This is a genomic window from Halorubrum orientale (assembly GCF_059623105.1).
Genome location: NZ_JBSPSR010000007.1, coordinates 165,555 through 220,323, shown reverse-complemented (window position 1 = coordinate 220,323; position 54,769 = coordinate 165,555). Strand labels below are relative to the sequence as shown.

Sequence of the window (54,769 nt, the reverse complement as noted above, 5' to 3'; positions counted from 1 at the left end):
GTCGTCTCCCGGTACCCGGGTTTCACGGCGACGATGTCGTAGACCCCGTGCTCGATGCGCTCGGTGAAGAAGTCGCCGTCGTCGTCTGTGGTACCGCTGTCGACCATTCCGTCGTTGTCGCGGAGTCGAACCGTCGCGTCCGAGAGCGGGTTGCCGTCGGCGTCGATAACGGTGACTGTGGCCGTCGTGCTCTGTGCGACGCCGAGTTCGACCGTCGACTCGCTCGCGTCCTCGACCGAGAGCGGTCGGTTCCTGACGTACGTGTCGTCGTCGACGGTGAGTTCAACGTCTGCACCGGCCTCGACGTCGAGGAACACCTTCCCGTTGCTCACCGTCGTGGCGGTAGCCGTCTCGGTCTCGTCGTTGACCTCCCACGTGGCCTCGACGGCGATGCCACCGACCGGGTCGCCGTCGTCGTCAACGACCTCGACGGTGAGTGTCGTTTGGCCGGCCGCGACGCTGCCGGGTGCGAATACGAGCACTATCACGAGTGTGCCGAAGAGCGCCGCGTGGTGAGCGTCCATACGATGAGGTGTGGGGACGGCTGGCATATACTTATCCCAGCAGATGGAGGGACGTATATATATATATATTTGACATGTTGTTGCTAGAACGGATGCTGAGTGGCGCTGAATCAGGGTGGAACCGTGGTATGTGCTGAATCCGGCGTCTAAACAGGTCTCGTGGGTGCAGTACGGTGTGCTGGTGGTATGCGTGGCGGCGTTGTCGCTGTGTAGAGAGGGGTTCGACACATATAGCGTGTGTGTCGTGTTTTGTCTTCTATGAGTTTGTGACACTGTTCTCAGCGGATCGCTCCGGTAAGCGTCAGTTGCTGTGAAACGACGGCAACTTTCTGATACGCAGATGCTACTTGGCCACACCCTCCCCAACTGATTCAGTACGAGAGTAGGGCTGTGAGAAACGTGACCAACACGACCCCGCAACACACGGGCCCACTTGGGCCACACCCTCCCCAACCGATTCGCGAGTCGCCTGTGGCGACTCGCTCATCCCTCGCACGCGCTCGCGAGCCCGCCTTCGGCGGCCCGCGAGGCGCGCGCCACTGCGGAAGGACGGGACATCGATATTGCTGATCCGTCGCTTGCACAGCCACTGGGGGGTGGCCTGTCGTATACTAGTGGTGATAGGCCGTAGCTGTGTGATGTGTGTAGTTCATCGTGAGTGTAGTTCCTCGTGCGTGTGGTTCGTCGTGAGTATCGCAGGTTGACGCGCGCCTTCGGACGTTTTAAGCCCGCGACTCTCGCTTTGAGGAACAATGAGCGACGACGATCAGGAACTCGGAATCACCGAGTCCAAATCGCACAACACCGGGGAGTGGTACGCCGAGGTCGTACAGAAGGCCGGACTCGCCGACTACGGTCCCGAGGGTATGAGCGGATTCATCGTCACCCGCCCGCGAGCGTACGCGGTCTGGGAGCGACTTCAAGGATTTCTCGACGCAAAGTTCAAATCGACGGGCGTACAGAACGCCTACTTTCCGCTGTTTATCCCTGAGTCGTATCTCGAGCGCGAGAAGGACATCGTTGAGGGATTCGACCCCGAAGTGGCGTGGGTGACGGAAGCCGGAACCGCCGCACTCGACGAACGCCTCGCGGTGCGACCGACCTCTGAGTCGATAATCACGCCCTACATCTCACAGTGGGTCCGGAGCCACCGTGACCTCCCGCTGCGAGTGAATCAGTGGTGTTCGGTCGTTCGGTGGGAAGCGACGGAGACGAAGCCGTTCTTCCGGACGAAAGAGTTCCTCTGGCAGGAGGGCCACACCGCACACGCATCCGCCGAAGACGCCTGGAGCGAGACGCTGACGCGGCTCGATCAGTACGAGTCGGTGTACGAAGACTGCCTCGCGATACCCGTGCTCCGCGGCCAGAAACCCGACCACGACACGTTCCCGGGCGCGAAGACGACGACGACGGTAGAAGCGCTCATGCCCGACGGCAAGTCGGTCCAAGGCGCGACCTCACACCACCTCGGCCAGTCGTTCGCGGAGGCGTTCGACATCACCTACGCGGACACAAACGAGGTCAAACAGACCGCGCACACGACGTCGTGGGGACTCTCTTGGCGAGCGCTCGGTGCGCTGATCATGACCCACGCCGACGAGCAGGGGCTCGTCTTGCCGCCGACGGTGGCACCGACGCAGGTCGTCGTCGTCCCCATCTGGCAGGAGGACACGAAATCTGACGTCCTCTCGTACGCCGAGGCCGTCACCGCGGACCTCGAGGCGGCTGGCATCCGTGTCGACCTCGACGACCGTGACGAGCGTAATCCCGGGTTCAAGTTCAACGAACACGAGCTCAACGGGATTCCGCTCCGGATCGAGATCGGTCCAAACGAGGTCACAGACGAGGAACTCACCGTCGTCCACCGACCAGACGGCGAGCGCACAGTCGAAGCCCGTGCCGAGGTCGACACCGCGGTGGAGTCACATCTCGAAGAGGTGTACGCAAAGCTCTACGCGGCCGCCGAATCGACACTCGATGGGGCCGTCCGCGAGGCCGACGACCGCGCCGACATACTCGGCACTCTCGGACAACACGGCGGGTACGTGAAGACGCCGTGGTGTGGCGACGAGGCGTGTGAAGAGCCAATCAAAGAGCCGATGGCCGCCGAGATCGTCATGGTGCCGTTCAAGTCCGACGACCCGCTCGTGACCGACGACCACGACGAGACATGTGCGATGTGTGATGCCCCCGCAGAGCGGACCGCGTACTTCGCGAAGTCGTACTGAGGTTACGTGCGAGCGTCCCAGCACATCGAGCAGTGCGAAACGTGTTCTCCGGTTGCTTGAGCGCGAGGGCGGACGAATGAAACAGGGACAGGTTGCAGCGGAGCTCGACTGGACGGCGGCAAAGACCAGTAAGTCGTCACGGGGCTCCGAGACGACGGCAGACTAGATGGGTTCAGGCTCGGTCGGGAGAGCGTGCTCTCACTCCCCGAGGAAGAAGGCGACGAGCCAGAGCCGTGATCGTCACGAGAGCTGTGCTCGTGAGATTCACCGCGCTCTCACAGGTCTCGAGACCGACTGAGGTTCAACAGCTCACCGCCACACTCACACCGCCCTGCCGACTCGACTCGAGTACCACAATCTAAACATTCGTACACTGTTCGTTCGTCTGTTACACACGTTGGGCGCATACGTCAGACGTATGTTTTCTAAAGACATAACGACAGCCGTTATATTGTTAATATCGATTAGTCAGCGTCAGGGGCGACGGTACACATTCGATCACTGCTCACCGAGAGGAGTCGCTGTGACGTGTTCGTCGTGTCCGTGCCTCGTCTCGTGGTACGACAGACTCGTGATGGATACGACCGGCGGCGGTGATATATCATCGCCATAAGGACAATCGACAATGGCAATATGAGCAGTGGACAAACCACGCTCACGCAACACCCGGACGTTACGGAGCTACACTCTCCCCAGCCGATTCTGTACGTCTATGGTAGTGGTTGTGTGAGCAGAATGATTGCGCGACACACGGACGCTCCTTTCAGCCACACCATCCCCAGCCGATTCGATACGAGTGTGTCGATTGCTATGATACTGCGACGACTCCGCGGCACCCGGACGCCCCTTTCACCCACACCCTCCCCAGCCGATTCGATACGAGTGTGTCGATTGCTATGATACTGCGACGACTCCGCGGCACCCGGACACAACTTTCAGCCACACCCTCCCCAACCGATTCACTCGTCGCCCACGGGCGACTCGCTCATCCCTCGCACGCGCTCGCAGGCACGCCTTCGGCGACCTGCGAGGCGCGCGCCACGATGAGAAACCGGGATGCTGTCAGTAGGAGTGTCGTGAGTCGCCGTATTGGGCGGTAGTGTTCTCAACGCGACTGGTGACGGTAGTACCGCGCAAGGTCGATCAAGAACTTGCATGCGACGGCGAGGACAATGAGCGGACCACTGGCAGCGGCCTCAATGCTGACCGCCCTGCCGTCTGCGAACTCGTACGCAACCAACAATACAAACAATCCAACGCCCGCGAGCAGAAATCCCTGCCAGAAGATACCTTTGACTGCACTATACGCCGAGGTGTCGCGGTAGCCGCCACCGATAAAGTAATCGACCACCGTCTGACCGCCTTCACTTACGAAGACGACGCCAGCACCGGTGAGAACCCATGCCGGGGTGTCGGTTGCGTTCGTCGCCGCGACGACCGGGCCGGCAACGACCGCACCGTAGCCGAGCCACAATACTGCGAGCATCGGAACGATCACCACGAGCGCCGGGATTGTCCCGAGGTAGACCCCGACATCGGTCCGTGGAATCCGGATCCGCCGCGCCCGCCACGAGCGCTCCGACGAGGATGGATCATCGCTCTCGTCCCACCGTGGCAGCCACGCACGGATGACCCGCAGCGTTGTCCACTGGCGACTGCTAAACGCTGAGCGGCCGTTCTCGTTCTCAGGGCGCTTACCGGCAAACACCGCCCGCACTGTCGCCCACATCGACACCACACCGAGTTCGAGCCAGTAGAACGCCAGCAATGCGGCTGCTGACATGTCGAACGCGAGTAATCCGACAGTCGGTATCCCGTTTGCGATGAGAATCGAGAGCACCATAGCGTCTGACAGCGACCACCGTGTATCGGTCACCAGTGGCATGGCTGTCCTCCGGACGTGTCAGGTGTACAGATCATTCGCCGGGTGTGTGGCACACACCGCGCCAAGTGCGGTTGAAAGCTTCGGTCGCGTGCCTGTGCTGTCGGCTAGCGCGGGAGCGAGGGTGCATCGGCCGAGTGACGAACGAAGTGAGGAACGAGCACGATGGGATTCGAACCCACGACCGTCGGATTAGAAGTCCGACGCTCTATCCTGGCTGAGCTACGTGCCCTCACCACTCGTTCCGGGTGGACCGGTAAAAACGCTCGTGGTTTATGCCGAGGCCACCGTGCAACAGCAGGCCTAAGTCTTCGACGCCAGTAGCACTTGGCGATGAAAGTCATCGGCACGGTGGGACTGCCAGGAAGCGGCAAAGGCGAGGCGGCCGCCGTCGCCGAGGCGGCTGGCGTCCCGATCGTCGTGATGGGTGACGTGATCCGCGAGGAGTGCCGAGAGCGCGACCTCGATCCGGCTGAACATCACGGCCGAATCGCCGGCGTGCTACGCGAGGAGGAGGGCGCGGACGCAATTGCCGCCCGGACGCTGCCGCAAATCCGGGAGGCAGCCCGCGAGAGTGATCGTGACGTCGTAGTCGTTGACGGCCTCCGCTCGATGGTCGAGCTTGAGCGGTTCCGCGAGGCATTTGGCGAGTCGTTCACGCTTCTCGCGGTTCGCGCCCCGTTCGAGCTGCGGGCCGAGCGACTCGGCAACCGCGGTCGCGACAGCTCCGATGCCGACCTCGCAGGGCTCCGCGAGCGCGATGCCCGTGAGATCGATCTCGGCCTCGATGAGACGATGGCACGAGCCGACGTCGTGATCGACAACACCGGTTCGCTCGCGTCGTTCCGCGACCAGGTCCGTGCGGTCCTCAGCACCGACGCGCCGAAAGCCGGGGCCGACCGCACAGAGCCGGCCGGTGGGGGGCAGTCGTGATCTACAGTGTCGACGTTCGGATCGAGACGCCGGTCAACGACACGGAGGTGACAGACAGGGTCGCCGATGCGGTACAAAACGTCTTTCCAGACGCCGAACCCGTCCACGAGGACAGCCGGATGGGAGCAACGACACACACACTCGACGCCTTCGCCGACGTGCTCTACGAGCAAGAAATTCTGGATACCGCCCGCCGCGTGTTCACGCAGAACGCGACCGAATCGGGGTTCTCGTTCGATCTAAAAAAGCAGGCGGCGTTCGAAGGCGTCGTCAACTTTGCCGTCGGCGAGCCGGATGCACTCGGCGACATACACGTCGACGTGCAGGTCCGCGAGCCAGACGTCGACGCGTTTATTGACTACGTCGCGCCCGCGACCGACGATGGCCAGCCGATCGATCCCGTTCGAACGTACGGCGAACGACCTGATCCCGCCGCGGGTGAGCGCTGAATACCTTCTCTCAGTAGGAGGTGTGCTTCCCTCCGGCAGGTTGAAACGCGTCGACTCGTAACCGTCGGTATGAGTATCGAAGTTGCCCCGTTAGAAGAGCGCGGACGAGAACTCGGCGAACAGATCGCTCAAACGGCCGAGTACGAGCGATTTGAGGAGGCGCGAGAGGCGGTTCAGCGCGACACGGCCGTCCAGGCGAAGATCGACGAGTTCGAGCAGCTCCGCGCCGATTTCATGCAGGCCCGCCAGACTGGTGATGCGACCCAGTCGGACCTTCACCGCGTCCAGAACGCTCAAGAGGAGCTCCACTCGATGCCCGTCATGCGTGAGTTCCTTGACGCACAAGACACGCTTACTGAGACGCTTGAGGCGGTCAACGAGGCTATCTCTGAGCCGCTTGCCGTCGACTTCGGTGGTGAAGCCGGCGGCTGCTGTCAGGATTAAACCGAGATCTGCTGTGTGGCCTGCTCGCAGCGGCACACAACCCGACAACTTATCTACGGGAACGACACAGACGGCTTGTGATAGCTGTCACCGGTGGTAAAGGGGGAAGCGGCAAGACGACCACGACGGTCGGGCTCACCCGTGCACTCGCGAGACGCGGCGCATCAGTCGTCGCCGCCGACGCTGACTGGGACCTCCCGAACCTCGCAGCTGTGGCAAGCGAGACCGCTGAGTCGCTCGCGGAGTCGAAACGGTATGCAGACCAACCCGCGAGGGACACCAATGGACTGACACAGCCGACAGCACCTCTCGATCCAGGAGAAACGAGCGTGCTTGACGCCGTTGCTGACGGGAAACGGGTTCCCGTTGAGCGTTCGACTCCGACGTATCTCGACGCACCCGGTCCGGGAGCCAACGCCGAACCGACACACATATTCGAGACGCTCGACACGCTTGTTTCCCCGTCGTCGCCGTTGTTCGTCGACTGCCCAGCCGGGGTGTCTCCTGATGCAGCGGCTCCGCTCCGCGCAGCGGACAGCTGTGTGTTGGTGACTCCGCTTCGAAGGGCTGCGCTGTACGACGCGGTAAAGACAGCGGCCTTCGCCCGTCGGTTGGACTGCCCGCCGGTGGGTGCCGTCGTGGTCCGAACCGAATCGCCGCCGAGTGCAGTCGAGTCACTGTTTGAGTGTCCTGTGCTCGGACACGTTCCCGAACGCCCGCCAACACCGCTGTCGAACCAGTCTGTGCAGTCAGCATACGACGTCATCGCCCGCAGATTATGTGTCACGTACGGTGACGAACAATGGCACGTCGCGTGAGAGAACACAGACGCGGAAGCTCACTCCGGCGTCGACAACAAGACACCACCGTGTCCGAGCCGTCGGTTCAACCGGGTCGACGGTCACCGATTGCAGATGACCGACGATCCACAGGACTTCCGGCACTCGATCGTGAATTCGGCGGCGGCGTTCCAGCCGGGAGCGTGGTGGCACTGACAGCCGACCCAGCGAGCCAGTCGGAACTGCTCGTACGTGCACTTGCCGCCGTTCACGAGACGCGGTACCTGACGACCGTCAGACCTGCTGACTCGGTCGCCCGTTGGCTTGAGGAACCGACGACCGATGGAGCAACACCGACCCAGATCCTCGATATGACGGAGCAAGACGACCCCCCTGCGAGCGTCCGTCGGGAGATTCGGTCGATCCCGAGCGGCGGAGCGGTAGTGATCGACTCGGTTGGCCCGTTGGAAGCGGCGGCCCGACCACGATACCGGTCGCTGCTGTGCTCACTCGACACCGCAGTCTCTAAAGCCGATGGACTTGGGCTGATCCACGCGCTCACGACCGACGAGCCGCGGTCCAAGTGTCGCTTGCTCACAGAGCAGGTTGCCGACGTCGTCATTCGACTTGAGACGACAGTCACGGACGCGACCGTGGAGAACCGGCTTGCCGTACCGAAAGCGCGGGGGATCGGCGCGCTTGACGCTCCGATTAAACTCACACTCACTGACCGAATCGTCGTGGATACGAGCCGCGATATCGCGTGAACTCCGCATTGACGGTCTCGAGCCGCTGCTCAGGTCATATCGCGGCCAGTAAGAACGCGACGCCACCGACAATGCCGGTGAGAACCGCCCAGTTCCGTGCCGTGTCGAGGTCGCCGTACGGTCCACCTTTGCGTGAGAACCGATACGCAGCGTACACCCCGAGTGGTGCGATCGATTCGACGGTTCCAACCGTGATGTTCGGAACGCCCTTCGAGACGAGCGCGAGCAGGACAGTCGCCCCTGCACCGGTCACAGCCACGAGGAGATCGTCACGAGCGCGTTCGAATTTCATAGCTGACGCGGGTCGGTGTCGTTGGTGTCTCGACGCGGCGTCTCAGCACCGATTTAGCCAGTCGTGATAGTCTGCGTCGGCGAAGTTACTCTTCGTCAAGCTCTGCGGCGATCTCATCGGCGTCGACGTCGATGTCTTCGAGTGCGTCTTCGATGTCGCCGGCACCACCCATCCCGCCCATCATTCCGCCGAGTCCGCCCATGCCGCCGCCCTCAATGACTTCCTCGACGACGACACGGTCGAGATCGAGACGGCCCATGAGGTCCTGCGCGATCTGTTGTTTCTGGAACATCCACTGCTGATTCATCTGCATCGCTTGGGTTGCAGTGACGTAGAGGACGTCTTTTTCAACCTCTTCGGTCTCGGTTGTCTCGTCGCCTTCGTCGTCTTCGAGCACCGTTTCTTCGGTCTCGGTGACGGTCTCGATTCGGACCGCGGGAGTTTCTTGCAGATAGACGCCAAGCATGCCCGCAGCCTGCTCTTCTCGGTCGTCGATGACTTCGAGCACCTCGTACTCGTACTCGAGGTCTTCACCGGCCAGGGGGTGGTTGAAATCCACACGGGCACGGCCGCCGATGATCGTCTCGAGGCGTCCCTGACGACCGTCGATCTGTATCTGTGCGCCGGGATACTTGTCGTCGTCGTCGATCTTGTCGGCCGTGACCGTCTCGACTTCTTCAGGATCGTACTCGCCGAAGGCATCGGCTGCAGGCACGTCGACGGTCCCGGTATCGCCCGGCTCTTCGCCCTCGAGTGCGGTTTCAACGGACGGGAAGACGTGTCCAGCACCAAGCGTGACGATCCGCGGCTCGAACTCGTACTCGTCGGTGTCGATAGCCGCCTCCGCTGCGGTCTCCTCGTCTGTGGTATCGATGACCTCGCCGTCGTCGGCTGTACGGATCGTGTACGCGAGTCGGACGAAGTCGCCGTCGCCGAGTCCGGTCGACTCCGGTTCTTCGTCGGTCGTCTCGACGCTGGCATCTTCGGCATCAGCAGCCGTCTCTGCCTGCTCCTGGTCGCTCATAGCCGAATATCACCCGTTGTACTCTTAAGGCGCACGGTTCGGTTCGAAGCCCTGCCGGTGGGCTTTTGCGGGCCCCACACGTGCAGACTCGCGTGTACGAAGTCGAGATCAAGATTCCAGCGTCCGTCGATGCCATCCGGGAGCGACTGGCCGACGCCGGCGCCGACCGACGCGGGCGTCGCCGACAGCGCGACGTGTATTACGACGCGCCACATCGAGTGTTCGCAGAGACGGACGAAGCACTCCGGATCCGACACGAGACAGATGACGAAGAGGAGTCGAACAACACGTCAACACGGCTCACGTACAAGGGGCCGCGCCTCGATGAGGCGTCGAAGACGCGTGTGGAACACGAAACCGCTGTTGCCGAGGCTACCGAACTGGCCGACGTTCTCGACTGCCTGGGGTTCGAGCCGGCTGCCACCGTCGAGAAGCGGCGCGAGTACTGGACACTCGAGGGGTTCACCATCACCCTCGACGCCGTCTCTGAGGTGGGGGAGTTCATCGAGATTGAGCGTGCTGTCGAGAAAGAAGACGCTATCGACGAGACTCGTGAGGCTGCCGTCGAGACACTCACGCGGCTCGGACTCAACGTCGACGATCAGGTTACCACGTCGTATCTCGGGTTGCTGTTGGATGACGACTAGTCGGGTCGGTCCGCCGCGTCGTCGGGCCGCTTCAACGAGAGGGCCGTTCGCGTGAACGAACAGACGAGTTCGTCCTCACCCTCGTCGGAGAGTTTGAACGCTTCGACACGCATCGTGACGATGCCGCGCTCTCCGTCACTCGTCTCACGCTTGTCGACGACGGTTGACTGCGCGCGGATCGTGTCGCCGTGAAAGACGGGAGCGGGATGTTCGATCTCACCGTATCCGAGGTTGGCGATGATGGTTCCATCGGTCGTCTCTGGGATCGAGAGTCCAACCGCGAGCGACAGGGTGTAGAGGCCGTTGACGAGCCGCTCACCGAACTGGGTCTCGTTGGCGAACGCCGCATCAAGGTGGAGCGGCTGTTGATTCATCGTCATATCGCAAAATTGCTGGTTGTCGGCTTCGCTCACCGTCCGACGGCGCCCATGCTCGATCGTCTCGCCGACGGTGAACTCGTCGTAGTAACGTCCCGTCACAGCTCACCGAACTCTCGGTCGGCACATATGCGTGTCGACCCGATTCGTGTCCACCCTTCCGGATGCGCCAGGATTAACTCAGGGGACAAAAACAGTTCTGTATGAGTGGGGAGACGAATCCGTACGAAAGCCTTCGAGAACAGATCGACGACGCGGCCGCACACCTCGACGTCGACGACGGGGTACTCGAGCGACTGAAGTCTCCGGAACGGGTGTTAGAGACGAATCTGACGTTCGAACGCGACGACGGCTCACTCGACACCGTTCGAGCGTATCGGTCACAATTCAATGGCGACCGCGGTCCGTACAAAGGCGGGATTCGGTACCACCCGAACGTCACACGCGACGAGGTGAAGGCGCTCTCCGGGTGGATGGTGTACAAGTGTGCAGTCGTCGACATTCCTTACGGCGGCGCCAAAGGTGGTATCGAGATCGACCCTGCCGACTACTCTGCGGCCGAGATCGAACGCGTGACGCGGGCGTTCGCGACCGAACTGCGGCCATTCATCGGACCCGACCGGGACGTTCCAGCACCGGATGTAAACACCGGTCAACGAGAGATGAACTGGATCAAAGACACCTACGAGACCCTCGAGAACACGACCGCCCCAGGTGTGATCACGGGGAAGGCTCCCGGCTCAGGTGGGAGTGCAGGCCGCGTCGAAGCGACCGGTCGGTCGACGATGCTCGCCGCCCGCGAGGCGTTTGCGTGGCTCGACCGCGACGTCGACGGGGCGACGGCCGCAGTCCAAGGGTACGGTAACGCGGGTGCCATCGCGGCACGGCTACTTGCGGATCTCGGGATGTCAGTCGTCGCCGTTTCCGACTCGAGCGGTGGCATCTACGATCCGGATGGGCTCGACACCAGAGCGGTCAAAGACCACAAGGCTGAGACGGGAAGTGTCGTTGGCTACGACGATGCGACCTCGATCACCAACGAAGCGCTGTTGACTACGGACGTCGACCTACTCGTGCCGGCGGCACTCGAGAACGCCATCGACGCGGAGCTCGCTGTCGAGGTCGAAGCCGACGTGATCGTAGAGGCCGCCAACGGTCCACTCACGCCGAGTGCTGACGACGTGCTCACCGATCGAGACGTCGTCGTCGTTCCCGACATTCTCGCTAACGCCGGCGGGGTGACGGTCTCGTACTTCGAGTGGGTACAGAATCGGCAGCGCTTCTCGTGGACCGAAGAACGCGTCGTCGAGACCCTCGAACGGATCATCACAGAGGCGTTCGACACGCTCGTCGAGACGTACGAGTCAGCGTCACTTCCCAATCTCCGGACGGCCGCGTACATCGTGGGACTCTCCCGAGTCATCAGAGCGTACGAAGCGGGCGGAAACTGGCCGTGAGCCCGCGGCAGGTCGTGGCCGGTCAGGCTTCGTCGGCCGATGGCTCGAAAAGTCGCGCCGCGTCGTCGATCTGCCGGCGATAGATGCCACGCCCCTTCAACCGTGGAACCGGGTGCGTGTGGAGCGTCTCGCTCGTCGCATCGTACACCAGTGGAAAGACGTTCGTCCGACGCTCAGCGACCGTGTGCGATGTGGCCGCGTCGACGACGTCTGATGACGGATCGGGGACGACAAGCACCAAGTAGCCGATCGGTGTCGCACCGTTGTCCGGGCTCGTATGCTCTGTGACTACGTGGCGTAACGCATCGGCAGCCTCGGTGACCTCGTCTGGGCCGTGCTCCCGTGCGTCGATAACTGCGGTGAAAAGCGAGATGTCGCCGACGGTCGGGTCCTCGTCGGTCGCGTGCCACACGCGGCCAAGCAACTCAGTCTCTGTGACAACCTCGAATCCGGCGGACAACCGGTTCTCGGCGACCGCCTCACAGTATTGGTCGAACTCCATACATGATGATTCGGTCGAGACTTCATAAAAGGTGACACAGGTGGTGCCGGTCAACTCGGCTGGCACCTGGCTCACTCAAGCGTGGCGTCCGTCACCACGAGGTGGCCTCTGTCCCCCTCCCACACCGGATCGGCGGAGAAGTCGATACGTCGGTCCATGTGTGGACCATCGACCACGTACGTCTCGAACTCGCCGCCTTCGCCGAGCGGGTGGACGCCGTACGCGTCGCGGAGTTCGATCAGCGCATCGAGTGTGTCTCTGTCGTAGTGGCGACCGAGCCACGACTCGTCGAGACCGTGGGCGGCGACCTGCACGATCTGTATCTCGAAGCCGGCTGCGAGCATGGACTCAGCGAGCTTGACCGGGTCTCTGCCCCACAGCGGCGCAAATAGGTCGACATCAAGGCGGTCACACATAGCGCGAATGCGGCTCGTCTGGAACTCGCTCTCGACAGCACCCGCAGTGACACCTGCTACAGACACGCCCGCAGTGGACGCGATTGCTGAGACAGCCTCCTCAAGTGGCGCTACTTCGGCATCACCCTGAGCGCCTGCGTCGTCAACATCGTCCGCACCGAAGTCGTCAGGTTCGACCTCGACGAGGTCGATGCCAATGCTTTCGGCTGCCAGCGGTGCTAGCTCCGTCGCTGGGGTATGGTACATGTACGAATCACCCGCGGGGTGGACCGTCAGGAGCTGTGAGACGTCAAGTCCACGCTCGAGTGCGCGATACAGCGCCCACGACGAGTCTTTACCGCCTGAAAAGAGGCTTACCCAATCGTCGCTCATGAGCTATCTAGCGCGCCGTCGGTTAAATCCTCGAGGAAATGCACCCGGGGGTGCGTACAGTGGGCTCAATCCGAGATGAACTCGTTGTCGCGCCAGTTTACGCCGTTATCGCTGTCGCCTGTGCCCTGCGGGCTCTCGACGACTTCGATACTCGCTGGGCGGGACTCACCCTCGACGATACGGGTAGCCTCGAGTTCGCCGTCGATCTCGGTGATAGCCGTAAGCGTGCCTTTCTCGGCGCGCGTGGCCAGCTCTTTGAGCACGACGAACATCGGATACTGCAGCGCCGTGTTCTGAAGGACGGTCTCTCTGTCGCCTTTGAAACAAGCGAACTCAACGAGTTCTGAGGGGATCTCTTCTTCTTCGTCGTCCATCCACTGCGGACCGCCGGCCCGCGGCGGCTCTTCTTCGTACACCCGCGTCTCGGTAACCGACGCTTTCAGCTGGGCAGTTGGGGTGTACTTGCTGATGCTCTCGTCTTCGGACAGCGCCTTGATGATCAGCGTGTTGTTTCTTCGCGTGATGTCGATGCCGTCGATGGCGGCCGGAAGGTCGGGGTCTTCATCGAAGTACGCCTCTACGTCTTCGAGTGGCAGTTCAAGCGTCGAGTGAAGTCGGAACACGCGGCCTGTCATGATGTGCTGGGTGGGGATCGAACCGGCCGTCGCGGCGCGGCGTGGAATCGACCGTTCTACTCCGTCGTACGCGCCGTAGGTTTATAGGACCTACTCTTCGGCCGATCCGGTGACCAGCGTTTGATCGTGGGGCGGCTCACCGACGGCGTCGAAATAGCTCATTCGACACCGAGTTCGGTGGCCAACTCGCCCCGCTCGTCGAGTTCCGCGAGAATGTCGCTCCCGCCGACGAACGAGCCATCGACGAACGTCTGTGGTATGGTCTCCCATCCGCTGTGGGCTTCGAGGGCCTCGCGGTACGCGTCCAGTGCGGGGAGCACGTCGACGGTCTCGAACTCCTCGACGTGTTGGCCGATCAGTTCGACGGCTCGTTGAGAGTACCCACACTGTGGCATCAGCCGGTTCCCCTTCATGAAGAGGACAACGTCGTTCTCAGCTATCGTCTCGTCGACATCTGCATGTATCGTCTCGGGATCCACGTCGGTACCAGGTTGGAACGTCATGCCCTGCGGTACGCGACGCCGGCCCAAATGAATTCCGGCCGATCACTCCCGGCCGACGCTGACGACATCGACGAGCGAGTAGAGCGGAACGCCCTCGATTGCGTCGTAGCCGAACTTATCCACGAGCACGACACACGCGACCGGCTCCCCGCCGTGTTCTCGAATCGCCTCGATGCTCTCACGCATCGTCGTGCCCGAAGTGACGATGTCGTCGACGACGTAACAGTCGCGGTCGCGGATCGCCGCGAAGTTTCTAGAGAACCCGCCACCGTGTTCGGGAATGTCGCCCTCTTCCCACTGGTGCTTTGCGGGCGCGTACGTCCCGAGGTCGGTGTCCAGCTCACGGGCCACGGCCGTCGCGAGCGGCGCGCCGGCCTTTTCGATTCCGACGGTCAGGTCGACGGCTTCACCCTGTTTCGCCAAGAGGTCGGCCATCGCGCGCGCAGCGAAGGTGAGCCGCGTCGAATCGCGCCCGATCGCGGACCAATCCACGTGAATATCGGCCGACGAGGCAGTGTCGACGGCGCTAGCCTGGCTCCCACTGCCACCGCCACGCTCAACGAGCCAACTCGCAGTCTCTCGTGAGACGTTCAACTCGTCGGCAATCTCACCCTTCGAGAGGCCGTGGTCGGCGAGCTCCGCTGCGCTGTCGATGAGGTCGTCAACGTTCTTCATACGCGGCAAATTCGATCGCCGTTTTAATAGTCGTGTCGTCATCTACGAAGGACGCCTCGAACGACTCAAGCGAGTACACACCAGTGACGAGGTCCGAGAGAAAAGACACAGAGAGCGACCCCAACGAGTCGACGGCGGCCTCGAAGTGCTCGTAACCGGAGTTGACGCTCCCAATGAGCGCCTTGTTGTGGAGCACGAGCTCGCGGTGGAGGCGACCGGCGTCGATCTCCACGTTCATATTGCTGGGGACACCCAACAGCGCGGCCACCCCATTCGGCGCGAGCGCGTCGATGCTCTCGAAGGCGTGTGGCGGGTACCCGGTCGCCTCAAAGACGAAGTCGATTGGCTCGTACACGTCTGGGACCGCCGATACGGGTGTCTTCGTCGAGTTCACGTACGTCGCGCCAATCGACTCGATCACGTCGATCGTCGGATCCGGCCGCTCGCGTCGGCCGAGACAGTAGACCCGATCGAACGTATCGTCGAGCACCGACGCTGTGAGCAGGCCGAGCGAGCCGTTCCCCAACACGAGTACAGATTCCGGCGTCCACTCGAACGCGCTTCGGCTTGTAAACGCCTGTTCGACTGCTTTCTCTGTAATCGACACCGGTTCGACGAGGAACCCCCACTCGGCGAGGGCTGGCGGCACGTCGACGAGGAACGCTTCTGGGCTGGTGAAGTATTCGGCCATGAAGCCGTGTGCGCCCACGATGCCGCGCTCGTGGTACGCTCCGTTCGGTGCCATATCTGGCTCTCCCCGCGCGAAGTACTCGTTTCCGCCGTCCGGTGGCCGACGTACCGTCGGCGCGACGACGTCACCGACAGCGAACCGTGTACCGTTCGGGTCGACAACCACGCCAACCGCCTCGTGACCGAGCACGAGGTGGTCTTCACCAGCCGGTGGCTCGCCGTGTGCACCGGCTATCACCTCGTGGTCGGTGCCGTCGACGCCAACACGAAGCGTACGGACGAGCGCCTCGCCGGCCGCGGGTTCCGGTCGCGGCTTCTCGACGACCACCGGCTCGTCTCCACCCTCGTAGACCGCGATCGCTTTCATGGCGCGTTCGAGGCTCCACGCGGCTAAAAGATTTCTTACGATTCGAGTTAACCCTATAGTGCCCACCGACTGGCTTTTGTGTCCACCCACCTGACACCGCGCCGTGTGCACCCTCACGCTCGCCTGGCAGACATTCGAGGACGCACCGGTGGCGCTTTCGGCCACTCGCGATGAGGCGTACGGTCGCCCCTCTGATCCGCCCGCGCTTCGTGGTGACGACGACCGGTACCTCGCACCGCGCGATCGAACGGCGGGCGGAACCTGGATCGGCCTCGGTGACTCGGGGACGGTCGCCGCGGTCGCCAACCGGTGGCTCGACGCGGACCGAGACGGCGACCGATCCCGAGGTCACCTCGTCGCCGACTGCCTCCGACGGCCGACCGCCGAAGCGGCCGTGCGCATCGTCGAGCACGATGTCGCCGAGCGAGCGTACGATGGCTTTACGCTGCTCATCGCCGACGATGTCGCCGCCTTCCAGCTGGCGTACGACGGTTCACTCGCTGTCACACCGCTCGCTCCTGGAGTACACGTCGTCGGGAATGTCGGGTCGGTGTGTAACGGGCGAGCGGCGTTTTCGATCCCTGAGACGCGCGCCGAGGCCGGCACTCGGCGAGCGGACAGCGTCCGCCGTATCGCGGCGACAGTCGTCCCGAACCCTGGTGAATCGAGCGCCAACTGGCTCGACCGCGCCACAGCCGTCCTCGCCGACCACGACTCCGGTGCGTGTCTCCACGGCGACCGATTCGGCACGCGCTCGCTCACGCGCCTCCGCACAGGACCTGATCCGACGATGGGTTTCGCGGACGGTCCACCGTGTTCGACACCAGTCGAGTCTGTCGAGGTCCCAGACGCGTTCGCCGAGAGCGCCCCAGGCAGCGTGGACGACGCGTCTGCAGAGTCGTCGTGAGCCACCACCGCTGACGCCCAGCGCTCACCGGAACCAACCGGCATCACGGGGTAGAAAGCCAGCTTTAAGCGACTCGCAGGCGGCTGTCTGGATATGAGCGCGTCCGAATTGGAGTCAGATCTCTCCGCTGACGAGCGAGAGGGGCTCGACCTCATCCGCGAGACGGGCGGTATCCACCAGAGCGACTTTTGGAAGGAACTGGACGTCTCCTCGCGGAAAGGGAGCCGCATCGCCGAGGCGCTACAGGAGTCCGGACTGATCCAGCGTGAGAGCGCGGTGTACGACGGCCACAACACGTACTATCTCGAGCCTGCCCCGCGCGACCTCGATTTTACACTGCTCATGGCCGGTGATATGCTGTCGCCGTTCATTGGTGAAGAAGAGGTCGACCCGCAGTCAGATGCCTTCTCGCAGTGGCTGATGAACCTCGCGTACGAGGAGTATTGAGGCGGCACCGACGCCCCACACCCCCTGGCGTTCACCGCGCATCATCAACGATGGCTCTAGCTACCCGCACGGCGCTCTCAATTCCGGCACGGAATGCTGACGCCGAATCGGCCGCCTCCGCGCCGAAAAACGAGTCACGCGCGGCCGTCCCCGGCTCCGGGCGGTCGTGATTCGATATGCCACGCACGCTGAGATAGCGGTCCGCGAGGCCGAACCGCCGAAGCGCCCCCACGGTCCCGGCATCTTCCATCTCGGTCGCCCGGTACGGTCCGCGGTCCCGATCGTCGACGAACTGCGTCACCTGTCTTGCGAGCTGACGGCCGTGCCACAGCTCGTCTGCACACACGTTCGTTCCCACCGTCAGCGTTGGCTCCGCTGTCGGCTCGTCACCGACGAGCGACACCGTCTCACCGAGCGACGCGGCGCGCGCGACGAGTGCTGAATCAAGATCGATTACTCCGGCAGTACCGGTGTACGGGTCGGGTTCGATCGGCGGTTCGGCTCTGTCGTCGTCGAATCGACACTTATCATCCCAGTCAACGATGCTATCCGCGAGCACAACGGACCCAATCGGGAGGTCCGGTGGCGCGCCGGCGATACCAACAGACAACACGAGCGCATCCGAAAGCGAGACGGCCTCGCTGGCACACAGGGCCGCAGTCGTCGACGCGGCAGCGACCTTCCCGACGCCCGTCGGGACGACGGCAAGCCCTGCCCCGTCGTGCCGGAGCGGTGCGTCGACACCCGGCACGTCGACGCGTTGGTTGAGGTCGTACGCCGCTCGCCACGGTCCGAGCTCTCCGTCTATCGGCGCGGCGTCAAGCCCGTCGAACGCCGGGAGTACGAGTGCCTGAAGGTCAACGACCATCGAATCGCTACGCGACCGGCAGCGGTATGAGCGTGTCGGCTCGCAACGATCGTCACCGACGATATACGATCGTCGTCGACCGCTCGGAGCCGCTTGCGGTCACACGAGTGTAGCGAGCAGCGCGAGTGCCGCAGCCAGCGTCAAGAACAAGACGCTTCGGCCGATGCCGGCACGAATCTCGACGTGTACGCCGACAGCCGCGAGTGACCCTCGCGGATCCATCGCGGTACGCATCGTCGTCCCGGCCAGCCGCATCACGATGCGGTCAACGGCGGCCCACAGCTCCGTGACGCCCCGTACCGTCGCGCGCCCGAGCACGAACGCCCCCGGATAGGTCACCGCGTCGACATCGCGTATCCGGTGAGCGAGCCATCCGAGCGGACGTTTCAGCGTGAAGAACCCAATAAACCCGGCGACCAGAAGCGCCCCGCTTTCGGTCAGGTGGCTCTGGCTGTACGGTTTGAAGTACACCGCCTCGCTGCGGATGATATCGGTGAACGGCATCACCTCTATCAGCTGCCCGTAGAAGACCCCGAAGAAGACGCATGCCCCGGCGGCCAGCGCCATCCCGACCGTCTGGAACGGTGTGGCGTCATCCGGTGAGAGCGACGCCGAGCCGTGGAAGAACACGTAGTAGCCGAGCTTGATGAACGACATGAACGTGCCGATGCCTCCAAGGATCAATAACCACCAGAGCAGCCCGCCCCCGGGGAGTTCGACGAGGTGAACCTCGTGGGCGGAATCGAGCACCATTCCCTTCGAGATGAAGCCGTTGAACCCCGGCACGGCTGTAATGGAAGCCGCACCGACGAGGTAGACGAGGAACGTGACCGGCATCACCCGCCAGAGCCCGCCGAGGTCTCTGATATCTTCGACCCCGGTCCGGTAGACGACGACGCCGACGGCCATGAAGAGCAGACTCTTGTACAACACGTTGTTGAAGAGGTGTGCGAATCCGCCGGTGACGGCGAACTCACCGACGGCCGTCGCCAGCCCGAACCCGGCCAACATGTACCCGAGCTGCGCCTGGATGTGATACGAAAGCAATCGACGCGGGTCGTACTGCAACAACGCGAAGAACGCGCCGTAGACGGCCATAATCCCACCGAGGTACGCGAGCCACATCCCGCCCTCGGGGAACGCACGGTACATGACGTACGCGGCCGTCTTCGTCGTGAACACGGAGAGAAACACCGAGGCGGCGATGTGTGGACGGGGATAGGTGTCCGGCAGCCACGTGTGGAGGAAGGGGAACCCACAGTTGACGCCAATCCCGATGGCGGCGAGCACCGTTGCACTCGCGTGAACACCCGTGGTGGACGAAAAGCGGAACACCGCGTCGGCTGGTACGCTGCCGAGCATCGACGCGCCGTGGACGACGACGGCGGCGAGCAGAAACGTACCGCCAATCCCGTGGAACAGCGCGTACCGGTAGCCTGCTCGAACCGCGGCGCCACCGTGTTGCCACACGAGAAGCGTACTGGTGACAGCCATCAGCTCCCAGAAGAACACGAGGGTGAGCCAGTCACCGGCGTACACGGTCCCGAGCGTCGTAGAGACGTACACCAGTGCGAACGCAGTCACCCACGTCGGCGCCGAAGAGCCGTACGCGTACACCACCGCAGCGGTCGCTAAGAACCCGACAACGACCCCCATCAACAGCGAGAACGGGTCGACGTTGAACAACACCACGTCGAAGCCGAGGAACTGCGTCGCAAGGTGTGCGCCGTGGCCGCCGTCACCGAGGAGGACGGCCTGCGCGAAGACGTACGCGGTCGAGAGCGCAGCGACCGTGTGGCCCGCCCGTCGTGGAAGCGCGAGCACGAACAATGCCGCGGCCGCTACCACGAGGTACGGAGGAACCGCCGTGAGTAGCCCCATCATGGCCGCATCACCTCAGCGGGAAGCCGCGTGTCGACGACGAGCTCGATCAGCTCTAAGAAGCCGAGCTCGTACGGTATCACACCAAGCAGGACGGCGAGACTCATCGCTGTGAGGATCGGACCAAGGGTGAACCAGGACGACTCGTGTCCTCGGAAGACGTCGACCCCTTGGATGTGCCGCCAGCCTCCCACCGGCGGCCCACCGTGATGGTCACCGCCATGACCCTCGTCGGTGCCGTGATGCCCGCCGCCGCCGCCGTCCTGATCAACGTCGTGGTCACTCGAACGCTCGTCGCGGTTCGTGGTTTCGACGGCCTCGCCGTGTCCCACCCCGAACGGGACGTCCGCGTCCGACGGCGATTGGTCGACGGCGTACTCACCGGTGTCCACGCGCGCTGCGGGCTCTGAAAAGTCCCGGTCAGCCGGAGAAAAGTCCGGGCGGACGACTCCCGTCTCGTCGGTCGGTGTGTCCACGGACTCCGCGTCAGATTCGTCATCTTCATCGCCGCCATCGGTCGCCACATCGTCACCTGCGTGGCGCCCATCGATCACCACGTCATCACCTGCGTGGCGCCCATCGATCACCACGTCATCACCTGCGTTGTGCTCACCGCCTCCCAGTGTCGAGCGCGACTCACCGCCGATCCGGAAGTTGACGAGTGGCTTAGCGTCGTGGTCGTCTTCGGCCTCGAAGAACGCGGTGTAGATTACCGGCCAGAAGTACGCGATGTTCAACACACCAGAGAGCAACAGCGCGCCGACGAGGTAGTACGCGACCGGGGTCAACTCCGCACCCATCTGGATCCCGCCGAGCAACATGTAGTACTTGCTTACAAACCCAGCGACGAGCGGAATGCCCGCCATGCCAAGCGAGGCGACGGTGAACGCACCCATCGTTAGCGGCATCCGCTTGCCGATCCCCGCCATCTCGGAGATGTAGTCCGTGTGCGTCGAGACGTGGAGGTTGCCCGCACAGAAGAACAAAGTGAGTTTCATGAACGCATGTGCTGGGATGTGTAACAGCGCCCCAACGAGCCCGTACCAGCCGAAGAGCCCGAGCCCCAAGATGATATAGCTCAACTGGCTCACCGTCGAGTACGCGAGCCGCTGTTTCAAGTGATCTTTCCGCAACGCGATAAAGGATGCAGCCGTCAGCGTGATCGCGCCGATCGTCGAGAGCACGAGCCCCGCAGAGAAGCCAAACGGCAGCGAGAGGTCGAAGACGAGCTCCGGCCCGAACACGTCAAGGACGACTCGCGAGACCCCGAACGCGCCCGACTTCACGACCGCGACCGCGTGCAACAACCCAGAGACAGGTGTCGGTGCGACCATCGCCTCGGGAAGCCACTGGTGTAACGGCATGATTCCCGCTTTGACTCCGAACCCGATCGCCAACAGGAAGAACGCGAGCATCGCAAGCCCGGGATCGGCGGCAGCAAGCTCGTCGATTCCGCCAGCGGTGAACGACACCGTGCCGGTGAGCCAGTACACGAGCACGGTACCGGCGAGCACGAGGACACCACCGCCGAACAACGTGTACGCGAGGTACTTCCGGCCGGCCGACCGTGCCTCGTCGGTCTCGTCGTGAGCGACGAGCGGATACGTCGCGATCGACAATAGCTCGTAGAAGACGAAGATCGTCACGAGGTTGCCCGCGAACGCGATCCCCATGGTCGCTGAAAGCGAGACGGCAAACGCCGCGAAGTACCGCGTCTGGTTCGTCTCGTCGTTCCCGCGCATGTAACCGATACTGTACAGGGAGGTGATGATCCACAACCCCGACGCAAGCACCGCAAAGAGCATGCCGAGTGCATCTGCTCTGAGTACGAAGGGCACCCCCGACACCAACTCAATTACTGTCCACTCGAAGACGGTCCCCTCTAGCACCCCCGGGAGCATTGAGGCGACGACAGCGAACTTCACAACCGCCGCGAGGAGCGTCCACGCCTCGCGGATATTTGGTGACCGGTACGACGCGAGGATGAAGCCGCTCGCGACGAGTGAGACGAGCACGGCGAGCAGCGGACGTGGGTCCTGAATGAGTGCGTCAGTCATGCGAATACCTCTGTGAGGAACGGGTCGAGAAGCGATTCGAACCCGGCCCCCGCAAAGCCGAGTCCAACTGCCGCGATCGCCGTGACGACGAGCACGACCAACGGGGCCATGGGGAGTCTCCCGGAACGGCCGCCGTCGGGAACGGCTCCGATATCGTGGACGACGGAAATTGACCGGTCCACGCCGGCGAAGTAAAGTCGTTCGAGGACGCGGGCGACGTACGCGAGCGTGAACAGCGTACTCACCAACACGACCGCCGCGATTGCGACCCCAGCGATACCGCCGGTCGTCCCGCCTGCCTGGACCGCGCCAAGGGCCACGTACCACTTACCGAGGAAACCGATCGACGGCGGGATCCCGACGAGGGCGAGCGCGAGTACCGCGAGCGACCCGGACGCCAGCGGCGCGTCCCTGGCCAGGCTCGCGAGGTCGGCCACGTGCCGCACGCCGTAGCCGGCGGCGAGCAGTCCGATACCCAAAAACAGCCCGAACTTCAACAGCCCGTGGCCGAGCAGGTGGACGATCCCACCAAGCAGCGCCGTCTCGGTGGCGATCCCAACGGTCGCGGCGATCAGCCCGAACTGTGCCACAGAGGAATACGCAAACATCCGCTTGAGGTCAGACTGCATCGCCGCGAGCGCGGACCCGGCGAGGATCGAGACGCCAGAGACGACGAGTATCCCCGTCGTGATCGCGTCGTTCGCGGCGAGGAAGTCGACAGTGAACACCGAGTAGCTCACCCGGAGGAGTGCGTACGCGCTGACCGTAGAGACGAGTGCCGCGACGACCGTCGTGACGGCGTCCGGTGCGCGCTGATAGGCGTCCGGCTGCCAGGTGTGGACCGGAAACAACGCCATCTTCAACGCGAAGCCGACGGCGATCAGGGCGTACCCTGTCTGCACGAGCGGATCGGTGTACCCCACCGCTGAGAGCTGTGTGCTCACGTCGGCCATATTTAGCGTTCCCGTGGCCAGGAATACGTACCCGACGCCTGTGAGGTACAGCGACGCGCCAACGGTCCCTACGACGAGATACTTCAACGACGCATACGCACTCACTCCCGACCGGTCGGCTGCAATGAGCGCGTACGTCGTCAGTCCGACGATCTCTAAGAAGACGAATAAGTTGAACAAGTCTCCGGTGAGCGAGACCCCGACGAGCCCGCCGGTTAAAAGCAGGTACGCGCTGTAGAAGGTGTTTCGACGGGGACCGACGACGCGCGTGAACACTAGCGTCGCCGCCGAGACGAGCGCGACGAGCAGGAACACCGCTGCCGAGAACTCGTCTGCGACGAGCTCGATCCCGATCGGCGGCGCGTACCCGCCGAGCTCGTGGTCGAAGGGACCGGTTCCGTACACCTCGCGTGCGACCGTTCCGGCCATCGCAACGACCGCTGTCGTCGTCAGGGCGGCGACCGGCCAGCCGATGGCGTCGAAGCGGCGTCCGGCGGCGATCGGCAGCGTTGCCGCCACAATCGGAACGGCGACGGCCAACGGCAACAGGATCTCACTCACGGGACTCACCTCTGTTCGCGTCCGAGGTCCGCCTACCGGCTTCCGGGCCGGCCGGGAGGGTCCCTTCCTCGCGGAGCAACTCGCGGAGCGTATCAACCCGGAGCGTTCCGTACTCGTCGTATATCCGGAGACAGAGCGCGAGACCGACAGCCGTGAGGCTCACGCCGACGACGATAGCTGTAAGCACGATCACGTGCGGGAGCGGACTGACGTACGGACCACCTGCAGCGTCGGGATAGACAATCGGAATCGACCCGCCCTCGACGTACCCCGACGTGACGAACAACAGGAAGATAGCCGTCTGAAACAGGTTGAGCCCGATTATCTTCTTTACCAGGTTCGGACTCGCAATGAGTACGTAGAGGCCGGTACATAAGAGCAACGCGAACGCGACGTACGCATGTCGCGTGGTGATGACGTCGAACGCGGTCGTCAAGGCAAGGACGCCAACTGCGGTGGTACCGTCGACAGCCGAGATCGGTATCATGACTCACCTCGCTCGTGGGCTCCCCGGTCGGCGTCTGTGTCGCTGTTTCCCTGCCGGCTGACGACCGACTCGTCGAGCCCATCGCGGTTGAACCCGCTCGCCAGCACGAAGAAGAGCCCGGTAAGCACACCGCTCACGATGGTCGCGATGCCAAGAATCTCAACGGCCTCCATCCCGTACTTCACTGGGTCGAGTAGGGGTACGGGCAGCAGATCGTACTGTAAGAATGCGCCGCCGAGTGCGAGCGGAACGAGTCCGATTGTGGCGAAGACGAGCGTGCCGCCGACGGCGAGTCCGACGACAACCGTGTTCGCCAGCCACCGTCGCGTCGCGTCGATCCCGAACGCGAATGCGATCATGAAGACGACCGCAGCCGCGATCGCACCTCCTTGGAACCCACCGCCTGGCGACCCGCCTCCGTGGAAGGTGACGAACAATCCATAGGTGAGCGCGAACGGCGACACGAACTTCACGGTCGACATGATAACTTGACTCTCCGTGTACGGGGTCCCCTGCTGGGGGGTCGTTCCGAGCCGATCGCTTCTAGACGTCGGGCTCGTCGGTGACGTCCCATCGACGCGATCTTCCGAGTCGATCGTCTCACGTCTTCCATCGGGCTCCGACGCGTCGCTCATGTGAATACCTCCTGGCGGAGGACGATGAGCGCGGCGATTCCCGCTGCGAAGACGACGACTGCTTCCCCGAATGTATCGAACCCGCGGAACGCAGCCAGCACTGCCATCACGGTGTTTTCGACACCCGTGACGGCATACGTCTCCGAGAGGTACCACTGGGTGACGTCGGGATTACTCCACACTGGTGCATCCGGCGAACCAACCGCCGGAATATCGGCTGTGATAAGCGCGAGCCCGACGAAGAGCAGCCCGGCCGCCGCGGCCGCCGGGTAGTTGACAGACTCGAAGGCGGCCTCGTGTTCGATTCGCGTCGTCTTCGCAAGCGTGAGCAACAGGAGGACCGTCGTCACGCCCGCGGAGATCGCCGCCTCGGTCAGTGCGACGTCCGGCGCCCGGTAGAAGACGTACAGCGCCGCCATCCCGAGACTGTACGCCCCGAAGACGATGACTGCGGCGAGCACGTCGCGAGCGAGCGCCGTCGCGAGCGCCGTGACCACGACGAAGACGAGGAGGCTCGCCTCGATGGGTGTCACCTGCGCGACGGTCGGCGTAACGGGGGCGCCCGCGGCGGCGACAGCCGAGGTTGCGGTCGCGCCGATCATCGCCGCTCGTCCCCCTTCGTCCACGGCACGATCCCCTCCTCGTAGGCTGCCCGCGCGATAGCGTGTGCAGCCGTCGGGTTGGTCACGAAGATGAAAAACAACAACAGCACGGACTTGTACCCGGCTCCACCCGGCCCGAGCACGAGTGCGACCGCCGTGAGCGCGAATCCGGCGCCAAGCGTGTCTGCCTGTGAAGCCGTGTGTGCCCGCGCGTACACGTCCGGCAGCCGGAGCACGCCAGCCATCGAAACGAAGGTGAAAAACAGCCCGAGCAGGCTGCAGACGACGATCGCGGCGAGCCGGATCGGCCCGAAAGCGTCTATCACAGCACACCACCTCGCTCAACGGTGAACTTCGAGATGGCTATCGCCACGAGGAAGTTCAACAACGCGTAGACCAGGGCGATGTCGAGGAACGTCGGCTCCGCGAGTGCGGCCCCGAGCAGCGCGAGGATCACGACGGTGTTCGTCCCGAGGACGTTCACCGCGAGCACTCGGTCTTGCATCGTTGGCCCACGAACCGCACGGTAGAGCATCCCGATAGCCAGTGCGACGAACGCCGCGGCCACGACGAGGAGGAACTCCCCGAGCGTGTACCCAGACACGAGCGTGGCGTCAACGAGACTCACTCGGCTGTCACCTCGGGGTTTGATGAGTCGACGTCAACCACGCTTTTCGATCCCTTGTCTTCATCGCCGCCATCACCCCGCGCCGTCGGGTACGGAGCCGTCGCCTCCGGGCCCTGAAACACGTCGACGTCGTCACGTTCACGGGGTGTCGGCAGTCTGGCTGCCCCCCGGCCGTAGAACACGAACCGAGTCCATCGCTCTAGTGAGCCATCGAAGAGCCCCTCACGAGCCCACGGGATGAGTGAGTGGACATAGAGGTTACCATCGCGGGCACGAACCGTTAGTGTGCCCGGGGTCAACGTGATCGAGTTCGCGAGCGTCGTCAGCGGCAGCCCACGGCCGACGATGACGTGCATCCGATTCAATGTCGGGTCTATCGGCAACCGAGGGTCGAGGATCACGCGCGCGACGACGACGTTCGACTTCACGATCTCGAAGAGGAGTACTGGGACGTAGACGAGCCCGCGGAGGATCCGCATCGGAGTCCGTGGCACAACGGGGTCGGCGTCGAGACTGATCTGTGAGAGTGTGATGGCCACAATCGTCGCGCTCGCGACGCCAGTCACGAGGTCGAACCAGTACGTTGGGTCGCCGAGCGTGAGATAGAACCCGAATGACAGCGCGAAGATGGCCGCGAACCGCGGCCCCGTCGCCTCCCGTCTGAGCCGCTCGCCGCGACTCGGCCGGGAGACCGGCGCCTCTCGGACGGCGAGTGAGGTGTCGGCGAGCGCGAACTCCAGCGGCTGGAGCAGCGTCGTGTTTCCCACCGGCGTGTACTCGGGGTCGAGTACGACCGTTCCGACGCCGTTTGCGTCGGCGTACCCGATAAGCCGTCGGGCGTAGTCGTCCAGGCCAAAAAGGTACTCGTCGTCGCCAACGACGGCCGTCACGATCGGCACGTCGTCGACGCGGATGCCGTCGGCATCTTCGAGGTCAGCCTCGGCCCACGTCTGGACCCGTTCGAGGAGCCGGTCGACGACGTCCCGATCGTCGGCTGTCTCGGGGTCGGGCCGGCGCCACGCTGGAAAAACGACGAAGTGGATCGACGAGAACTCGCCGGTCGCCGCCGACTCGGCGAGGTGTGTGACCGTCGCCCGGAGCGTCGAGGTCGACTCAACGGGAACCACCACGGCATCTCCGTCGGTCGGCGGCTCGGGGGCGTCAGCCACTCCCATCACCTCCCGACCTACCGCCGGCGGACGTGTCTAGACACATGGTCCTTTCTATCCGAGCCCTTGCCCTACCGGCCCAAAACAGTTTGTATCCCCGACGGCACGAGCCGTATCGCTCGTGTGATCGTTCCGTCTCGCGGTCGGGCAGGAGGCTCGTCCGGTTGCACGGTAACTCCATCGGGTGGACCCTCATCGATCCGCAAGCGTCGCTGCAAGCCGGTCGACGATTCGGCCGGCAACCGTCTCTTTCGTCCCGGATGTCACCTCCGGCTCTGATGAGTCGTTGTCGACAAGTAGCACGCGCGTGTCGTCGTTGCCCATCACGCTCGCGTCGTTGGCGACCACGAACGCGAGTCCCACGCGGTCCCGGAGCTGCTCCGCCTCCGCGACCATCGCCGCGTCGTCGCCGTCGGTCTCGGCTTTGAACCCCACGAGCGGCAGCGAGGGATGTCGCTCTCGCACCGCGTCAAGCAGCTTGGGGGTCGGCCAGAGTTCCACCGACAGCGGCTCACCCGACCGGATCTTCTCGTCTGCCGGCTCCGTGGCAAAGTCGGCTATCGCGGCCGCCGAGACGAGCGCGTCGGCGCTCGCCGCCGCCGCCCGACAGGCGTCGATCATCTCGTCGGCCGTCTCGACGGCGACCACGTCAGCATACGGGACCGCCGGTCCGTCGTGGACGAGTGTCACGTCGGCGCCGCGGTGGTAACACGCCCTGGCGACAGCGCGGCCGGTCTTTCCCGACGCGCGGTTCGTGAGTACCCGTATCGGGTCAAGCTGCTCTTTCGTCGCGCCCGCCGTGACGACGATGTGTGCACCTGCGAGGGGGTCCGGCGTCGTCGCGCGAGCTACCTCGGTCACGATGGCCGACTCCGTCGCAATCTTTGCTTTCCCCTCGTCGATCCGCGGATCGACGAGTGAGACGCCCCACGACTCGATCCGAGAGAGCGCGTCGAGCACACCGGGGTGATCGTACATCGGTTCGTGCATCGCTGGTGCCATGACGACGGGAACGTCCGCCCCGAGTGCGGTCGTTGCACATGTCGTTACCGGTGTGTCGTCGACGGCGGCGGCGATTTTTCCAACGGTATTCGCAGTGGCTGGCGCAAGCAGCAGCACGTCCGCCCAGCCGTCGCGACCGCAGAGTTCGACGTGCTCGACTGCGCCAGTGATCTCCGTGATCACCGGCTCGTCGGTGGCGAAGTCGACCGCCCACGGGTGAACGATGGAGGTCGCAGCCGGCGACATCACCGCGCGGACGCTTGCTCCATGGCGGCGGAGCTCGTGGGCGAGCTCGACGACTTTCACCGCCGCGATGCTGCCCGAAACGCCGAGGGCGACGTTGACCCCGTTGAGCATTATCGGGAACGTTTCCGGCGCGATGTGATATAAACTGTCGTTCGAACTTGGCTCCACGGGTCGATGCCGGTCGGACGTTGACGCCGGTCACACACCGAACGTCGCCCGGAGCATGTCACGCGTACCGGGGCCGAGTCCGACCGCGAGCACGGTGATTAGAAGCAGGAGCGTGTACCGTGGCGACTCCTCATAGAGCTCACCGTTGAACACCCAGACGACGCCGGCTGCGGCCGCAAGCTTGACCAAGAGGAACGGCCACGCGTCGCCGGTAACCGCGAGAACCGACTCAGGGAGCAGCCGGCCGGTCCACGTCACGACCAACTCGTTGACGACGTGTTTGGGAACCAGGTTCGCGGAGCCGGTCAGTGCTGGCATCCAGTCTAAGCCGATCACGTTCGCGACGCCGTCGACGGCGTGACCCCAGATGATTACGAACCCAGCAAATCCGGTTCCCTGGTCTATCGAGGGGACAAGCGCCCGGGCGAGCTTCCACGTCGCGACTGCGGAGACCGTCGCGATGACGAGTATCGATCCGACGACCTGTGGGTAAAAGACGACGTACTCGGTCGTCGCCGCGAGGACCACGAGGTAGCCGACCGCGGCCGCAAGTGCGATCAAGCCGGCCGCAAACAGTGGTCGGGCGTAGTCGTCGACAAGTCCTCGCTCAGCGAGTGCGTACGCGCCGACCACGCAGCCGAGTGTCGCGGCGAAGACGGTGAAGTAAATGAATGGGCTGATAATGAGTGCACTCCACGGAAACGTGACAAGTGGGTCGGTCCCGACTCTGAGAGCGGCGATTCCAGCGTCCTCGACGGTCCGCAATGCCCCGCCGAACAGCATGAACGGGAACAACGCGTAAAAAAAGCGGAACTCGGTCGCGATCGCGAGCCGGCGGAGTACGAACACCACCCCGATCAGCATCCCGAGTAAGACGACGATGTAGCTCACCGTCGAGACCGTTGTGTACCCTGGGAACGCGACCACCTCTCCCGCGGCTACTGCTGCCGAACACGCCGACGCGCTCTCGAGAAGCTGGGTTCCGCCGTCTGCGGGTCGGACGGCACACTGTGCAACCTGTCCGTCGGCCGCCACGGGGCCCCAGAAGTACCGCCAGAGGAACCGGTCGTAGACGGCTCGCGGAAAGACGATCGATCCAACGACGAGGACTCCGGTCACCGCGGCGACCACGGCCGCCCAGACGCGCTCCGGCGAGAGGTCGCTTTGGTCGACAGCCCGTACGCTCATGGCTCCGAATCGGTGAGTTCGCGAGTTGAGCGTTCCGGTCCATCCCGACAACTCCCGTTCACACCGGGGGGCCGTCAGTCTCGTAGTCGGTTCCGAGAATGATCATCGTCTGTGAGCGCGCGAAGCCGTCCATCTCGGCGATTCGGTCGAACATCAGCTCGCGGAGGTGGTCCGTGTCCTTGGCTATCACGTGAAGTATCACGTCCCACTCGCCGGTCGTCAAGTGGATCGCCTGGACGGCTTCGATCTCTCGCAGGCGCGCCAGTGCGTCCTCTTCGCGACCCTGCTCGACGCGGAGCCCCACGAGCGCACGCACGCCGTAGCCCACGGCACGCTCGTCCACGGACGCGTGATACCCCTCGATGACGCCTGCGTCCTCCATACGCCCGACGCGGTCGTGGACCGTCGCACTCGACATATCGATCCGTCTGGCGATCTCCGAGAACGGGGTCCGCGCGTCGCGGGTGAGGATCCGGAGGATGGCTCTGTCCGTCTCGTCGAGTTCCATGTCGCTGCTAGTCGCCGGAGGGATTTGAAGCTACGCGACCGCCTCGGCCGTGGGTATTGGCTCAATAGGTCGCCCAGTCGTTCGTCGCTCAGTCGTTTGTCGCGCGCCCGAAGTCGCCGCCGCGGATCGTCGCTTCTGCGTCATCGAGTGCCGCTTCCGGGTCGAACTCGTCGACGATGGCTGCGAGCGTCGACGACTCTGCACCCGTGAGTTCGCGTGCGTGCTCCGTGACGTGTGGAACGGCCCGGACCACGTTGTCGATGATCGGGATCGCCGCTGCCCGGGCGGACCGGCTCCCCGGATTGAGGTCGATCACGATCTCTGTCTTCCCCGCGGCGGCGAGCGCCTCCGCGCGGTCGCCGTCTTCGAGTGGGACCACGACCACGTCCGCCGCGCCGATCCCGTCGGCGTCGACGATGCCCCGGGCGTGTGAGAGGCCAGGAATATCGCCGTCGCCGGTCAGTCCCTTCACCTCCGTTGCGCCGTGCTCTCGGAGGTGATCGGCGATGGCGCGCATTCGCTCGTCGGTTCGGTTGAAGAGGTTCACCTCGAGGGCGGCATCGACCGCGTCGGCGAGTTCGACGATCGCCGTGGGTACCAACGCCACGACGTTCCCGTTCACAGAGAGCACCGGGTCGGTCGCATCGAGCAGCGCGGCGGCCGCGGCGCGTTCGGCGTCGTCGGCACTCGGCAGCGTCCGTTCGCCGAGGAGATAGTCGAACGCCTCACCGCGCCCCTGCGCTATCAACCCCTGTCGTGAGGTGATCCCGCGGTCGACGCCGGCCTCGATTCGGTGACGGGTGACGAGCGAGGCGTACCGCGGGTGGTCCTCTGGGACCTCCGTCTCGGTCATAGGGCGCGTTATCGACTCGCGAGCTAAAGTCACTCGCTCTCGGATCGATGCGTCGACGGTGACGAGTCTTGAGTCCTGCCGTCGACGAGACACGCACGTTTTTATCTGCTCTCCCGCTCGAAACGGACATGAACGACTGGCAGCGCCGGGTCGTCGGGTACTTCTCTCTGCTTTTGCTCGCCTTGTTCGGCACTGCGGCCGCCTACCGGTGGGGGATGGGGACGTTCGAGGGGCGGCCACAGACGTACCTGAGCTCGCTGCAGTTCGCCGTCGAGATGTTCACCACGACGGGGTTTGGCGGTGACGCCCCGTGGACCAGCCCGGAGATGCAGGCGTTCATCGTCGTCACCGACCTGCTCGGGATGGCACTCCTCGTCGGGGCGCTCCCGGTCGTCGCCACTCCGCTTCTCGAACAGGCGTTCGCTGCGACCGCGCCGACGAGCGTCGACGCCGGGACGACAGACCACGTCGTCATCTGCTCGTACACGACCCGCGCGGCAGCGCTCATCGACGAGCTCCGCGGTCGCGACGTCGGTTACGTGGTCGTCGAGCCCGACCGCGAGCGGGCGAACGAGCTCTACGCGGACGGACACCGTGTGGTTCGTGCGGACCCGGAGTCGACCGAGGGCCTCCGAGCGGCAGGGGTTCCCGACGCGCGAGCCGTGCTCGCGGACGTCTCCGACCAGGTGGACGCAAGCATCGTGCTCGCCGCAAAGGAGATCGCCGAAGCGATCCCGGTTGTGAGCGTCGTCGACGATCCCGACCTCGAGCGCTACCACGCGCTCGCCGGCGCCGACCACGTTCTCTCTCCGCGGACGCTTCTCGGGCGGGGCCTCGCCGCGAAGGTGACGACGGCGCTCCGGACGAAACTCGACGAGGCGGTGACGTACGGAAACCAGCTCCAGCTCGCGGAGGTGTCCGTGCGTCACGGCGGCGACCTCGCCGGGTCGACGCTCGCCGACAGCGAGATCCGCGAGCGGACGGGCGTCACCGTCGTTGGGGCGTGGTTCGACGGCGAGTTCGACGCGTCACCAGCCCCGGAACGGGAGTTGGCCAGGGGGACGGTGCTCCTCGTCTCCGGTCACCCAGACCAGCTCGCACAGCTCGTCGAACTCACCCAGTCGTCAGTCCGACAGTTCGAAGCGGGTGAGACCGTGATCGCCGGCTACGGTCAGGTCGGACAGACGGTCGCCGAGGAGCTCTCTGCTGCCGACATTCCCCATACGATCGTCGACAGACGAGACGTCCCCCCAGTCGACATCGTTGGGGACGCTACCGACCCGGAGACGCTCGCGGCTGCAGACGTCGAGGATGCCGAGACGCTCGTGTTGGCGCTCCCCGACGACACGGCGACTGAGTTTGCCACACTTGTCGCCCGCGAGGCGGCACCAGACACGGAGATCGTCGCCCGCGTTGACGACGACGGAAACGTCTCGAAGACGTACCGAGCCGGCGCCGACTACGTCCTCTCGCTCGGGACGGTCACCGGTCGAATGTCCGCGGGCCGGCTCATCGAGGGACGAGACGTCCTTTCGGTCGACCAGCAGGTCGAGGTTGTTCGGCTCGAAGCGCCTGGACTCGTCGGACGAACGCTCCTCGATGCGAACGTGCGGGCAGAGACCGGGTGTACCGTGATGGCAGTCGAACGCGACGACGCGGTCGTCACCGATGTGGGCCCACACACGACGATCGAACCCGGCGACGAGCTGGTTATCGTCGGTACCGACGCTGGCGTCCGGAGTTTCGAGCGATCGTTCACGTGAACCGGCCATCATCGGATGCCAATCGCCCCCAATCACTCATCGAGCCCGGCAACGAACAACGCTAATACGGGCACGATCTCCAGCCGTCCGATCCACATCAAAAACACCATGAGAAGCTTCGTCGTGTTCGGCAGAAACTCGTAGGTTCCAAACGGGCCGAGCGGACCGAGCCCGGGGCCGATGTTGCCGATCGTCGCGAGCGACGCGGCGGCCGCTTCGGTTCCTGAAAGAGGTGTCCCTGCCCGTGCTGTGTCGAGCTCGATAAACATGGCCGCGAGCGCGAACAACAGCAGGTACAACAGCGTGAACGTGAGGATGCCGCGGACGACGTCCTCGTCGACCACCGATCCGCCGAGCCGGACCGGCCGCACCACGTCGGGGTTCGCCGTCGTGTACAACTCCCGACGGAGCGTCTTGAACAGGATGAGCCACCGTATCACCTTGATCCCACCGCCGGTCGAGCCCGCAGACCCGCCGATGAACATCGCAAACAGTAGTAGAAACTGGGTGTGGGTCTCCCACTGTGCGAAATCAGCGGTGGCGAATCCCGTCGAGTTGAGCAGCGAGGCGATCTGGAACACGCCCTGTCTGAGTGCGGTTCCGGCGACGCCTTCCGTGACCCCGCCGAGTTCGGTCGGTGGCGCACCACCTCGGTACAGCGCGACGACGAGGACGGCACTCATCGCGGTGACCGCGCCGAGGTAGACACGAAACTCCGTGTTTTCGACCAACGCTTCGACTTCGTCACGGAAGACGTACCAGAACAGTGCGAAGTTCACGCCGGCGAGCACCATGAACGGGACGAACGCCCACTGGACGACCGGTGAGAAGGCGGCGATGCTGTCTGCCTCCGGCGAGAAGCCACCCGTCGGGAGCGTCGAGAACCCGTGTGCCAGCGCGTTGTACGCCGTCATGTTCGGGGCGACCCCGACAAGGTGCAACAGGTACAGGAGGACGACGAAAAGCAGTGTGACACCCACGTAGAGCACCCACAACACCCGTGCGGTCTCAGCGATGCGTGGAGTGAGCTTCTGGAGCTCCGGCCCCGGAGCTTCTGAACGCATGAGTTGGGCCCCGTTGACAGCAAGCTCCGGGAGGATCGCGATCATCAGGACGATGATTCCCATCCCGCCGAGCCACTGGGTGAGCTGTCGCCAGAGTAACACCGCGTGCGAGTGGTTCGCCACGCCGAGTTCGGCGGTCGCCGTCGCGCCCGTGGTGGTGAACCCACTCATCGATTCGAACAACGCGTTCACCGGGTGAGCGAGCGCCGAGCCGTCGCCGTAGCCGGCGAGTACGTACGGCACGGCACCAACAACGGCTGCGGCCAGCCACGCGAGCGCGACGACGGCGAGCCCCTCGCGCGGTCCCAGGTCTGGCTCCGGGTCAACCCGCTCGAGGGCAGCTCCGAGGACAATTCCGACCGCCATCGACGCCGCGAACACCCAGACGTCCTCGCCGTAGATCACCGCCGTGAGGAGGGGGACTAACATCGCCGCTGAGAGGTACTTGACGACGCTCCCGACGTAGCTGAGCGTCGCGCGGCTGTCGATGGTGCGTGTCATTGTCGTCACCCCCGAGTGAGGAAGTGACGTATCGTGTCCGCGGGCCGGATAAGTAGCCGTCGATACGAGTCGTTCGCGCCGGTGGTGAAGCGAGCCGTCGCGACGACCGCCCGGTCACGACGTCCAGAACGCCCTGGTGAACAACACGAGTACGGGGACGATTTCGATCCGCCCGATCCACATGAGGACGATCATCACGCCGCGGGTCGTCATCGGAAACGTCGCGAAGGTGCCGTACGGGCCGGCGTCGCCGAAACCGGGACCGATGTTGAGGAACGTCGTCGCCGCGGCACCCATCGCCTCGAACTCCGAGACGCGCGATCCGGCGCGCTCGGCGTCGACGACGATCACGACGGTGAGTGCGAAGACGAACACGATGCTCACCAGGAGGTACGCGTATATGTCGCGGATGGTGCGTTCGTCGACGGGTTCTCCGGCGATTCGAACCGGCCGGACCGCGTCCGGGTGGATGGCGGTGTACAGGTCGCGTCGGAACGTCTTCAGTGCGACGAGCCACCGGAGTGACTTGATCGAACACGTCGTCGACCCAACCATCCCACCGACGAACATCCCCGCGAACAGCAGGTGTTTGGCCGCGGGCGCCCACTCAACGTAGTCGATGCTCGCGTAGCCCGTCGTGGTCACGATGGAGACGACAGTGAACACCGCGTGTCGCAGCGTCGCCTCGGTGCCGAGCGTCGTCGACGGGTCGAGCGTGATCGAGACGGCGACGAGCGCAGCGAGCGCCCCGATCACGCCGAGATAGAAGTGGAACTCCTCGTTTCGAAACAGCCGCATCGGCTCGCCGGTGAGCGCGAGGTACAACAACACGAAGCTCGTCGAACCCACCACCATGAACGGGACGACTGCCCACTGCACGATCGGGTGGAACGCCCCGACGCTCTGGGGCTCGGGTGAGAAGCCGGCGGTCGCGACCGAGGTGAACGCGTGTGCGACCGCGTTGTACGGCCCCATCTGTGGGTCGACGGCGAGACCGAGCGCGAGGTAGGTGAGGGCCGCGAGCAGCGTGAGTCCGAGGTAAAGCCCCCAGATGAGCTGTGCCGTCTCCGATATCTTCGGTGTGAGCTTGTCCACGTCGCGGGTCTGTGACTCTGTCTCCATCAGCTGGGCGCCACCGACGCCGAGCTCGGAGAGCACCGCGGTCGCGAGCACGAGGATACCGAGCCCCCCGAGCCACTGGATCACCTGCCGCCACATCAGCACCGACCGCGAGTGGACGCCGAAGTCGACGAGGACGGTCGCTCCGGTCGTCGTCAATCCACTCATAGACTCGAACAGCGCGTTCACCGGGTGTGCGACCGTCCCGACGCCGGCGACGACGAAGGGGATCGCCCCGACACAGGCGACGAGGAGCCAGACGAGCGACACCGCGAGAAACGCCTCTCGCGGGCCGAGCGTGCCGTCGGCACCCGCGAGTTGTCGACAGACCGCTCCGAGCGCAAGCGTGACGGCGATGGTCACGAGAAACGGTGCGAGCGACTCGCCGTAGTACAGTGCAACGACGACCGGGATCAAAAGCGGAACCGCGAGGCCGGCGAGGACGTCACCGAGGAGGCTCACGCTCGCCCGCCAATCGACACGGATTCGCGGTGTATCCGCCATCTCACGCCAGTGCGGCGATCTCGCTCACGCCTGCGGTGTCAACGAGGAGCACGACGTGATCGCCGGGGTGGAGCACGGTATCGCCTCGGGGGGTCACGAGTTCGCCGTCGCGGGTGATCGCCCCGATCACGAATCGAACGTCGATCGACTCCACGAGGTCGGCGACCGGCTGCCCAACGAGGCCACACCCTTCGGTCAACTCCAGTTCGAGCACCTCGGCGCGGTCGTTCTCGAGGACAGCAATGTTCTCGGCGATGCTCTCGTAGGTGAACCGGGTGATCTCTTCTGCGGTGACGGTCCGCGGGTTGATCGCGATGTCGATCCCAATCTCTTCGAACACCGTCACGTAGTCCGGGCTGTCGACGACCGCGATCACGCGTTCGACGCCCATCCGCTTCGCGAGCACAGAGACGAGGAGGCTCTTCTCGTCGGAGCTGAGCGCGGTGACGACGATGTCGGCCTCGTCGACGTGCTCGCGCGCGAGGAACTCCGTATCTGTCGCGTCGTGTTCCATCACGATCGTGTTCGGGAGGTCCTCGGCGAGTGACCGCGCCCGGTCGCCGTCTCGCTCGATGAGCCGCGGACGAAACTCCCGTTCTTCGAGCAGCCGCGCGGTCTGATAGCCGATCTCGCTGCCGCCGATGATCACGATCTCGTCGGCCCGATCCGGTGTCGCCTCGGGTGCCACGTCCGTCGCAAACAGGTGAACGCTCTCGGGACTCCCGATCACGACTGCGCGGTCAGCGGCACAGATGACCGTGTCACCGCGGGGGAGCACCATCTCGTCGTCGCGGAAGATGCCGACGAACGTCAGCGACTCGAACCGGTCGGCTTCGGCGACTGTCTGGCCCGCGACGGGGCTCTCGTCGGCGATCTCGAACTCGGCCATCTGGACGAGTCCGTTCGCGAATGGGTCGACGTCGATCGCCGATGGGAGACCGATGACGCGGACGATGTTCTCTGCGGCCTGGAGGTCGGTACACACCATGAAGTCGACACCGAATGCCCGCTCTGCGGCCTCCCACGTCCTGAGGTACTCGGTACTCTTGACGCGCGCGATGGTGAACGCGTCACCGAGAGTCTTTGCGGTCCCGCAGGTGACGAGATTGGTTCGATCGTCGTCGGTACAGGCGATGAGCATGTCCGCGTCGCCGACCGCAGCGGTCGTCTGCACGTCCGCGGTCGTGCCGTCACCCGCCACGGTGAGCACGTCGAGCTCGTACTTGAGCTGTTCTGCGCGGTCTGCGTCGACATCGATCACGACGACCTCGTGGTCCGCGGCGAGGCTGGCGGCGATGCTCGTCCCGACCTCACCGGCACCGACGATGACCACGTCCATGCCCCAGACACCGGGCGAACTCACTAGTGGATTACTATCGGTGACGCTGGTGACCGGACAGACTCCGACTCGGCCAGCGATCAGTGAAAAACAGCCGTGTTTCCGCGCGTTTCGATCAGGTCGGCGCCGGCGTCTGCTGCAAGCGTGTCGGCCAGCTCGTCAGTAGTCGTGCCGCCGCGAGCGGCACGCAGGAACTTCACCTTCACGAGTCGGCGCTCGTCGAGCTGGTCCGCAAGTTCGTCGACGACGGCCTCGATACCGGCTTTACCCACCCAGACGGTGACGTCGACGTCGTGAGCCTCCTTCCGTAGCTGTTGGTCGGTCATAGCAGGCATAGCCGCTCGTCGGCATTCAACCTTGAGATCCGGTCGTCGGGCGGTACCGGGGCTGCTCGCTCACTCACCGGTTGTCTCCTCGTCGACGGCGACCTCGACCGTGTCTCGGTCGACGGCGAGCCGAAACGTCGGCACCGTTCGGTACTCGACTTCGACGACGTTCTTGCGCTCAAGGCGTCGAAGCGCCCGTCGAACCGCCCCCGCTTCGGGGTCGACGTCGAACGCCTCACGGAGCGCAGAGAGCACACTCACCACAGACTGTGACCGCCCGTCGGGGCCCGCAACGACCTCGAATACCTGCGCTTCAAGCCGCGGAACCGAGATTCGATCCGGCGCATCGCCTCGGGCGACCGCGTCCGCTTCGATCCCGGGTTCGACGTCGACGAGGTCGTTCGCCTCGGCCGTCGTGCGGATCAGGCTGTCGTCGTCGCGGTAGTAGTACTCCTTCAGGTGGTCTTCGAGGTACCGGTGGACCGCGCTACCGCCGTCGACGCCCCAGGCGTCCTCGAGTTCGGCGTTCTTCGTCGGCTGAAGCCGAACCACGTCGGCAAGGCGGTCCAGCTCCTCGTCTGTCAGACTCATTCACCCTCGACCGCACTGGCCGCGCGGATCACGGTCGCTTCCTCGAAGGCGGGACCGACGAGCTGGAGTCCGACCGGGAGCCCATCTGCCTCGCCCGCGGGCACCGAGATCGCCGGCAGGTTCGCGAGGTTCACCGGCGTCGTGTTCGCGTCGGCGAGGTACATCCGCAGCGGGTCTTCGAGGCTCTCGCCCAACTCAAACGGGAGTACCGGCATCGTCGGTGAGGCGATCACGTCGACGGTCTCGAAGGCGGCCTCGAAGTCCTGGCGAACCCAGGCGCGGGCGTCCTGTGCTTTCGCGTAGTACTCGTCGTGATACCCCGCAGAGAGCGCGTACGTCCCGAGTAAGATCCGGCGTTTGACCTCGGCGCCGAAGCCCTCCTCGCGGGTCGCCGCGAACGACTCGTTCCAGTTGCCGTCGGCCTCGGCGCGGTGACCGTATCGCACCCCGTCGAACCGTGCAAGGTTCGAGGAGGCCTCCGACATCGCGATCACGTAGTACGCCTCGACGGCGTGTTCGACCGACGGGAGCGAAATCGTCGTCGTCGTCGCGCCCGCCGCGACGAGGTCGTCGATAGCTGCCTCGACCGTCTCGACCACCCGCTCGTCGGCGCCGTCGAACAGCTCAGTGGGGACCCCGACGGTCAATCCCTCGACGTCGCCGTCGGCCGCCGCGGCGTAGTCGGTCGGGACGTCGATGTCCGCTGCGGCGTTCGGGTCGCGGGTGGTTCCGTCGTTCGGGTCCGGCCCAGCAATCACGTCAAGGACGGCGGCGGCCTCTGCAACCGTCGGGGCGATCGGCCCGATCTGTTCTAGCGAGTTGGCGTACGCGACGAGTCCGTACCGCGACACCAGTCCGTAGGTGGGTTTGATCCCGACGACCCCACAGAACGCGGCCGGACACCGCACGGAGCCGCCCGTGTCGGAGCCGAGCGCGACGTCGGCCTCGCTGGCCGCTACCGCCGCCGCCGACCCACCGGAGGATCCGCCAGGAACACGCTCGGGGTCGGCCGGATTTCGGGTTGGACCAAACGCGGATGTCTCCGTGGTCGTCCCCATTCCGAACTCGTCCATGTTGGTCTTGCCGACGATTCGCGCGCCCGCGTCGGTGAGCCGCTCGACGACCGTTGCGGAGTACGGGGGGACGTAGTCGGCGAGCATATCCGAGCCACAGGTCGTCGCAACGCCCTTGGTCGAGATATTGTCTTTCACCGCGACCGTCGTTCCCGCGAGCGGGCCGTCGTCGTCGCCTACTATCGACGCTTCGGTGATGAACGCGTTGTAGTCGACGGCCATCACGACACCTTCGGACCGACGAAAAAGCCGTCTTCGGTCTCCTCGGCGTTCGCGAGCGCCGCCGACTGGCTGAGGCTCTCGTCGACCTCGTCGGGGCGCATTACGTTCACGAGTGGCTCTTCGCGGTCCATCTCGGGAACCTCATCGAGCGCCGCGAAGGCGTCGAGGATCTCCGCGAACTGTTCGGCGAACAGCTCGCGTTCGTCGTCGTCGAGGCGCACGCGGGCCAGCTCCGCGACGTGTTCTACCTCGGCGGGGTCGACGACCGACCCGTCGTCACTCGTGTCGTCGGGAGCGTCCGACGTCTCTGTCATATGTGTCGGTACGACGGCCCGAGAGTAAGGGTTTCGGAACGTCGAACGCGAGCCGCTCAGCTCGCGTCTCGTCGCAACCGCCCGACCGCGTACGAGCCGAGCTGATAGAGCGAGTAAAGCACGGAGACGCCGGCGACCACCACTCCGAGGACCGCCGCGGCGATCACGGGCGCACTGGCCGGGGCGTTCAGGTCGGTGTCGGTGCCACAGCTCCCGCAGCCGTCATCGCCACACGAGCCACATCCCCCGTCGTCGGACGCGGTCTCCGCGACGTCAAGAGCATCTTCGAACGCGTCGATCTGGTCGCGTTCGACCTCTCGGTCGGTCGCCGCCGTTGGCTCGCCGAGTTCGGTCGTCGGCCCGCCCACATCGACGGGCGATTGCGACTCACCATTAGCCCGTCGCTCAACGAGGTCGGCCGCCGACGACTCGGCGCCGTCAGTGGGATCTGCCGCAGTCGGGGGAGCGGCTGCGCCGTCAGCCGCAGACCCGCTGGCCTCCGGCGCAGCATCGACCGCCTCGGCCGTTCCAGACGGCCCTCCCTCGTCGCTCGCGGCGGCCGGATCAGTGTCGTCGGGGGCGAACGACGGACCGTCGAACATCGCGGGCGCGTGCGTGTACAGCCCCTCTAGTCCAGATTCAATCGCCGCTTGGTCCTGATGTCCCTCGGCGAACGACGCGAGTTCGTCGGCTATCGACCGCGCGCGCTCACCATGATTCGCTTCCACATACGCGCGGGTTGCATCGAACATCGCCCGACCGAGCCAGTGGTCGAATACAGGATTCTCGTAGGTGTCGGCGAGTTCCCTGAGCTGCTCCAGCCTCGACTCACCCGTCTCGACGTCGCCGTCGAAGAACGCGGCCCGGCCGGCAAAGAACGTCGCGACGGCCAGCCACGTCGCGCTGGTCGGCGTGCCGATCGCCTCGTGGTGCTCGACCGTTTGGCGCGCCCAGTGGTCGACCCGAGAGACGTCGGCGGCCTCAAAGCCGGCGCGCGTCGCGTTAGCGGTCGCCATCGGAATCCACCCCCGGATCGCCGCCTCGCTGGCGGGGTACCCCTGTGCGAGCGCCTCGATTCGGGCGATTCGCCCCTCGATCGCCTCGACGGCCCCTCGGTCGGCGTCGTGGTTCGTCCGCCCGGCGAGCACCCCGGCGTAGCCCGCCGCAACGTCCGCATCCGGGTGGCGTTCGAACAGCGTCTTGGCGCGCTCGAGTCGGTCGATCGGGTCGTTGTCGCCCGCAGTCTGTTTGGCATCGACCGTTTCGAGGTGTCGCTCTGCGTGGGCGTACCCCGTGAGCAGTGACGCGGCCACGTCGGGTTCAGGGTGTGTCTCGTAGACCGTCTCCAGACGCTCACACAGCGGGCCGACCCGGTCGAGTCGTCCCGCCTTCGCGTTCGCGTGGATCGTCTCTGCGGTCGCTCGAGCCAGTGGAGCCGCGATCGCCGGCACACGCCGGTCGTCGTAGAGCGCCTCGATCCGGTCGCGATACTCACCGAGCCGGTCGGGCTGGATGCTCGTCTCGTAGACGTCGTCGCGGTCGCGGACGGCGGTCGCGTTCGCGAGCGCGGTCGTGAGGTGGACGTCTATCTCCGCCTCCGGGTGAGCCGTGTGGAGCCGCTCGAGGCTCGATAGCGCGCTAGCCTCGGCGTGGAAGTCGCCACGATCGCCGTACGCGTCAGCGAGCGCGACGAGCGCATCGGTGAGGCGTGCACGCTCGTCTGCGGTCAGGTCCGACGGCGAGGCGTCGTCGAGCGCGCCAATCTGCGCCTCGAGCTCGCCGACGGAGCGGGTGTCGGTGTGTGACATCTGTCGTTGCGTCACCAATTGGGACCAACCGTGGTAAACGCTCGGCTTCGACCAACGGCGACGGCGACGGCAACTCCCGAGCGCCCGCCTGCGACATCTATCGCAAACAGGACCACCTGACGTCGACGAGCCGGTCGTGTTCGTCGAGGATAGTCGGGCGCGCGAGTTGGTCGTTGGCGTCGACTCCACGTGCGGCGAGCGCAGACAGCGCTTCCGCCAAGCTCCGGTCGGACCGCGTTGCCGTGGGGTCTCTCACGTACGGGACCGAGCGCGGCTCGGTCTCCGTGTTGGTCGTCTCGATCCGGTCGGTGAGATCGCTTCCGAAGGCCCGAGGCGGCTGGTGGAACGTCCACCCCCGCACGTCGACGAGGAGCCAGACGTCGCCGTGTACCGCGTGGTACTCGCCGGAGACGGCTGAGGGGTCGCTGGCGACGATCCGATTCAGCACGCGCGTCTTGGTCCGATAGAGGGCGTCCTTTCGCGCCGACTGCACGTTGCTCTCGGTGACGTCGCCGCGCTCGTAGGCGGCCGTCGCCTCGTCTGCGAGCCGCTTTGCGGCCTTATTTACGACGTAGAGCGATTCGAGCAGGTCGTCGGTTGGGTCGAGCGGATCCACGTGACTCGGTCGGGGAGGGTACCGCGACCAGTATTCTGTACGCACGAGCCGATCATAGCCGTTTCGCTCTCGACACGGAGGCGCGTCGTCGTGCAGATGGATACATCTTTAACACCGTGTCCCGATCTATCGTTCAATGGCGTCCGACTCAGTCAAACTGTACTCGGCCATCTACCTCGCGCTCTTGCTCGCCGCGGTGATCAACTTCGTCCTCTTCGAAGTGGAATTCTTCGAGTTCACGTATGAACAAGCGTTCGCCGGCACGATGGCGCTCTCTGTCGTCAAGACGGGGCTCATCATCGCGTACTTCCAGCACCTCCGGTGGGAGAACCGCTCGCTCACGTACCTGCTCGGGCTGGCGTTCGCACTGACGATGCTGCTCATGGCGGCGGCCGCGTACTCGATCTCCTGACGCGTTCGGTCAGGGATCCGTGCTCCACCGGCGACAACAGTGGGGTGAATTTTTGTTCTCACGCCGTGATCACAGTGTATGGAGATCCGCGCTGCGACCGCGTCGGACGTCGAGTCGATTCGTGAGGTTGCGTTGGCGTCACTTTCTGCATCGTACGGGCACGCAGTCGGCGAGCCGCTGCTCAGAGAGGCCGTCGAAAACTGGTACGGAGCGTCGGACCTCAGTGACACGATCGCAGACGAGACCACCGTCTGTCCCGTCGCGACCGTCGACGGCGACGTCGTCGGCTTCGCCGAGAGCTACGTCGTCGACCGCCGCGAGCGCGTCGGTGAGATCGACTGGCTCCACGTCCACCCCGAGCATCGCAACGCCGGCATCGGCTCGAAGCTCCTCGAGCACGTCGAGCGTGCGCTTCGTGACCGCGACGTCGACGCCATCGAGGGAACCGTGCTCGCCGACAACGAGGTCGGCACTGCGTTCTACGAGCGAGAAGGATATGACCCTGCAGGCGAGCGAACCGTTGAAATTGGCGGCGAAGCGTTCGACGAGCAGCACTACCGGAAGCAGATCGAAGCGACCGGCGGGCTCACAGCTGGCGTCTATGAGACGGCCGACGGCGAGACGGTCCACGTCGACTTCGAAGCCGGTGAGCGAGGCTCGCTCGCGCCATTTTATGTCGCCTACGCCGATGCCGACCACACCGATCGGTACGGCTACCTTTGTGGCAACTGTGAGGGGACGAGCGTCGCGGTCGACACGATGGACGCCGTCGAGTGTCTCGACTGTCCCAACCGCCGCAAGCCGGTTCGCTGGGACGCGGCGTACTGAGTCACCCCGTCGTCGCCTCAAGCACTCGTTCCTCGGCGTCGCGACCGGGATCCCACTCGTGCCCGTCACGGTCGGTCGCCCGGTGGTCGGTGACCGTCCGGCGCATCGCCTCGCGTACGGATGTCGACTCCCACCCGAGGTCGGCCAGTGCACGCGTTTCGAGTAGGTGTGGGTACTCCCGATAGAGGATAAAGTCCGTGGCGTTGAGCCCGCCGGCGGCGAGCGTCTCGGGACCGGCAGGCACGACTGTGCAGTCGGTGTCAGCGACGGCTGCGATGGTCTCGAGCGTCTCTGCGAGCGTGAGCACCCGCTCGTCACCAACATTGTATGTCGACCCAGGCTCGCCGCGCTCGGCGACGATCCGAAGCGCGCTGGCGACGTCTTCTACGTACGCCCGGTGCCAGAGGTTCTGTCCGTCGCCCGGGACTACGACGCGGTCGTACGTGAGTACGCGATCGATCCAGTAGTCGAGCCGTTCGGTATAGTCGTGTGGCCCGTAGACGATACAGGGACGAACCGCAGTCGCGGCGACACCGTCCTCGGCGGCAGCGAACACGGCGCGGTCACCCGCCGCCTTCCGGTTCCCGTAGGTCGCATCGCGTTCGTCGACGGCCTGTGCCGGTGTGCACGACTCGAGCGGTGTCACACCCTCGCGTTTTGGAACGTGTTCCGCGCCATAGGCCGCTCCAGAGGAGATGTACACGTAGGCGTCGACGTCGGCGAAGATCGTCGTTGCCGCTTCGACGTCGGCTGGGTGGTAGGCCACACAGTCGATCACGACGTCCGGGTCGACGGCGTCGCGTGCGGCCGTGAGGTCAGCGTCGACCGTCCGGTCGCCGGGTAGGTGATTGACGCGGTCGTCGGCGACGAATGGGTCCGTGTGGGTCCCCCGTGTCAGTGTTGTGACGGCGTAGCCGTTCGCCGCTAGCTCCTCGACTGTGTGTCGGCCGATAAATCGCGTCCCGCCGATAACGAGTGCGGTGTCGGTCATGCAACCGCTGTGCAGAGCGACACTAAAAGCGTGTCCGAACCGGAACGATCGATCCGTCAGGGGAACCCTGATCACAGAGTGACCGAGAGGCAGCTCACGTCTCGTCGTCGCGCGGTCCGCTCCCGCGCCATCGGCGGTAAAGCAGGTACGCGACAACGAAGCCGCCGCCCCAGTACACCACGGCGTAGAGGGCGATACGGAGCCCGGTGAGCAGTTCGGTCGTTGGGATGGCGACCATACACCCCGTCGACGCCTCCGGCGTATAAGCACACCGAGGGATGGACATCCCCTGCACACCGAGGGAGGGACATCCCCTGCACACCGAGGGAGGGACATCCCCTGCACACCGAGAGAGGGACAACTACAGGACACCGCGGTTCATACGGCGAGCCATGAGCGAACTCCGCCGACGGCGACCCTGGCTCGCCGTACTGTTAGCGCTATTAATATCCGGACTCGGCCACGCGTACCTCCGCCGTTGGGCGCGGGCGTTCGGCTGGTACGCGGCGATCACGGCCGTGTTGATCCTCTTCGTCCCTGAGGCGGCAGTCGACCAGTTGCTCGCGCGGGAGTCGCCGCCAATCGCGGACATCGCCCCGGGGCTGGCCGTGGTCGTCGCCAGCATCCTCGACGCCTACGTGCTCGCGGTCCGCAACAACCGCCGATACGAGGAGCACAAGACAGCTCGAGTGGCCAATGGTTCCGACTCGTTCGACGACCCTATCGAAGGGACGTCGACGACCAGCCTCGTGGATCGGCTTCCCGGCCGGTCAGTGACGAGCGTCTCGTCCCCCACGGCCGACGACAGCGACGACGTACCCGGCGGGTCGGCATCGACGACGGTCGAGTGCCCCCACTGCGGACGTGAGACGGACCCGACACTCGACTTCTGTCACTGGTGTACCGAGTCAGTCGAGACGACCGACATGCGCTGAGTCACCGGGAACCGGACGCAACGCATGGCACAGTCACTGCAGTGAGGATTCCACAAACGACACCACGTCGGCGAGCTCGTCGCGACCGATTCCGTGTCCGGTTGGGTACGTCTCGTGGGTCACGGCGGCGCCAAGGGCCGCCAGCCGATCAGCAGCCGCAGTGCTTCGGTGTGCGGGTATCACTTGGTCGTCGTCGCCGGCACCGACAAAGACCCGCCGTCCCTCGATGTCAGCTGGTTCGAGCGCACCGTGTGAGTCGGGGAGGTACCCGTGGAGCCCAACGACCCACGCGTATTGTGCCGGCGACTCGAGTAACAACGAGAGGCTCGTGATCGCTCCCTGGCTAAACCCGAGCAGTCCGAGCCGGTCTGGATCGAGGTCGTAGGCGTCCACGGCACCCGCGATGGTGTCTTCGACGAGTCGCAGGCTGCGCTCGAAGTCGATCGGATCCGGCTGGCTCTGGTGTAGCCCGCCGGCCGAGAGGTCGAGCTCGTACCAGGTGTAGCCGCCCTGCAGTGGATCCGGTGCACGGAGGCTCACGACGTGGAGTGACTCCGGCAGCGACGCAGCCACCGGGAGGAGGTCCTGTTCGTCTGCGCCCCGACCATGGAGGACGACCACCGCAGGGGCGGGCGCTCCATCGGTCGGTTCGTCGGGTCGCACGTGTACGTGCTCCAGTGGGAGGTCAGCCATGCATCACACTTCGTGGCTCCGCGAGATGTATCCGTCGGGTCCGTGCAAGTCGTCACCCTCCCCGACCCACTCGCTGTCCTCGGTCGGCGCTCACCGAGTCGGCCCGCCGGGCTGTCGCCCGCGGACGCAATCGACGACGAGATGTACCTGCCCAGCCCGACGTTTCTTAGTATCGTAACTGTCAGCGGTTACATCAGTCGCTGTCGAACGCGTCGCTTAACCGTCCCGCCCCGCAAGCCAAAATATCATGAGTCGCGGGTCGACCGAGGGTGACCTCACCAAGACGGGGATGTCGCTGAAACACGACCGAGAGTGGGACTACGAACTCGACCGGATCGTCGAGGCGATCGAGGAACGAGACGCGACGAAAGTCGGGCTCCAGTTCCCGGAGGGGTTGAAACGCCGCGGTCCGAGCGTCGCCGACGACCTCCGAGCGGTCGCGCCAGACGACGTGACGTTCATGCTCTCTGGGCAGCCGTGTTACGGCGCCTGTGACCTCGATACGTACCTGATGCGACGAACCGACGTCTTCGTCCACTTCGGACACACGCCGATGAAAGAGTCCGATAGCATCGTGTACGTGCCGCTGTTCTCCAACGTCGACCCCTTCCCGATCATGGAAGAGTCACTTGAGGAGCTGCCCGACCCCGAAGACGATCCGGACGTCGGACTCGTAACAACGGCGCAACACATGAACCGTTTCGAGGAGATGACCGATTGGCTCGAGACTCGCGGCTACGAGGTCCACACGCGACGAGGCGACGACCGTCTCACGAAAGAGGGACAAGTGCTCGGCTGCAACTACGCCTCCGCGGATATCCCCGCCGACCAAGTGTTGTACGTCGGTGGTGGGAAGTTCCACCCGGTCGGGCTCGCGATGGAACACCCCGAGAAGACCGTCGTCATCGCCGACCCGGTGAACAACGTCGTCACGATCGCCGAACACGACCAGTTCCTCAAACAACGGTACGCTGCGGTCCACAAGGCGATGGACGCACAGAAGTGGGGTGTCATCTTCTGTACGAAGATCGGGCAGGGCCGCTGGGAACAGGCCCGCGAGATCGTCGACGCCAACGACGACGCCTACCTGATCACGATGGACGAGGTGACCCCGGACCGACTGCGGAACTTCAACATGGACGCGTTCGTCAACACCGGCTGTCCACGGATCACCACCGACGACGGGCCCCGCTTTCACAAACCGATGTTGACTCCCGGCGAGTACGAGGCCGCGATCGGCGAGAAGCCGCTCGATTCGATCGAGTTCGACACCTTCCACGACACCTGGTAACTGACCGATATCGTGGTGAGAGAGACGAACGAGCTCCTACGACGATCCGTCAATCCTCTCGGACCGATTTTTCGACGTAATCGACGGCCGCTGGCGGTGACGCGACAGCTTCGACGCCGTCGACCGCGTGCGTCTCGATCCCCGCCACCGGACGACCGTGTGCGAGTGCGAGTCCGATTTCCGAGAGCGTGCCGTGGGTGCCCGCAACGGCGATCACCGCGTCACCGTTCAACACGACGAGTGCGTTTCGCGCGTGACCCATCCCGGTTGCAATAGGAACGGTCACGTGCGGGTTCGCGTCCGTCCGGCATTCGCCCGGTAGGATGCCGACCGTCTCGCCGCCAGCCTCGCGAGCTCCGTGACACACTGCCTCCATCACGCCACCGAGTCCACCACAGACGACCGTATGTCCTCGCGACGCGAGCTCGCTCCCCAACAGCCTCGCCGTGTCTGCGGTCTCGCCGGTGGCCGTACTGCCGCCGATGACGCTCACGCGCATACCGTTTTTCTAGCCACTGCCGTCATAAATCGTCCTGAAACGCGGGGTCGCCGACTGAAACCCTTTTATCACTTGAGGGAGGATATCGCGTATGAGATACGATACCGTCGTTTTCGACAACGACGGTGTTCTCGTCGGCCGCACGCGCTTTGACGTCCTCCGGGAGGCGACCCGGGACGCGTTCACGGAGTGCGGCGTCGACGACCCAGATCCGGACGATGTAGAGCAGATGACGATCGGTGCGACGCCTGGGAGCGTCGGAACTGTCTGTCAGACGTACGACCTCAACCCGGGCAGCTTCTGGCGTACCCGCGATGACGTGGTCTCGCGTGCACAACAGGCCGAAGCACGCGCGGGACGCAAGACCCCGTACGACGACCTTGGAACCCTCGCTGACCTCGATGTGAAGATGGGGATCGTCTCGTCGAATCAGCAGGCGACCGTCGACTTCCTCGTCGATCACTTCGACGGATTCGACCGATTTGGTGCCGCCTACGGACGCGAACCGACGATCCACAGTCTGCAGCTACGAAAGCCGAACCCACACTACCTCGAGCAGGCGCTCGGCGATCTTGATGCCGACTCCGCGCTCTTCGTCGGCGACAACGAGTCCGATGTGAAAGCCGCCGAAAACGCCGGTGTCGACTCCGCGTTCATCCGCCGCCCCCACCGCCGAAACTGGGACCTCAACGTATGGCCAACGTGGGAAATTGAGGCGCTCGACGACCTCTTCGACGTCTGTGGCGTGTAAGGCGGTCGCGACACGGGTCTATGCGGTGACCCCTCTCGACCAACAGGCACGCCGATGACTCGACAAGTTTTCGGCACGCTCTGCGGGCTGGTCTTTCTGGTCAACCTTGGTCGCGTCTCGTTCGCCCCGCTCGTCCCGACGATCGGAACCACCTTCGATGCGAGCCCAGCGGTCGTCGGTTCCGTCACCACGCTCGTATGGGTTGGGTCGGCCCTCCCACGGATCCCGGTCGGGTACCTCCTCACCCGTGTCCCGCGTCACTACGTCGTTCTCGGGTCTGGCGTCGCGCTCGCACTCGCGGCGGCGTTCACGAGCGGCGCTGGTTCGATCCGTGCGCTCCAAGTCGGTGCGTTCGTCATCGGGCTGTCGTCCGGCGCGTACTTCGTCGCTGCCGTTCCGCTCGTCGCCGAGTTGTTTCCGACCGGTCGCGGACGAGCCATCGGGATCCACGGCGCGGCGAGCCAACTCGCGGCCGTGGTCGCACCAGGCGTCGTGGTCGCCGTTTTGATCGTCGCCGGGTGGAACGATGTCTTCCGGTTGCTCGCCGTCGCTGCGCTGTGTGTCACCGCGGTGCTTCTCGCCGTGCTCCGGCGGCACCCGCTTCCGGAGAGCGCCGGCGCCGACCGCAACTTCCGTGCCGCGCTTGCCCACTGGCAGATCGTCTTCCTCGTGGTAGTCATCGTCGCGACTCCCGGGTTCGTCTGGCAGGGCGTGTTCAACTTCTACGTGACGTATCTAACCACCGTGAAGGGCGTCTCCGGTGAACTCGCCAACGGCCTCCTCACGGTCGTCTTCGCCGCCGGTCTCCCGGCGTTCTGGTTCGGCGGGCAGCTGGCCGACCGGCTCCCACACGTCCCGTACTTGATCGGCATTCTGGTCTCGTTTGCGACCGCCCTCGGACTGCTCGTCGTCGTCGAATCGGTCCCGGCACTTGTCGTCGCAACCGCCCTGCTCGGCGTCGTGGTCCATGCGATGTTCCCCGCGGCCGATACGTTTCTCCTCGACTCACTGCCCGCGGACGTGCGGGGCAGCGCGTACGCCGTCTTCAGCGGGGTCGCCCTCCTGCTTGAGTCAACCGGAAGCGGCGTGCTCGGGTTTGCTGTCGAACGCATCACGTTCGATACCGCGTTCCTCGGCGGAGCTACGGCCGTCTTCGCGCTCGCAGTCGGGCTCGTTGTGGTCGCGGCGAGTCGCGGCCTCCCCGGCCAGCGTGGCGTCGGTTCCTGACTGGGGGACCACACGACACTCACACAGTGTCGCCTGCGTTGGCGGTAGCCGGTGAACGTTTATCCCAGATGGGGCACAACCGAGACCAGTGACGAGCGACCCGAGCTGGACCGATATCTTCGGTCATCCGACGCCGTACCCAGAGCAGGTCGATGGCATCGAGGCCGCCATCGAGGCCGCCGACGCGGGCGGCTTCCTCGCGCTTGAAGGCGCGTGCGGCACGGGCAAAACGATGCTTTCGTTGACCGCGGGCATCGACCGCGTGCGCGACCCCGACTCCGCCTTCGAACGGGTGTTTGTACTCACCAGCGTCAAACAGCAGCTTCGACAGTTCGAAACCGATCTTGAGACGATCAACACGAACCTTCCGGAGCACGCCGACCCCGTCTCCGGAATCACGCTCGTCGGAAAGGCCGACGTGTGCCCGTATGCCCGCGAGAACCGAGCGAGTATCGACCGCGGAACCGTGTACGAACGATGTGACGGGCTCCGTGAGCGCACCCGCAACTTGATCGGCGACGACGGCGCGACGACGGCCGGAGCACTCTCGCGCGCAGCACGGAGCCAGCAGGTCGGGCTGGCGGACACCGGGAGCAGCGGCACCGACGTGTCATCCGACTTCCTCACCGTCGACGGGGAGCCCACCCCCTATCCCCCCGACACGGAGACACACGGCGACACCGAGTTCTGCCCGTTCTATGCCGGGTATCTTGAGGACCTACCGGAAGACGGTGACAGTCCGGAGGTGGCCGTCCCCTTCGAGTACGAGGCGCGCGGGCACGTCGGTCCCGACGAGCTTGTCCGGCTCGCTGCGAGCCACGGCTCGTGTCCCCACTCGGTAATGGGTGCGCTCGTGCCGGCAGTCGACGTCGTGATCGGCAACTACTATCACGCGTTCGACCCTGTCACCACCGCGACGTTTACCGGCGCGCTGCTTGATGAGTCGACGTTCGTCGTCTGCGACGAGGCGCATATGCTCGAGCCACGCGTCCGGGACCTCGTCAGCGACCGGGTCGCCGACGCAAGCCTGCGGGACGCGATGACCGAACTCACCCGCGTGATCCAGCCACTCACCCTGACCGCCGACTCGTCCGATCACGGGAGCGCCGACGCGCAGGTGACCGCTAGTGTAGACCGGACGGCGTCAAGTGCCAGTGCTGACGCCGAGACGATCCGCGCCGAGCTCGCCAACGCAGACGTGACTCTCAGCGACCTTGAGCGCGTCCGCGCGTTCTACGCCGACCTCCGAGACGAGCTTGACCGTCGCGTCACCGCCCACCTCGACGCGACGCGTCCGGACTGGCGCGCCTCGGGCAACGACGGGACAGATCATGATATCCCGCTTCGGGACCCGACCGAGCCTACCCGAGACGGGATTTCCAGGTGGGCCGAGCGCGCGGGCTACGGCGACCGGGTGTGGACGCGCGCACCGGCCGTCGGAGCCTTCGTCGAGCGCGCGCTCGATGCGATCTCCGATGCGGACGCGCGTTACACCGCACCCGGTGTCGGCCGGACCATCGCCGCGTGGTACCGCGAGGACCACACAACGTTCTTCAGAGCGATCCGACTCGAGAGTACGCACGACGAGACAGCGCCCGCCGATTCGTGGCGACGAACACACGCCGCGAGCCTCGCGCTGTACAACTGTCTCCCAAGTGCGGCGATCGGCGACCGACTCGCCGCGTTCGGCGGCGGCGTGCTGATGAGCGCGACGCTCGAGCCGATGGACGTCTTCCGTGAAGTGACCGGACTCGACCACCTCGCGGCGCAGGGCCGACCCGTCGTCGAACGAACCCACGGGCTTCCGTTTCCACCCGAGAATCGGGCGAGCCTTGCGGTCGACGCGCCGAAGTTCACCCACGCCAATCGTGGGGCACCTGGTGAGGAAACCGAGACGCGACTCGCATACGTCGACGCGACGACGACGATCGCTGCGCGCGACGGTAACGTGTTGGTCGGCACCCCGAGTTATACCGAGGCGCGCTGGATGGCGGCGGCGCTCACCGAGCGACTCGATAAGCCAGTCCTTCTCGATGAGTCATCAGACGACCGCGAGACAGAGTCGCTGAAGACAGCATTCTTCGCCGGGGGCGACAAGGTGTTGGTGACGAGTCTCCGCGGCACACTCACTGAAGGCGTCGACTACAGTGGTGATCGGCTCGCCGCGGCAGTCGTCTGTGGCGTCCCGATAATCAACACCGAAGAGCCACGGACGAAGGCGGTGGTAGCAGCGTACGACCGACGGTTCTCCAAAGGCTTCGAGACGGCACTCACGGTACCGGCCGTGCGGAAGGCGCGCCAGGCCGTCGGTCGCGTGATTCGAGGTGTAGACGAGCGGGGAGTTCGCGTGCTGCTCGATGCACGATACGCCAGACAGTCGTGGAACGACGTCCGTGGGTACTTCCCCGATCACGAACGCGAGGAGTTCCAGCCCGTCACACCTGACATGCTTGAGGTCGCGCTTGAACGGTTTGACGCCGGCGGATGAGGACAGCTACTGTTCGCGGCGGGCGAACGCCAGGCTGCCTGAGACGTTCTTGATGTACGCTCGAACCGTCTCACCCTCTTCAGCGCCGGGAACGAAGATCGTATACTCGCCGCGTTCGGCGACGCCGTCGCCTTTCCGTCCGGTGCCAACAATCTCGAGCTCGTACGTCTTGCCCGACTCGATTGCCTCTTCTTGACGATTCGTCGTGCTCGTGGTCTGTTTGGCGACCGGTCTGAAGGCCCCACACGCCTCACAGCGCAGCATTGGCGTCCGATTCTCAGTCTCCAGTCGGGTGTCGGGAAGCCCACACTCCGAACAGGTGACGTACGACTCGATGTACGAGTCTATCGCGCCGGCGAAGTCGCGCTCGCGGAAATTCCCGCTGTAGCGTGCGCGGCCGTCTTCGTACTGCCCAGCCGTTCCAAGTTCTTGTTGTATCTTCGAGTGGACGTGTTCTGGGTCACGGCTCAACGCGTCGGCTATCGTCGAGAGGTTGTTCAGCCGAGTGAACGCCCCGTCTTTTTGAATATCCGGGTCTGGCACCGACAGCCGCTCGTCGGAGCCATCGAAGTCGGGGACGGCCTCCATTGCGCGATCGAGACTCGATTCGTACTCCATACCAGAATCACGACTGGCCGACTGAAATCGCTTCCGGGTTGCCGAGACGGTGACCGTACCTGACGTGTCAGTCGTCGTCCAGCCCATCAGACAAATTAATAGCGGGAGGTAGATTTGAACTACCGATCTCCGGGTTATGAGCCCGGCGGAATCTCCTGGCTATCCCATCCCGCTATCATATACAAACCTCGGTGAACTGTTAAGGGTTCTGATCCCGCTGCCGGTGTGCGATTCTCTCCCGAGGAACCCCGACGTGACGGGGGGAACTCACGTGCCCAGCAGGTCGCCGACGAGCGCTTCGGGGTCGAACCGTCTGAGGTCATCATACCCCTGGCCAGTGCCCAAAAACAACACTGGCTTCCCGGTAACGTATGCGATTGAGATGGCCGCGCCACCGGACGTGTCGGCGTCAGCTTTCGTCAACACCGCGCCGTCTATCTCGGCGGCCGAGTCGAATTCGCGGGCGCGGTTAACGGCATCCTGGCCGGCAACCGCTTCGTCCACAAACATCGTCAGATCGGGCTCAACAATGCGATCGATCTTCTCCAACTGACTCATCAGGTCGTCACTCGTGTGCAGTCGACCTGCCGTATCGCCGAGCACGACGTCGACATTGTTCGCCGCGGCGTACTCGACAGCGTCGTAGATCACGGCCGTGGGGTCGCCACCCTGCTCGTGTGCGATCAGCTCACGATCAAGGCGGTCCGCGTGTTCGGCGATTTGCTCGTTGGCACCCGCACGATAGGTGTCGCCGTTTGCGAGCACCGAGGAGTAGCCCCGCTCGCCGAGCCACTCGGAGAGCTTGGCTATCGTCGTCGTCTTCCCGACCCCGTTGACCCCGGTGAACACGATCGTGACTGGCTTGTCTGCCTCCTCGATCCGCGTCTCGAAGTCGAACTGTCCGACCCCGATAACTTCGAGGAGGGCATCATGAAGCGCCTGTTCGACGAGTTCTCCGGTCGTCTCCACCTGGCGTCTCGACTCGCCGAGCATTGTCTCGCGAACGGTCTCAAGAATCTGCTCGGCGACGCTCATCTCCACGTCACTCTCTAAAAGCGCCACCTCAAGCTCCCAGAGAGGCTCTTCGAGGTCTTCCTCCTCGATGATGATACGCCCAGTCGCGAAGGCCTTCGCTCGCTGGAAGGTACTCGGCTCGCTCCCGTCACCCTCGACGTCGGTCCCGTCGGCCCCGTCGGCTCGTTCGGTAGCCGGTGTCGGTGACTCGTCGGCAGACTCGGTACCGGCTACGGCGCCGACCGAACCACCGCGTCCGGCGGTGTCGTCTTCAGTCGGCTCGCTGTCGACGTCAGCCGACACAGACTCACTATCCGTCGTCTCATCGGCACTCGCTGACTCTTCGACGTCAGCCGTCTCCTCAACGTCTTCGCGGAAGCTACGCAGCTTGTCCTTCAGTCCGTCGAACACGGCTCACTCCTCGTCGGCGTCCTGTGAGTGCTGCTGCATCTGCTGTTGTTGCATCTGCTGTTGCATTTGTTGGGCCTGTCGTTCGAGCTCGCTGCTCTCGGATTCGAGTTCGTCGACGGACGCTTGGGTCTCTTCGATTCGGTCATCGAGGGCGTCCTGTTTGCGACGGAGGACGTCGATAGCGTCGTCTTGTGCCTGCGTTGCAGCGTAGTTTCCGCCGAGTGAGACGACGATGTCATCGATGTCTT

General features: G+C 64.5%; 60 protein-coding genes, 2 tRNA genes and 1 pseudogene (2 of these 63 only partly in view). 19 read left to right on the top strand and 44 right to left on the bottom strand.

Annotated elements, in window-relative coordinates; translation table 11 throughout:
• Nucleotides 1–524 carry the 5' portion of a carboxypeptidase regulatory-like domain-containing protein gene (locus ACWUI7_RS09550; protein ID WP_496641988.1) on the bottom strand. It extends 697 nt beyond the left edge of the window, so only the first 524 of its 1,221 coding nucleotides appear in the window; it begins with the start codon at nt 522–524; its stop codon lies off the left edge, out of view.
• A gap of 752 nt (nt 525–1,276) precedes the next feature.
• On the opposite strand from ACWUI7_RS09550, the gene proS reads away from it, so the two are divergent.
• Together proS and ACWUI7_RS09540 are read left to right on the top strand one after the other, a co-directional pair.
• Nucleotides 1,277–2,752, top strand: a complete 1,476-nt coding sequence (gene proS, locus ACWUI7_RS09545) for a proline--tRNA ligase (RefSeq protein WP_496641987.1) — start codon at nt 1,277–1,279, stop codon at nt 2,750–2,752.
• 28 nt (nt 2,753–2,780) lie between these two features.
• Nucleotides 2,781–2,989: pseudogene (locus ACWUI7_RS09540) on the top strand (helix-turn-helix transcriptional regulator); the annotation flags it as partial.
• Nucleotides 2,990–3,027: 38 nt separating this feature from the next.
• Here ACWUI7_RS09540 and ACWUI7_RS09535 read toward each other — a convergent pair.
• The 3 genes from ACWUI7_RS09535 to ACWUI7_RS09525 form a co-directional block, all read right to left on the bottom strand.
• Nucleotides 3,028–3,159, bottom strand: a complete 132-nt coding sequence (locus ACWUI7_RS09535; RefSeq protein WP_496641986.1) for a rubrerythrin-like domain-containing protein — start codon at nt 3,157–3,159, stop codon at nt 3,028–3,030.
• 698 nt (nt 3,160–3,857) lie between these two features.
• On the bottom strand, nt 3,858–4,637 hold the full coding sequence (locus ACWUI7_RS09530; protein WP_496641985.1) for a DUF6498-containing protein: 780 nt from the start codon (nt 4,635–4,637) through the stop codon (nt 3,858–3,860).
• Between the two features lie 154 nt (nt 4,638–4,791).
• A tRNA-Arg gene (locus ACWUI7_RS09525) sits at nt 4,792–4,866 on the bottom strand.
• Between the two features lie 101 nt (nt 4,867–4,967).
• Between ACWUI7_RS09525 and ACWUI7_RS09520 the strand changes: the two genes are divergently transcribed.
• The 5 genes from ACWUI7_RS09520 to ACWUI7_RS09500 all read left to right on the top strand — a co-directional run bounded on the left by ACWUI7_RS09520 (nt 4,968) and on the right by ACWUI7_RS09500 (nt 8,006).
• Nucleotides 4,968–5,567, top strand: a complete 600-nt coding sequence (locus ACWUI7_RS09520; protein WP_496641984.1) for an AAA family ATPase — start codon at nt 4,968–4,970, stop codon at nt 5,565–5,567.
• Nucleotides 5,564–6,016, top strand: a complete 453-nt coding sequence (locus ACWUI7_RS09515; protein WP_496641983.1) for an RNA-binding domain-containing protein — start codon at nt 5,564–5,566, stop codon at nt 6,014–6,016. The genes ACWUI7_RS09520 and ACWUI7_RS09515 overlap by 4 nt, the downstream gene beginning before the upstream one ends.
• 69 nt (nt 6,017–6,085) lie before the next feature.
• Nucleotides 6,086–6,460, top strand: coding sequence for a YlbF/YmcA family competence regulator (locus tag ACWUI7_RS09510; RefSeq protein WP_496641982.1), 375 nt, complete (start codon nt 6,086–6,088; stop codon nt 6,458–6,460).
• A gap of 77 nt (nt 6,461–6,537) precedes the next feature.
• The gene (locus ACWUI7_RS09505; protein ID WP_496641981.1) at nt 6,538–7,278 is read left to right on the top strand and encodes a nucleotide-binding protein; all 741 of its coding nucleotides are present in this window, start codon (nt 6,538–6,540) and stop codon (nt 7,276–7,278) included.
• Between the two features lie 50 nt (nt 7,279–7,328).
• Complete coding sequence (locus ACWUI7_RS09500; RefSeq protein ID WP_496641980.1) at nt 7,329–8,006, top strand: RAD55 family ATPase; 678 nt, start codon at nt 7,329–7,331, stop codon at nt 8,004–8,006.
• Nucleotides 8,007–8,040: 34 nt separating this feature from the next.
• On the opposite strand, the gene ACWUI7_RS09495 is transcribed toward ACWUI7_RS09500, so the two are convergent.
• Nucleotides 8,041–8,298 carry a DUF8049 family protein gene (locus ACWUI7_RS09495; RefSeq protein WP_496641979.1) on the bottom strand — a complete coding sequence of 86 codons (258 nt, stop codon included), beginning with the start codon at nt 8,296–8,298 and terminating at the stop codon, nt 8,041–8,043.
• A gap of 85 nt (nt 8,299–8,383) precedes the next feature.
• Nucleotides 8,384–9,322: an FKBP-type peptidyl-prolyl cis-trans isomerase gene (locus tag ACWUI7_RS09490; protein WP_496641978.1), complete on the bottom strand. Its 939-nt coding sequence runs from the start codon at nt 9,320–9,322 to the stop codon at nt 8,384–8,386.
• 92 nt (nt 9,323–9,414) lie between these two features.
• Between ACWUI7_RS09490 and cyaB the strand changes: the two genes are divergently transcribed.
• On the top strand, nt 9,415–9,969 hold the full coding sequence (cyaB, locus tag ACWUI7_RS09485; protein ID WP_496641977.1) for a class IV adenylate cyclase: 555 nt from the start codon (nt 9,415–9,417) through the stop codon (nt 9,967–9,969).
• Here cyaB and ACWUI7_RS09480 read toward each other — a convergent pair.
• Nucleotides 9,966–10,448: a MaoC family dehydratase gene (locus ACWUI7_RS09480; protein WP_496641976.1), complete on the bottom strand. Its 483-nt coding sequence runs from the start codon at nt 10,446–10,448 to the stop codon at nt 9,966–9,968. The genes cyaB and ACWUI7_RS09480 overlap by 4 nt on opposite strands.
• Nucleotides 10,449–10,549: 101 nt before the next feature.
• Between ACWUI7_RS09480 and ACWUI7_RS09475 the strand changes: the two genes are divergently transcribed.
• Nucleotides 10,550–11,803 (top strand): Glu/Leu/Phe/Val family dehydrogenase, encoded by a 1,254-nt coding sequence (locus ACWUI7_RS09475; RefSeq protein ID WP_496641975.1) that lies wholly within the window; start codon nt 10,550–10,552, stop codon nt 11,801–11,803.
• Between the two features lie 22 nt (nt 11,804–11,825).
• Here ACWUI7_RS09475 and ACWUI7_RS09470 read toward each other — a convergent pair whose 3' ends face one another.
• The 6 genes from ACWUI7_RS09470 to ACWUI7_RS09445 all read right to left on the bottom strand — a co-directional run bounded on the left by ACWUI7_RS09470 (nt 11,826) and on the right by ACWUI7_RS09445 (nt 15,963).
• Entirely contained in the window at nt 11,826–12,305 is a 480-nt protein-coding gene (locus ACWUI7_RS09470; protein WP_496641974.1) for a hypothetical protein, read from the bottom strand.
• A 71-nt stretch (nt 12,306–12,376) separates the two neighbouring features.
• On the bottom strand, nt 12,377–13,093 hold the full coding sequence (locus ACWUI7_RS09465) for a diphthine--ammonia ligase (protein ID WP_496641973.1): 717 nt from the start codon (nt 13,091–13,093) through the stop codon (nt 12,377–12,379).
• Nucleotides 13,094–13,158: 65 nt separating this feature from the next.
• Complete coding sequence (locus ACWUI7_RS09460; RefSeq protein ID WP_496641972.1) at nt 13,159–13,728, bottom strand: DUF7110 family protein; 570 nt, start codon at nt 13,726–13,728, stop codon at nt 13,159–13,161.
• 158 nt (nt 13,729–13,886) lie between these two features.
• The gene (locus ACWUI7_RS09455; RefSeq protein ID WP_496641971.1) at nt 13,887–14,231 is read right to left on the bottom strand and encodes a glutaredoxin family protein; all 345 of its coding nucleotides are present in this window, start codon (nt 14,229–14,231) and stop codon (nt 13,887–13,889) included.
• Between the two features lie 42 nt (nt 14,232–14,273).
• A complete protein-coding gene (gene gfcR / locus ACWUI7_RS09450; RefSeq protein WP_496641970.1) occupies nt 14,274–14,906 on the bottom strand; it encodes a transcriptional regulator GfcR in 633 nt (210 codons plus the stop codon).
• The gene (locus ACWUI7_RS09445) at nt 14,893–15,963 is read right to left on the bottom strand and encodes a glucose 1-dehydrogenase (protein ID WP_496641969.1); all 1,071 of its coding nucleotides are present in this window, start codon (nt 15,961–15,963) and stop codon (nt 14,893–14,895) included. The genes gfcR and ACWUI7_RS09445 overlap by 14 nt, the downstream gene beginning before the upstream one ends.
• A gap of 103 nt (nt 15,964–16,066) precedes the next feature.
• Here ACWUI7_RS09445 and ACWUI7_RS09440 point away from each other — a divergent pair, with 103 nt between their 5' ends.
• Together ACWUI7_RS09440 and ACWUI7_RS09435 are read left to right on the top strand one after the other, a co-directional pair.
• Nucleotides 16,067–16,870: an NRDE family protein gene (locus ACWUI7_RS09440; protein WP_496641968.1), complete on the top strand. Its 804-nt coding sequence runs from the start codon at nt 16,067–16,069 to the stop codon at nt 16,868–16,870.
• 93 nt (nt 16,871–16,963) lie between these two features.
• Nucleotides 16,964–17,317, top strand: coding sequence for a helix-turn-helix transcriptional regulator (locus tag ACWUI7_RS09435; RefSeq protein ID WP_496641967.1), 354 nt, complete (start codon nt 16,964–16,966; stop codon nt 17,315–17,317).
• A 31-nt stretch (nt 17,318–17,348) separates the two neighbouring features.
• On the opposite strand, the gene ACWUI7_RS09430 is transcribed toward ACWUI7_RS09435, so the two are convergent.
• From ACWUI7_RS09430 to ACWUI7_RS09365, 14 genes are all read right to left on the bottom strand, one after another.
• Nucleotides 17,349–18,185, bottom strand: coding sequence for a 5'-methylthioadenosine/S-adenosylhomocysteine nucleosidase family protein (locus tag ACWUI7_RS09430; protein ID WP_496641966.1), 837 nt, complete (start codon nt 18,183–18,185; stop codon nt 17,349–17,351).
• Nucleotides 18,186–18,284: 99 nt separating this feature from the next.
• A complete protein-coding gene (locus tag ACWUI7_RS09425) occupies nt 18,285–20,069 on the bottom strand; it encodes a Na(+)/H(+) antiporter subunit D (protein WP_496641965.1) in 1,785 nt (594 codons plus the stop codon).
• Complete coding sequence (locus ACWUI7_RS09420) at nt 20,066–22,123, bottom strand: cation:proton antiporter (protein ID WP_496641964.1); 2,058 nt, start codon at nt 22,121–22,123, stop codon at nt 20,066–20,068. Before ACWUI7_RS09420 ends, ACWUI7_RS09425 begins: the two co-directional genes overlap by 4 nt.
• Nucleotides 22,120–23,637, bottom strand: coding sequence for a proton-conducting transporter transmembrane domain-containing protein (locus ACWUI7_RS09415; RefSeq protein WP_496641963.1), 1,518 nt, complete (start codon nt 23,635–23,637; stop codon nt 22,120–22,122). The genes ACWUI7_RS09420 and ACWUI7_RS09415 overlap by 4 nt, the downstream gene beginning before the upstream one ends.
• The gene (locus ACWUI7_RS09410; RefSeq protein WP_496641962.1) at nt 23,630–24,124 is read right to left on the bottom strand and encodes a cation:proton antiporter subunit C; all 495 of its coding nucleotides are present in this window, start codon (nt 24,122–24,124) and stop codon (nt 23,630–23,632) included. Before ACWUI7_RS09410 ends, ACWUI7_RS09415 begins: the two co-directional genes overlap by 8 nt.
• Nucleotides 24,121–24,759: an MnhB domain-containing protein gene (locus tag ACWUI7_RS09405; RefSeq protein WP_496641961.1), complete on the bottom strand. Its 639-nt coding sequence runs from the start codon at nt 24,757–24,759 to the stop codon at nt 24,121–24,123. The genes ACWUI7_RS09410 and ACWUI7_RS09405 overlap by 4 nt, the downstream gene beginning before the upstream one ends.
• The gene (locus ACWUI7_RS09400; RefSeq protein ID WP_496642061.1) at nt 24,756–25,361 is read right to left on the bottom strand and encodes a DUF4040 domain-containing protein; all 606 of its coding nucleotides are present in this window, start codon (nt 25,359–25,361) and stop codon (nt 24,756–24,758) included. The genes ACWUI7_RS09405 and ACWUI7_RS09400 overlap by 4 nt, the downstream gene beginning before the upstream one ends.
• Nucleotides 25,358–25,684, bottom strand: a complete 327-nt coding sequence (mnhG, locus tag ACWUI7_RS09395) for a monovalent cation/H(+) antiporter subunit G (protein ID WP_496642060.1) — start codon at nt 25,682–25,684, stop codon at nt 25,358–25,360. The genes ACWUI7_RS09400 and mnhG overlap by 4 nt, the downstream gene beginning before the upstream one ends.
• Nucleotides 25,684–25,989: a cation:proton antiporter gene (locus ACWUI7_RS09390; RefSeq protein ID WP_435160391.1), complete on the bottom strand. Its 306-nt coding sequence runs from the start codon at nt 25,987–25,989 to the stop codon at nt 25,684–25,686. The genes mnhG and ACWUI7_RS09390 overlap by 1 nt, the downstream gene beginning before the upstream one ends.
• Nucleotides 25,986–27,164: a monovalent cation/H+ antiporter subunit E gene (locus ACWUI7_RS09385; RefSeq protein ID WP_496641960.1), complete on the bottom strand. Its 1,179-nt coding sequence runs from the start codon at nt 27,162–27,164 to the stop codon at nt 25,986–25,988. The genes ACWUI7_RS09390 and ACWUI7_RS09385 overlap by 4 nt, the downstream gene beginning before the upstream one ends.
• 186 nt (nt 27,165–27,350) lie before the next feature.
• A complete protein-coding gene (gene coaBC, locus ACWUI7_RS09380; RefSeq protein ID WP_496641959.1) occupies nt 27,351–28,517 on the bottom strand; it encodes a bifunctional phosphopantothenoylcysteine decarboxylase/phosphopantothenate--cysteine ligase CoaBC in 1,167 nt (388 codons plus the stop codon).
• An 87-nt stretch (nt 28,518–28,604) separates the two neighbouring features.
• Nucleotides 28,605–29,762 (bottom strand): DUF63 family protein, encoded by a 1,158-nt coding sequence (locus ACWUI7_RS09375; RefSeq protein ID WP_496641958.1) that lies wholly within the window; start codon nt 29,760–29,762, stop codon nt 28,605–28,607.
• 58 nt (nt 29,763–29,820) lie between these two features.
• Nucleotides 29,821–30,270: an Lrp/AsnC family transcriptional regulator gene (locus ACWUI7_RS09370; RefSeq protein WP_496641957.1), complete on the bottom strand. Its 450-nt coding sequence runs from the start codon at nt 30,268–30,270 to the stop codon at nt 29,821–29,823.
• Between the two features lie 88 nt (nt 30,271–30,358).
• Entirely contained in the window at nt 30,359–31,123 is a 765-nt protein-coding gene (locus tag ACWUI7_RS09365) for a 4-phosphopantoate--beta-alanine ligase (RefSeq protein WP_496641956.1), read from the bottom strand.
• 128 nt (nt 31,124–31,251) lie between these two features.
• Between ACWUI7_RS09365 and ACWUI7_RS09360 the strand changes: the two genes are divergently transcribed.
• Nucleotides 31,252–32,886: a potassium channel family protein gene (locus ACWUI7_RS09360; protein WP_496641955.1), complete on the top strand. Its 1,635-nt coding sequence runs from the start codon at nt 31,252–31,254 to the stop codon at nt 32,884–32,886.
• A 32-nt stretch (nt 32,887–32,918) separates the two neighbouring features.
• Here the strand turns inward: ACWUI7_RS09360 and ACWUI7_RS09355 are convergent, their stop codons facing one another.
• From ACWUI7_RS09355 to ACWUI7_RS09315, 9 genes are all read right to left on the bottom strand, one after another.
• Entirely contained in the window at nt 32,919–34,451 is a 1,533-nt protein-coding gene (locus tag ACWUI7_RS09355; protein ID WP_496641954.1) for a TrkH family potassium uptake protein, read from the bottom strand.
• Between the two features lie 114 nt (nt 34,452–34,565).
• Nucleotides 34,566–36,074, bottom strand: a complete 1,509-nt coding sequence (locus ACWUI7_RS09350; protein WP_496641953.1) for a TrkH family potassium uptake protein — start codon at nt 36,072–36,074, stop codon at nt 34,566–34,568.
• 1 nt (nt 36,075) lies between these two features.
• Nucleotides 36,076–37,413, bottom strand: a complete 1,338-nt coding sequence (gene trkA / locus ACWUI7_RS09345; protein ID WP_496641952.1) for a Trk system potassium transporter TrkA — start codon at nt 37,411–37,413, stop codon at nt 36,076–36,078.
• 80 nt (nt 37,414–37,493) lie between these two features.
• Entirely contained in the window at nt 37,494–37,739 is a 246-nt protein-coding gene (locus ACWUI7_RS09340) for a YhbY family RNA-binding protein (protein WP_496641951.1), read from the bottom strand.
• Nucleotides 37,740–37,808: 69 nt separating this feature from the next.
• On the bottom strand, nt 37,809–38,330 hold the full coding sequence (locus tag ACWUI7_RS09335; RefSeq protein WP_496641950.1) for a DUF5797 family protein: 522 nt from the start codon (nt 38,328–38,330) through the stop codon (nt 37,809–37,811).
• Nucleotides 38,327–39,625, bottom strand: a complete 1,299-nt coding sequence (gatA, locus tag ACWUI7_RS09330) for an Asp-tRNA(Asn)/Glu-tRNA(Gln) amidotransferase subunit GatA (RefSeq protein WP_496641949.1) — start codon at nt 39,623–39,625, stop codon at nt 38,327–38,329. The genes ACWUI7_RS09335 and gatA overlap by 4 nt, the downstream gene beginning before the upstream one ends.
• Nucleotides 39,625–39,939 carry an Asp-tRNA(Asn)/Glu-tRNA(Gln) amidotransferase subunit GatC gene (gene gatC / locus ACWUI7_RS09325; protein WP_435160373.1) on the bottom strand — a complete coding sequence of 105 codons (315 nt, stop codon included), beginning with the start codon at nt 39,937–39,939 and terminating at the stop codon, nt 39,625–39,627. The genes gatA and gatC overlap by 1 nt, the downstream gene beginning before the upstream one ends.
• Before the next feature lie 56 nt (nt 39,940–39,995).
• Nucleotides 39,996–41,747, bottom strand: a complete 1,752-nt coding sequence (locus ACWUI7_RS09320; RefSeq protein ID WP_496641948.1) for a hypothetical protein — start codon at nt 41,745–41,747, stop codon at nt 39,996–39,998.
• 97 nt (nt 41,748–41,844) lie between these two features.
• Nucleotides 41,845–42,363 carry a hypothetical protein gene (locus ACWUI7_RS09315; RefSeq protein ID WP_496641947.1) on the bottom strand — a complete coding sequence of 173 codons (519 nt, stop codon included), beginning with the start codon at nt 42,361–42,363 and terminating at the stop codon, nt 41,845–41,847.
• 136 nt (nt 42,364–42,499) lie between these two features.
• Between ACWUI7_RS09315 and ACWUI7_RS09310 the strand changes: the two genes are divergently transcribed.
• The gene (locus tag ACWUI7_RS09310) at nt 42,500–42,775 is read left to right on the top strand and encodes a cytochrome C oxidase subunit IV family protein (protein WP_496641946.1); all 276 of its coding nucleotides are present in this window, start codon (nt 42,500–42,502) and stop codon (nt 42,773–42,775) included.
• Between the two features lie 78 nt (nt 42,776–42,853).
• A complete protein-coding gene (locus tag ACWUI7_RS09305) occupies nt 42,854–43,603 on the top strand; it encodes a GNAT family N-acetyltransferase (RefSeq protein WP_496641945.1) in 750 nt (249 codons plus the stop codon).
• A gap of 1 nt (nt 43,604) precedes the next feature.
• On the opposite strand, the gene ACWUI7_RS09300 is transcribed toward ACWUI7_RS09305, so the two are convergent.
• On the bottom strand, nt 43,605–44,594 hold the full coding sequence (locus tag ACWUI7_RS09300) for an NAD-dependent epimerase/dehydratase family protein (protein ID WP_496641944.1): 990 nt from the start codon (nt 44,592–44,594) through the stop codon (nt 43,605–43,607).
• A gap of 94 nt (nt 44,595–44,688) precedes the next feature.
• Nucleotides 44,689–44,832 (bottom strand): hypothetical protein, encoded by a 144-nt coding sequence (locus tag ACWUI7_RS09295; RefSeq protein WP_435160366.1) that lies wholly within the window; start codon nt 44,830–44,832, stop codon nt 44,689–44,691.
• Between the two features lie 154 nt (nt 44,833–44,986).
• Here ACWUI7_RS09295 and ACWUI7_RS09290 point away from each other — a divergent pair, with 154 nt between their 5' ends.
• Nucleotides 44,987–45,529 carry a DUF7575 domain-containing protein gene (locus ACWUI7_RS09290; protein WP_496641943.1) on the top strand — a complete coding sequence of 181 codons (543 nt, stop codon included), beginning with the start codon at nt 44,987–44,989 and terminating at the stop codon, nt 45,527–45,529.
• 33 nt (nt 45,530–45,562) lie between these two features.
• On the opposite strand, the gene ACWUI7_RS09285 is transcribed toward ACWUI7_RS09290, so the two are convergent.
• A complete protein-coding gene (locus tag ACWUI7_RS09285) occupies nt 45,563–46,222 on the bottom strand; it encodes an alpha/beta hydrolase (RefSeq protein WP_496641942.1) in 660 nt (219 codons plus the stop codon).
• A gap of 247 nt (nt 46,223–46,469) precedes the next feature.
• On the opposite strand from ACWUI7_RS09285, the gene dph2 reads away from it, so the two are divergent.
• Nucleotides 46,470–47,513, top strand: a complete 1,044-nt coding sequence (gene dph2, locus ACWUI7_RS09280) for a diphthamide biosynthesis enzyme Dph2 (protein WP_496641941.1) — start codon at nt 46,470–46,472, stop codon at nt 47,511–47,513.
• A gap of 49 nt (nt 47,514–47,562) precedes the next feature.
• Here dph2 and ACWUI7_RS09275 read toward each other — a convergent pair whose 3' ends face one another.
• Nucleotides 47,563–48,012 (bottom strand): TIGR00725 family protein, encoded by a 450-nt coding sequence (locus ACWUI7_RS09275; RefSeq protein WP_496641940.1) that lies wholly within the window; start codon nt 48,010–48,012, stop codon nt 47,563–47,565.
• Between the two features lie 91 nt (nt 48,013–48,103).
• Between ACWUI7_RS09275 and ACWUI7_RS09270 the strand changes: the two genes are divergently transcribed.
• The 3 genes from ACWUI7_RS09270 (at nt 48,104) to ACWUI7_RS09260 (ending at nt 52,478) form a co-directional block, all read left to right on the top strand.
• On the top strand, nt 48,104–48,763 hold the full coding sequence (locus ACWUI7_RS09270) for an HAD family hydrolase (RefSeq protein WP_496641939.1): 660 nt from the start codon (nt 48,104–48,106) through the stop codon (nt 48,761–48,763).
• A 54-nt stretch (nt 48,764–48,817) separates the two neighbouring features.
• Complete coding sequence (locus tag ACWUI7_RS09265) at nt 48,818–49,990, top strand: MFS transporter (protein ID WP_496641938.1); 1,173 nt, start codon at nt 48,818–48,820, stop codon at nt 49,988–49,990.
• 88 nt (nt 49,991–50,078) lie between these two features.
• Nucleotides 50,079–52,478, top strand: coding sequence for an ATP-dependent DNA helicase (locus ACWUI7_RS09260; RefSeq protein WP_496641937.1), 2,400 nt, complete (start codon nt 50,079–50,081; stop codon nt 52,476–52,478).
• Between the two features lie 6 nt (nt 52,479–52,484).
• Here ACWUI7_RS09260 and ACWUI7_RS09255 read toward each other — a convergent pair whose 3' ends face one another.
• The 4 genes from ACWUI7_RS09255 to pfdA all read right to left on the bottom strand — a co-directional run.
• Nucleotides 52,485–53,096, bottom strand: coding sequence for a translation initiation factor IF-2 subunit beta (locus ACWUI7_RS09255; RefSeq protein WP_496641936.1), 612 nt, complete (start codon nt 53,094–53,096; stop codon nt 52,485–52,487).
• A 99-nt stretch (nt 53,097–53,195) separates the two neighbouring features.
• Nucleotides 53,196–53,270 (bottom strand) — tRNA-Met (locus tag ACWUI7_RS09250).
• A gap of 93 nt (nt 53,271–53,363) precedes the next feature.
• Nucleotides 53,364–54,521 carry a signal recognition particle-docking protein FtsY gene (gene ftsY / locus ACWUI7_RS09245; protein WP_496641935.1) on the bottom strand — a complete coding sequence of 386 codons (1,158 nt, stop codon included), beginning with the start codon at nt 54,519–54,521 and terminating at the stop codon, nt 53,364–53,366.
• A gap of 3 nt (nt 54,522–54,524) precedes the next feature.
• Nucleotides 54,525–54,769 carry the 3' portion of a prefoldin subunit alpha gene (pfdA, locus tag ACWUI7_RS09240; protein ID WP_496642059.1) on the bottom strand. It continues 208 nt past the right edge of the window, so the window shows 245 of its 453 coding nt (coding positions 209–453); the start codon falls outside the window, past its right edge; the stop codon is at nt 54,525–54,527.

Bases quoted from the DNA above. Each gene is read 5' to 3' on its own strand.
- proS (WP_496641987.1), top strand. From the start codon at position 1,277: ATGAGCGACGACGATCAGGAACTCGGAATCACCGAGTCCAAATCGCAC.
- ACWUI7_RS09535 (WP_496641986.1), bottom strand. From the start codon at position 3,159: ATGCGCCCAACGTGTGTAACAGACGAACGAACAGTGTACGAATGTTTA.
- ACWUI7_RS09530 (WP_496641985.1), bottom strand. From the start codon at position 4,637: ATGCCACTGGTGACCGATACACGGTGGTCGCTGTCAGACGCTATGGTG.
- ACWUI7_RS09520 (WP_496641984.1), top strand. From the start codon at position 4,968: ATGAAAGTCATCGGCACGGTGGGACTGCCAGGAAGCGGCAAAGGCGAG.
- ACWUI7_RS09510 (WP_496641982.1), top strand. From the start codon at position 6,086: ATGAGTATCGAAGTTGCCCCGTTAGAAGAGCGCGGACGAGAACTCGGC.
- ACWUI7_RS09495 (WP_496641979.1), bottom strand. From the start codon at position 8,298: ATGAAATTCGAACGCGCTCGTGACGATCTCCTCGTGGCTGTGACCGGT.
- ACWUI7_RS09490 (WP_496641978.1), bottom strand. From the start codon at position 9,322: ATGAGCGACCAGGAGCAGGCAGAGACGGCTGCTGATGCCGAAGATGCC.
- ACWUI7_RS09475 (WP_496641975.1), top strand. From the start codon at position 10,550: ATGAGTGGGGAGACGAATCCGTACGAAAGCCTTCGAGAACAGATCGAC.
- ACWUI7_RS09470 (WP_496641974.1), bottom strand. From the start codon at position 12,305: ATGGAGTTCGACCAATACTGTGAGGCGGTCGCCGAGAACCGGTTGTCC.
- ACWUI7_RS09465 (WP_496641973.1), bottom strand. From the start codon at position 13,093: ATGAGCGACGATTGGGTAAGCCTCTTTTCAGGCGGTAAAGACTCGTCG.
- ACWUI7_RS09460 (WP_496641972.1), bottom strand. From the start codon at position 13,728: ATGACAGGCCGCGTGTTCCGACTTCACTCGACGCTTGAACTGCCACTC.
- ACWUI7_RS09455 (WP_496641971.1), bottom strand. From the start codon at position 14,231: ATGACGTTCCAACCTGGTACCGACGTGGATCCCGAGACGATACATGCA.
- gfcR (WP_496641970.1), bottom strand. From the start codon at position 14,906: ATGAAGAACGTTGACGACCTCATCGACAGCGCAGCGGAGCTCGCCGAC.
- ACWUI7_RS09445 (WP_496641969.1), bottom strand. From the start codon at position 15,963: ATGAAAGCGATCGCGGTCTACGAGGGTGGAGACGAGCCGGTGGTCGTC.
- ACWUI7_RS09435 (WP_496641967.1), top strand. From the start codon at position 16,964: ATGAGCGCGTCCGAATTGGAGTCAGATCTCTCCGCTGACGAGCGAGAG.
- ACWUI7_RS09430 (WP_496641966.1), bottom strand. From the start codon at position 18,185: ATGGTCGTTGACCTTCAGGCACTCGTACTCCCGGCGTTCGACGGGCTT.
- ACWUI7_RS09425 (WP_496641965.1), bottom strand. From the start codon at position 20,069: ATGATGGGGCTACTCACGGCGGTTCCTCCGTACCTCGTGGTAGCGGCC.
- ACWUI7_RS09420 (WP_496641964.1), bottom strand. From the start codon at position 22,123: ATGACTGACGCACTCATTCAGGACCCACGTCCGCTGCTCGCCGTGCTC.
- ACWUI7_RS09410 (WP_496641962.1), bottom strand. From the start codon at position 24,124: ATGATACCGATCTCGGCTGTCGACGGTACCACCGCAGTTGGCGTCCTT.
- ACWUI7_RS09405 (WP_496641961.1), bottom strand. From the start codon at position 24,759: ATGAGCGACGCGTCGGAGCCCGATGGAAGACGTGAGACGATCGACTCG.
- ACWUI7_RS09400 (WP_496642061.1), bottom strand. From the start codon at position 25,361: ATGATCGGCGCGACCGCAACCTCGGCTGTCGCCGCCGCGGGCGCCCCC.
- ACWUI7_RS09385 (WP_496641960.1), bottom strand. From the start codon at position 27,164: ATGGGAGTGGCTGACGCCCCCGAGCCGCCGACCGACGGAGATGCCGTG.
- coaBC (WP_496641959.1), bottom strand. From the start codon at position 28,517: ATGCTCAACGGGGTCAACGTCGCCCTCGGCGTTTCGGGCAGCATCGCG.
- ACWUI7_RS09375 (WP_496641958.1), bottom strand. From the start codon at position 29,762: ATGAGCGTACGGGCTGTCGACCAAAGCGACCTCTCGCCGGAGCGCGTC.
- ACWUI7_RS09370 (WP_496641957.1), bottom strand. From the start codon at position 30,270: ATGGAACTCGACGAGACGGACAGAGCCATCCTCCGGATCCTCACCCGC.
- ACWUI7_RS09365 (WP_496641956.1), bottom strand. From the start codon at position 31,123: ATGACCGAGACGGAGGTCCCAGAGGACCACCCGCGGTACGCCTCGCTC.
- ACWUI7_RS09360 (WP_496641955.1), top strand. From the start codon at position 31,252: ATGAACGACTGGCAGCGCCGGGTCGTCGGGTACTTCTCTCTGCTTTTG.
- ACWUI7_RS09355 (WP_496641954.1), bottom strand. From the start codon at position 34,451: ATGACACGCACCATCGACAGCCGCGCGACGCTCAGCTACGTCGGGAGC.
- ACWUI7_RS09350 (WP_496641953.1), bottom strand. From the start codon at position 36,074: ATGGCGGATACACCGCGAATCCGTGTCGATTGGCGGGCGAGCGTGAGC.
- trkA (WP_496641952.1), bottom strand. From the start codon at position 37,413: ATGGACGTGGTCATCGTCGGTGCCGGTGAGGTCGGGACGAGCATCGCC.
- ACWUI7_RS09340 (WP_496641951.1), bottom strand. From the start codon at position 37,739: ATGACCGACCAACAGCTACGGAAGGAGGCTCACGACGTCGACGTCACC.
- ACWUI7_RS09335 (WP_496641950.1), bottom strand. From the start codon at position 38,330: ATGAGTCTGACAGACGAGGAGCTGGACCGCCTTGCCGACGTGGTTCGG.
- gatA (WP_496641949.1), bottom strand. From the start codon at position 39,625: ATGGCCGTCGACTACAACGCGTTCATCACCGAAGCGTCGATAGTAGGC.
- gatC (WP_435160373.1), bottom strand. From the start codon at position 39,939: ATGACAGAGACGTCGGACGCTCCCGACGACACGAGTGACGACGGGTCG.
- ACWUI7_RS09320 (WP_496641948.1), bottom strand. From the start codon at position 41,747: ATGTCACACACCGACACCCGCTCCGTCGGCGAGCTCGAGGCGCAGATT.
- ACWUI7_RS09310 (WP_496641946.1), top strand. From the start codon at position 42,500: ATGGCGTCCGACTCAGTCAAACTGTACTCGGCCATCTACCTCGCGCTC.
- ACWUI7_RS09305 (WP_496641945.1), top strand. From the start codon at position 42,854: ATGGAGATCCGCGCTGCGACCGCGTCGGACGTCGAGTCGATTCGTGAG.
- ACWUI7_RS09300 (WP_496641944.1), bottom strand. From the start codon at position 44,594: ATGACCGACACCGCACTCGTTATCGGCGGGACGCGATTTATCGGCCGA.
- ACWUI7_RS09295 (WP_435160366.1), bottom strand. From the start codon at position 44,832: ATGGTCGCCATCCCAACGACCGAACTGCTCACCGGGCTCCGTATCGCC.
- ACWUI7_RS09290 (WP_496641943.1), top strand. From the start codon at position 44,987: ATGAGCGAACTCCGCCGACGGCGACCCTGGCTCGCCGTACTGTTAGCG.
- ACWUI7_RS09285 (WP_496641942.1), bottom strand. From the start codon at position 46,222: ATGGCTGACCTCCCACTGGAGCACGTACACGTGCGACCCGACGAACCG.
- dph2 (WP_496641941.1), top strand. From the start codon at position 46,470: ATGAGTCGCGGGTCGACCGAGGGTGACCTCACCAAGACGGGGATGTCG.
- ACWUI7_RS09275 (WP_496641940.1), bottom strand. From the start codon at position 48,012: ATGCGCGTGAGCGTCATCGGCGGCAGTACGGCCACCGGCGAGACCGCA.
- ACWUI7_RS09270 (WP_496641939.1), top strand. From the start codon at position 48,104: ATGAGATACGATACCGTCGTTTTCGACAACGACGGTGTTCTCGTCGGC.
- ACWUI7_RS09265 (WP_496641938.1), top strand. From the start codon at position 48,818: ATGACTCGACAAGTTTTCGGCACGCTCTGCGGGCTGGTCTTTCTGGTC.
- ACWUI7_RS09255 (WP_496641936.1), bottom strand. From the start codon at position 53,096: ATGGAGTACGAATCGAGTCTCGATCGCGCAATGGAGGCCGTCCCCGAC.